This is a genomic window from Aureimonas sp. AU4 (genome assembly GCF_001463765.1).
Lineage (GTDB): Bacteria > Pseudomonadota > Alphaproteobacteria > Rhizobiales > Rhizobiaceae > Aureimonas.
Window position 1 is genome coordinate 112,445 of record NZ_BBWK01000006.1, and the last position, 55,548, is coordinate 167,992.

At 70.3% G+C, this 55,548-nt stretch carries 52 protein-coding genes (2 of these 52 only partly in view); 22 read left to right on the forward strand and 30 right to left on the reverse strand.

The features are described from left to right. The 4 genes from pbpC to AUL35_RS03095 form a co-directional block, all read left to right on the forward strand. Positions 1–763: the 3' portion of a penicillin-binding protein 1C gene (gene pbpC, locus AUL35_RS03080; RefSeq protein ID WP_062011887.1), read on the forward strand. The gene continues 1,298 nt to the left of window position 1, outside the view; the window shows 763 of its 2,061 coding nt (coding positions 1,299–2,061); its start codon lies off the left edge, out of view; it ends in the stop codon at positions 761–763. Positions 764–858: 95 nt separating this feature from the next. Then, positions 859–1,824, forward strand: a complete 966-nt coding sequence (locus tag AUL35_RS03085) for a sugar kinase (protein ID WP_062011889.1) — start codon at positions 859–861, stop codon at positions 1,822–1,824. Beyond that, positions 1,821–3,119 carry a D-tagatose-bisphosphate aldolase, class II, non-catalytic subunit gene (locus tag AUL35_RS03090; RefSeq protein ID WP_062011891.1) on the forward strand — a complete coding sequence of 433 codons (1,299 nt, stop codon included), beginning with the start codon at positions 1,821–1,823 and terminating at the stop codon, positions 3,117–3,119. Before AUL35_RS03085 ends, AUL35_RS03090 begins: the two co-directional genes overlap by 4 nt. 89 nt (positions 3,120–3,208) lie before the next feature. Beyond that, entirely contained in the window at positions 3,209–4,027 is an 819-nt protein-coding gene (locus tag AUL35_RS03095; RefSeq protein WP_062011893.1) for an alpha/beta fold hydrolase, read from the forward strand. Between the two features lie 52 nt (positions 4,028–4,079). Here AUL35_RS03095 and AUL35_RS03100 read toward each other — a convergent pair whose 3' ends face one another. The 4 genes from AUL35_RS03100 to AUL35_RS03115 all read right to left on the reverse strand — a co-directional run bounded on the left by AUL35_RS03100 (position 4,080) and on the right by AUL35_RS03115 (position 7,907). Beyond that, positions 4,080–4,829 carry a dihydrofolate reductase family protein gene (locus AUL35_RS03100; protein WP_062011895.1) on the reverse strand — a complete coding sequence of 250 codons (750 nt, stop codon included), beginning with the start codon at positions 4,827–4,829 and terminating at the stop codon, positions 4,080–4,082. 90 nt (positions 4,830–4,919) lie between these two features. Further along, positions 4,920–6,368: an MFS transporter gene (locus AUL35_RS03105; protein WP_062011897.1), complete on the reverse strand. Its 1,449-nt coding sequence runs from the start codon at positions 6,366–6,368 to the stop codon at positions 4,920–4,922. Positions 6,369–6,471: 103 nt separating this feature from the next. Next, positions 6,472–6,870 (reverse strand): response regulator, encoded by a 399-nt coding sequence (locus AUL35_RS03110; RefSeq protein ID WP_062011899.1) that lies wholly within the window; start codon positions 6,868–6,870, stop codon positions 6,472–6,474. Continuing rightward, on the reverse strand, positions 6,867–7,907 hold the full coding sequence (locus tag AUL35_RS03115; protein WP_062011901.1) for a sensor histidine kinase: 1,041 nt from the start codon (positions 7,905–7,907) through the stop codon (positions 6,867–6,869). Before AUL35_RS03115 ends, AUL35_RS03110 begins: the two co-directional genes overlap by 4 nt. Before the next feature lie 265 nt (positions 7,908–8,172). Here AUL35_RS03115 and AUL35_RS03120 point away from each other — a divergent pair, with 265 nt between their 5' ends. Next, on the forward strand, positions 8,173–9,318 hold the full coding sequence (locus AUL35_RS03120) for an AAA family ATPase (protein WP_062011903.1): 1,146 nt from the start codon (positions 8,173–8,175) through the stop codon (positions 9,316–9,318). A gap of 12 nt (positions 9,319–9,330) precedes the next feature. On the opposite strand, the gene AUL35_RS03125 is transcribed toward AUL35_RS03120, so the two are convergent. Further along, entirely contained in the window at positions 9,331–10,092 is a 762-nt protein-coding gene (locus AUL35_RS03125) for a superoxide dismutase (RefSeq protein ID WP_082666066.1), read from the reverse strand. 373 nt (positions 10,093–10,465) lie between these two features. Here AUL35_RS03125 and AUL35_RS03130 point away from each other — a divergent pair, with 373 nt between their 5' ends. The 3 genes from AUL35_RS03130 to AUL35_RS03140 are packed head-to-tail and all read left to right on the forward strand — an operon-like array spanning position 10,466 to position 14,836. Continuing rightward, complete coding sequence (locus tag AUL35_RS03130) at positions 10,466–11,026, forward strand: PAS domain-containing protein (protein WP_062011905.1); 561 nt, start codon at positions 10,466–10,468, stop codon at positions 11,024–11,026. 20 nt (positions 11,027–11,046) lie between these two features. Then, positions 11,047–14,484 (forward strand): CheR family methyltransferase, encoded by a 3,438-nt coding sequence (locus AUL35_RS03135; RefSeq protein WP_244493653.1) that lies wholly within the window; start codon positions 11,047–11,049, stop codon positions 14,482–14,484. After that, positions 14,477–14,836: a response regulator gene (locus AUL35_RS03140; RefSeq protein WP_062011907.1), complete on the forward strand. Its 360-nt coding sequence runs from the start codon at positions 14,477–14,479 to the stop codon at positions 14,834–14,836. Before AUL35_RS03135 ends, AUL35_RS03140 begins: the two co-directional genes overlap by 8 nt. A 5-nt stretch (positions 14,837–14,841) precedes the next feature. On the opposite strand, the gene phnN is transcribed toward AUL35_RS03140, so the two are convergent. From phnN to phnG, 13 genes are all read right to left on the reverse strand, one after another. Continuing rightward, positions 14,842–15,447: a phosphonate metabolism protein/1,5-bisphosphokinase (PRPP-forming) PhnN gene (phnN, locus tag AUL35_RS03145; protein WP_062011909.1), complete on the reverse strand. Its 606-nt coding sequence runs from the start codon at positions 15,445–15,447 to the stop codon at positions 14,842–14,844. Then, positions 15,437–16,573: an alpha-D-ribose 1-methylphosphonate 5-triphosphate diphosphatase gene (locus AUL35_RS03150; RefSeq protein ID WP_062011911.1), complete on the reverse strand. Its 1,137-nt coding sequence runs from the start codon at positions 16,571–16,573 to the stop codon at positions 15,437–15,439. The genes phnN and AUL35_RS03150 overlap by 11 nt, the downstream gene beginning before the upstream one ends. An 11-nt stretch (positions 16,574–16,584) precedes the next feature. Then, positions 16,585–17,271: a DUF1045 domain-containing protein gene (locus AUL35_RS03155; RefSeq protein ID WP_062011914.1), complete on the reverse strand. Its 687-nt coding sequence runs from the start codon at positions 17,269–17,271 to the stop codon at positions 16,585–16,587. Beyond that, positions 17,271–18,077 carry a phosphonate ABC transporter, permease protein PhnE gene (gene phnE / locus AUL35_RS03160; RefSeq protein ID WP_062011916.1) on the reverse strand — a complete coding sequence of 269 codons (807 nt, stop codon included), beginning with the start codon at positions 18,075–18,077 and terminating at the stop codon, positions 17,271–17,273. Before phnE ends, AUL35_RS03155 begins: the two co-directional genes overlap by 1 nt. 75 nt (positions 18,078–18,152) lie before the next feature. Continuing rightward, positions 18,153–19,145: a phosphonate ABC transporter substrate-binding protein gene (phnD, locus tag AUL35_RS03165; protein ID WP_062011918.1), complete on the reverse strand. Its 993-nt coding sequence runs from the start codon at positions 19,143–19,145 to the stop codon at positions 18,153–18,155. A gap of 24 nt (positions 19,146–19,169) precedes the next feature. Next, entirely contained in the window at positions 19,170–20,018 is an 849-nt protein-coding gene (gene phnC / locus AUL35_RS03170; protein ID WP_062011920.1) for a phosphonate ABC transporter ATP-binding protein, read from the reverse strand. A gap of 31 nt (positions 20,019–20,049) precedes the next feature. After that, positions 20,050–20,715 carry a DapH/DapD/GlmU-related protein gene (locus AUL35_RS03175; protein ID WP_062011922.1) on the reverse strand — a complete coding sequence of 222 codons (666 nt, stop codon included), beginning with the start codon at positions 20,713–20,715 and terminating at the stop codon, positions 20,050–20,052. Next, a complete protein-coding gene (gene phnL / locus AUL35_RS03180; RefSeq protein ID WP_062011925.1) occupies positions 20,712–21,446 on the reverse strand; it encodes a phosphonate C-P lyase system protein PhnL in 735 nt (244 codons plus the stop codon). Before phnL ends, AUL35_RS03175 begins: the two co-directional genes overlap by 4 nt. A gap of 2 nt (positions 21,447–21,448) precedes the next feature. Then, complete coding sequence (gene phnK, locus AUL35_RS03185; RefSeq protein ID WP_062011927.1) at positions 21,449–22,228, reverse strand: phosphonate C-P lyase system protein PhnK; 780 nt, start codon at positions 22,226–22,228, stop codon at positions 21,449–21,451. Further along, a complete protein-coding gene (locus AUL35_RS03190; protein WP_082666069.1) occupies positions 22,225–23,091 on the reverse strand; it encodes an alpha-D-ribose 1-methylphosphonate 5-phosphate C-P-lyase PhnJ in 867 nt (288 codons plus the stop codon). The genes phnK and AUL35_RS03190 overlap by 4 nt, the downstream gene beginning before the upstream one ends. Then, a complete protein-coding gene (locus tag AUL35_RS03195) occupies positions 23,088–24,215 on the reverse strand; it encodes a carbon-phosphorus lyase complex subunit PhnI (protein ID WP_062011929.1) in 1,128 nt (375 codons plus the stop codon). The genes AUL35_RS03190 and AUL35_RS03195 overlap by 4 nt, the downstream gene beginning before the upstream one ends. Before the next feature lie 2 nt (positions 24,216–24,217). Continuing rightward, complete coding sequence (gene phnH / locus AUL35_RS03200; RefSeq protein ID WP_062011931.1) at positions 24,218–24,823, reverse strand: phosphonate C-P lyase system protein PhnH; 606 nt, start codon at positions 24,821–24,823, stop codon at positions 24,218–24,220. Between the two features lie 2 nt (positions 24,824–24,825). Further along, positions 24,826–25,290: a phosphonate C-P lyase system protein PhnG gene (phnG, locus tag AUL35_RS03205; RefSeq protein WP_062011933.1), complete on the reverse strand. Its 465-nt coding sequence runs from the start codon at positions 25,288–25,290 to the stop codon at positions 24,826–24,828. A gap of 115 nt (positions 25,291–25,405) precedes the next feature. Here phnG and phnF point away from each other — a divergent pair, with 115 nt between their 5' ends. Beyond that, the gene (phnF, locus tag AUL35_RS03210) at positions 25,406–26,125 is read left to right on the forward strand and encodes a phosphonate metabolism transcriptional regulator PhnF (RefSeq protein ID WP_062011935.1); all 720 of its coding nucleotides are present in this window, start codon (positions 25,406–25,408) and stop codon (positions 26,123–26,125) included. Positions 26,126–26,131: 6 nt separating this feature from the next. Here phnF and AUL35_RS03215 read toward each other — a convergent pair whose 3' ends face one another. From AUL35_RS03215 to efeU, 6 genes are all read right to left on the reverse strand, one after another. Beyond that, a complete protein-coding gene (locus AUL35_RS03215; protein WP_062011936.1) occupies positions 26,132–26,470 on the reverse strand; it encodes a DUF779 domain-containing protein in 339 nt (112 codons plus the stop codon). Between the two features lie 60 nt (positions 26,471–26,530). Continuing rightward, complete coding sequence (gene adh / locus AUL35_RS03220; RefSeq protein ID WP_062011939.1) at positions 26,531–28,051, reverse strand: aldehyde dehydrogenase; 1,521 nt, start codon at positions 28,049–28,051, stop codon at positions 26,531–26,533. A gap of 167 nt (positions 28,052–28,218) precedes the next feature. After that, a complete protein-coding gene (efeO, locus tag AUL35_RS03225; RefSeq protein ID WP_062011941.1) occupies positions 28,219–29,034 on the reverse strand; it encodes an iron uptake system protein EfeO in 816 nt (271 codons plus the stop codon). 20 nt (positions 29,035–29,054) lie between these two features. Next, positions 29,055–30,350 (reverse strand): iron uptake transporter deferrochelatase/peroxidase subunit, encoded by a 1,296-nt coding sequence (gene efeB, locus AUL35_RS03230; RefSeq protein ID WP_062011943.1) that lies wholly within the window; start codon positions 30,348–30,350, stop codon positions 29,055–29,057. Then, entirely contained in the window at positions 30,347–31,540 is a 1,194-nt protein-coding gene (efeO, locus tag AUL35_RS03235) for an iron uptake system protein EfeO (protein WP_062011945.1), read from the reverse strand. Before efeO (AUL35_RS03235) ends, efeB begins: the two co-directional genes overlap by 4 nt. Beyond that, on the reverse strand, positions 31,537–32,382 hold the full coding sequence (gene efeU / locus AUL35_RS03240) for an iron uptake transporter permease EfeU (RefSeq protein ID WP_062011947.1): 846 nt from the start codon (positions 32,380–32,382) through the stop codon (positions 31,537–31,539). Before efeU ends, efeO (AUL35_RS03235) begins: the two co-directional genes overlap by 4 nt. 250 nt (positions 32,383–32,632) lie before the next feature. Here efeU and AUL35_RS03245 point away from each other — a divergent pair, with 250 nt between their 5' ends. Beyond that, on the forward strand, positions 32,633–33,955 hold the full coding sequence (locus AUL35_RS03245) for an AarF/ABC1/UbiB kinase family protein (RefSeq protein ID WP_062011949.1): 1,323 nt from the start codon (positions 32,633–32,635) through the stop codon (positions 33,953–33,955). Here AUL35_RS03245 and AUL35_RS03250 read toward each other — a convergent pair. Together AUL35_RS03250 and AUL35_RS03255 are read right to left on the reverse strand one after the other, a co-directional pair. Next, positions 33,946–39,189 (reverse strand): DUF4011 domain-containing protein, encoded by a 5,244-nt coding sequence (locus tag AUL35_RS03250; protein ID WP_062011950.1) that lies wholly within the window; start codon positions 39,187–39,189, stop codon positions 33,946–33,948. The two genes, AUL35_RS03245 and AUL35_RS03250, sit on opposite strands and share 10 nt — an antisense overlap. Before the next feature lie 72 nt (positions 39,190–39,261). Continuing rightward, entirely contained in the window at positions 39,262–39,666 is a 405-nt protein-coding gene (locus AUL35_RS03255; RefSeq protein ID WP_062011952.1) for a cupin domain-containing protein, read from the reverse strand. 269 nt (positions 39,667–39,935) lie between these two features. Here AUL35_RS03255 and AUL35_RS03260 point away from each other — a divergent pair, with 269 nt between their 5' ends. From AUL35_RS03260 to AUL35_RS03280, 5 genes are all read left to right on the forward strand, one after another. Then, a complete protein-coding gene (locus AUL35_RS03260) occupies positions 39,936–41,096 on the forward strand; it encodes a Gfo/Idh/MocA family protein (RefSeq protein WP_062011953.1) in 1,161 nt (386 codons plus the stop codon). Between the two features lie 15 nt (positions 41,097–41,111). Continuing rightward, positions 41,112–41,996, forward strand: coding sequence for a carbohydrate ABC transporter permease (locus tag AUL35_RS03265; RefSeq protein WP_062011954.1), 885 nt, complete (start codon positions 41,112–41,114; stop codon positions 41,994–41,996). Further along, complete coding sequence (locus AUL35_RS03270) at positions 41,993–42,853, forward strand: carbohydrate ABC transporter permease (protein WP_062011955.1); 861 nt, start codon at positions 41,993–41,995, stop codon at positions 42,851–42,853. The genes AUL35_RS03265 and AUL35_RS03270 overlap by 4 nt, the downstream gene beginning before the upstream one ends. 29 nt (positions 42,854–42,882) lie before the next feature. Further along, complete coding sequence (locus AUL35_RS03275) at positions 42,883–44,109, forward strand: ABC transporter substrate-binding protein (protein ID WP_062011956.1); 1,227 nt, start codon at positions 42,883–42,885, stop codon at positions 44,107–44,109. A gap of 80 nt (positions 44,110–44,189) precedes the next feature. After that, positions 44,190–45,317, forward strand: coding sequence for an ABC transporter ATP-binding protein (locus tag AUL35_RS03280; protein ID WP_062011958.1), 1,128 nt, complete (start codon positions 44,190–44,192; stop codon positions 45,315–45,317). 10 nt (positions 45,318–45,327) lie between these two features. On the opposite strand, the gene AUL35_RS03285 is transcribed toward AUL35_RS03280, so the two are convergent. Genes AUL35_RS03285 through AUL35_RS03295 form a run of 3 tightly spaced genes read right to left on the reverse strand, consistent with a single transcriptional unit; the run spans position 45,328 to position 48,425 of the window. Next, positions 45,328–46,431 carry a D-TA family PLP-dependent enzyme gene (locus AUL35_RS03285; RefSeq protein ID WP_062011960.1) on the reverse strand — a complete coding sequence of 368 codons (1,104 nt, stop codon included), beginning with the start codon at positions 46,429–46,431 and terminating at the stop codon, positions 45,328–45,330. Then, on the reverse strand, positions 46,428–47,906 hold the full coding sequence (locus AUL35_RS03290) for a M81 family metallopeptidase (protein WP_062011962.1): 1,479 nt from the start codon (positions 47,904–47,906) through the stop codon (positions 46,428–46,430). Before AUL35_RS03290 ends, AUL35_RS03285 begins: the two co-directional genes overlap by 4 nt. A gap of 27 nt (positions 47,907–47,933) precedes the next feature. Beyond that, complete coding sequence (locus AUL35_RS03295; protein ID WP_062011965.1) at positions 47,934–48,425, reverse strand: hypothetical protein; 492 nt, start codon at positions 48,423–48,425, stop codon at positions 47,934–47,936. A gap of 108 nt (positions 48,426–48,533) precedes the next feature. On the opposite strand from AUL35_RS03295, the gene AUL35_RS03300 reads away from it, so the two are divergent. The 5 genes from AUL35_RS03300 to AUL35_RS03320 are packed head-to-tail and all read left to right on the forward strand — an operon-like array spanning position 48,534 to position 54,449. Further along, a complete protein-coding gene (locus AUL35_RS03300) occupies positions 48,534–48,917 on the forward strand; it encodes a RidA family protein (RefSeq protein ID WP_062011968.1) in 384 nt (127 codons plus the stop codon). Between the two features lie 10 nt (positions 48,918–48,927). Further along, positions 48,928–49,791, forward strand: coding sequence for a MurR/RpiR family transcriptional regulator (locus AUL35_RS03305; RefSeq protein WP_062011970.1), 864 nt, complete (start codon positions 48,928–48,930; stop codon positions 49,789–49,791). 35 nt (positions 49,792–49,826) lie between these two features. Further along, a complete protein-coding gene (locus tag AUL35_RS03310; RefSeq protein ID WP_062011972.1) occupies positions 49,827–51,740 on the forward strand; it encodes a beta-N-acetylhexosaminidase in 1,914 nt (637 codons plus the stop codon). Positions 51,741–51,745: 5 nt separating this feature from the next. Continuing rightward, complete coding sequence (locus tag AUL35_RS03315) at positions 51,746–53,188, forward strand: M81 family metallopeptidase (RefSeq protein WP_062012072.1); 1,443 nt, start codon at positions 51,746–51,748, stop codon at positions 53,186–53,188. 10 nt (positions 53,189–53,198) lie between these two features. After that, positions 53,199–54,449, forward strand: coding sequence for an MFS transporter (locus AUL35_RS03320; protein ID WP_082666071.1), 1,251 nt, complete (start codon positions 53,199–53,201; stop codon positions 54,447–54,449). On the opposite strand, the gene AUL35_RS03325 is transcribed toward AUL35_RS03320, so the two are convergent. Then, positions 54,446–54,793, reverse strand: coding sequence for a DUF427 domain-containing protein (locus AUL35_RS03325; RefSeq protein ID WP_062011974.1), 348 nt, complete (start codon positions 54,791–54,793; stop codon positions 54,446–54,448). The genes AUL35_RS03320 and AUL35_RS03325 overlap by 4 nt on opposite strands. A 169-nt stretch (positions 54,794–54,962) precedes the next feature. On the opposite strand from AUL35_RS03325, the gene AUL35_RS03330 reads away from it, so the two are divergent. Further along, entirely contained in the window at positions 54,963–55,523 is a 561-nt protein-coding gene (locus AUL35_RS03330; protein ID WP_062011976.1) for a sigma-70 family RNA polymerase sigma factor, read from the forward strand. Then, a protein-coding gene (locus AUL35_RS03335; protein ID WP_062011978.1) for an anti-sigma factor domain-containing protein crosses the window boundary here: on the forward strand, positions 55,520–55,548 show its 5' end (the start). The gene runs 688 nt beyond the window's last position; the window shows 29 of its 717 coding nt (coding positions 1–29); it begins with the start codon at positions 55,520–55,522; its stop codon lies beyond the right edge, outside the window. The genes AUL35_RS03330 and AUL35_RS03335 overlap by 4 nt, the downstream gene beginning before the upstream one ends.

The window sequence follows — 55,548 nt, forward strand, 5'->3', positions numbered from 1 at the left end:
CCGCACGCTGCCGGGGCTCGCCATCGGCCTCGGCGGCCTCGGGCTTTCGCTCGCGGATCTCGTGCGCATCTACGGCGGCATCGCCAATGGCGGCGTCGCCGAGCCGCTGCACATCGTCGCCGAGCCGAACGGGCGAGGGGCGGTGGGCGCTCGTATCCTCTCCGCGCAGGCGAGCTGGTATCTCGCCTCGATCCTGTCCGGCGCGCAGACGACCGTGAAGAGCTCGCCCGGCACGATCGCCTTCAAGACCGGCACCTCCTTCGGCTATCGCGACGCCTGGACGCTCGCCTTCGACGGGCGGCACGTGGTGGGCGTCTGGCTCGGGCGCCCGGACGGCGCGCCGGTGCCGGGGCTGATCGGGCAGGAGGCCGCCGTCCCCGTGATGCGCGACGTCTTCGCGCGCATCGGCCCGCCCGTGCCGCTGCCAAACCCGCCGCCCGGCATCCTGACGGACGCGCGCCGGCTGCCGCCCGCCATGCGGCGCATCGAGCCGGGCGGCCCGGCGGCCGGGGCGCCCGATGGGCCGGAGATCGTGTTTCCGCCGCGCGGCGCGCATATGGAGCTGGCGGGCGGCGGGGCCGGGCTGGCGCTGAAGCTGCGCAGCGGGCGACCGCCCTTCACCTGGTATGTCGACGGACGCCCGGCGTTCAGCGGCCTCTACGCCCGGGAGGCCAACTGGCGGCCCGACGAGCCGGGCTTCGTCACGATCTCTGTGGTGGACGCGGCGGGCGCGGCCGCGACGACGCGCGTCTTCGTGGAATAGGAGCGGTTCGACGCCGTGGTGAAGGCCATCGGCCCTAGGCGGCCGATGGGCGTCGTGGCATGGGAGGGCTCGCCCCGGCGGATGGATGGATCGCGATGGAGCCCACAAGACCCAAGACGCTCGTGACCGCGGGCGAGATCGTGGTCGAGATCATGGCGACCGAGGTCGGGCAGAGCTTCCTGGAGCCGGGCCCGCTGGTCGGCCCCTTTCCGTCCGGTGCGCCGGCCATCTTCATCGATCAGGCGGCCCGGCTCGGCCAGCCCTGCGGCATGATCGCGGCGGTGGGCGACGACGACTTCGGCACGCTCAACATCGAACGGCTCCAAGCCAGCGGCGTCGACATCTCGGCCATCGAGCGCATTCCGGGCGTGCCGACCGGCACCGCCTTCGTGCGCTATGCCAGCGACGGCAGCCGTGCCTTCGTCTTTAACATCCCGCTCAGCGCCTCCGGCCACATTCGCATCACGGACGGCGGACGGGCGCTCCTGGAACGCGCCGACCATGTCCACGTCATGGGCTCCTCCCTGTTCTCGCCTGCCGTCGTCGCGGTCGTGCGCGAGGCGATCGGGCAGGTGAAGGCACGCGGCGGTACCGTGTCCTTCGATCCCAACATCCGGCACGAGATGCTGGAGCGGCCCGGCATGCGCGAGGCGCTGCGCGAGATCCTGTCGGCCTGCGACCTCTTCTTGCCGAGCGGCCCTGAGCTCTTCCTGTTCACGCAGGCGCGGGACGAGGCGGGGGCGGTGGCCGAGCTCCTGCGGGGCGGCATCCGCGCCGTCGTCGTCAAGCGCGGCGCGGAGGGCGCGAGCTATCATGACCACTCGGGACAGGTGGAGGTCCCGGCCTTTCCCGTCCGCGAGGTCGACCCGACCGGTGCCGGCGACTGCTTCGGCGCGGGCTTCGTCTGCGCCTGGCTGCGGGGCGCCTCGCCGCGCGAGGCCCTGACGCAGGCCAACGCCTGCGGCGCGCTCGCGGTCGGCGCCAAGGGGCCCATGGCGGGAACCGGAACCGCCCGAGACGTCCACGCCCTGATCGCTTCTCAGAAGGAGGTCCGCCCGTGACCACCGCGACCGACCGTTTCGCCCGCATCGCCCAGCGCTTCCGCGCGGGCGAGGATGCCGGCATCTGCTCCGTCTGCTCGGCCCACCCGGTCGTGATCGAGGCCACGCTGCGCCACGGCCTGCGGCGCGGCACGGACGTCCTGATCGAGGCGACCTGCAACCAGGTCAACCAGGACGGCGGCTATACCGGCATGACGCCGGCCGACTTTCGCCGCTTCGTCGAGCGCATCGCGGCCAAGGTCGGCTTCCCGCTCGACCGGCTGGTTCTGGGCGGCGACCATCTCGGACCCAATCCCTGGAAGGCGCTCGAACCCGAAGAGGCGATGGGCCGGGCCGAGGTGATGATCGCGGCCTTTGCGGAGGCCGGCTTCACGAAGCTGCACCTCGACACCTCGATGGGCTGCGCGGGCGAGCCGGCCGCGCTCGCCGACGAGGTGGTGGCGGAGCGCGCGGCGCGCCTGGCGTCGCGCGCCGAGCGGGCCGTGGACGGGCGCGGTGGCAGCCGGCCGGTCTATGTGGTCGGCACCGAGGTTCCGGTGCCGGGCGGCGCGTTCGAGGCGCTGGACCATCTCGCGGTCACGACGCCGGACGCCGCGCGCCGCACGATCGAGGTCCACCGCGAGGCTTTCGCCAGGGCCGGCCTTTCCAGCGCCTTCGGGCGCGCGGTCGCGGCCGTGGTGCAGCCGGGCGTCGAGTTCGGCAACAGCGAGGTCGTTGTGTTCGAGCCCGAACAGGCCGAGGCGCTCTCGGCGGTGCTCGGCGATCTGCCGGGTTTCGTGTTCGAGGCCCATTCGACCGACTACCAGCCGGTCGAGGCGCTGGCTGCGCTGGTGCGCGACGGCTTCGTGATCCTCAAGGTCGGCCCCTGGCTCACCTTCGCGCTGCGCGAGGCGCTCTACGGCCTTGCGGCGGTGGCCGAGATCCTCGCGCCCGAGCCGGGAGCCGAGACGCTGCCCGAGACGATGGAGCGCGTCATGCTCGCCTCGCCCGACAACTGGCGGAAGTATTATCCCGGCTCGCAAGCCGAGCAGCGCATCCAGCGGCACTACTCGTTCAGCGACCGCATCCGCTACTACTGGCCGGAGCCGGACGCGCAGGCGGCGGTGGACAGGCTGATGGCGCGTTTGGGCGATGCCGAGATCCCGCGCCCGCTCGTCAGCCAGCATCTCGGCCAGCTCTACGCGATGGTGGAGCGGGGAGCGGCCGAGCCGCGCGCCCACGCGCTCCTTCTGGCGAGTGTCGAGCGCGTCCTCGACATCTACGCCGACGCGATCGCGGCCGCGCGCCGCCCGTAGGCGCGGACCGCCGGCCGCAAGGCCCGCTGTTGGAACCACGACCCGGTTCGGTGGTTGGTCGCGCGACCACCAAAACCGGAGTTTTCCGCATGGCATATATCGAGGCGAAGGACGGCACGCAGCTGCACGTCAAGGACATGGGGCAGGGCCGTCCGGTCGTGCTGATCCACGGCTGGCCGCTGACCGGCGACATGTTCGAGTACCAGACGCTGGCGCTGCTGGAGGCGGGCTTCCGCGTCATCACCTACGACCGTCGCGGCTTCGGCCAGTCGGGCCATCCGGCCACAGGCTACGACTACGACACGTTCGCCGACGACCTCGCCTCGGTCCTGGAAGGGCTGAACCTCAACGACGTGTCGCTCGTCGGCTTCTCGATGGGCGGCGGCGAGATCGCCCGCTACCTCGGCCGCCACGGCGCCTCGCGCGTTTCGAAGGCGGTTCTGGTCGCCTCGGTCGCGGGCTACCTCCTGAAGGACGACACCAACCCGGACGGCGTCGACGCCAGCGTCTTCGAGGACATGAAGCTGCAGATCCGCAAGGACCGCTTCGCCTTCCTCCAGAGCTTCGCCAAGACCTTCTACGGCGTCGGCCTGATCTCGAGCCCGGTCAGCCAGGGCATTCTCGACTGGAGCTTCATCCTCGCCGTCATGGCGAGCCCGAAGGCCACCGTCGACTGCGTGGACGCCTTCGGCAAGACGGACTTCCGGCCCGACTTCAAGGCCTTCACGATTCCGACCCTGGTGATCCACGGAACGGGCGACAAGACGGTGCCGATCGACCCCACCGGACGCGCCGCCGCCAAGGCGATCCCGAACAGCAAGCTGATCGAGTACGAGGGCGAGCCGCACGGCCTCTTCGCCACCGCGCCCGAGCGCCTGAACGACGACCTTCTGGCCTTCCTGCGCTAGATCCGCCGGCACCGGCCGGGCGCCCGTCGCCCGGCCGGTGCCGATCTCTTCGTCAGCCCGGCAGGACTTCGTAACGCAGGTGAACCGCGCCGTGGTCGAGCCGGTCGCAGCCGATCAGCCGAAGCTGCACGCGACCCTTCAAACCGCCCGGAAAGGCGACGATGCCCTGGACGTCGAGGTCGGCGTCGAGCGCCGGGGCGACGACCACGCTGAGCTCCTCCACGAGGCCGGCGGCGAGAAACGCGCCGTTGATCTCGGCGCCGCCTTCCAGAAGCAGCTGCGACACGCCGAACTCGCGCTTGAGGACCGCAAGCGCGGCGCGCAGGTCGATGTCCGGCGTTTGCGAGACGATGTAGGACACGCCGTCGGCCACGAGTTCGGCCAGATGCGCGTCCGCGACGCCGCTGCCCAGAACCGCGACCGCGTGGTCGCCGCCGATCTCGCCGGCGCGATAATGAACGCGCCCGCCCCGGTCGAAGGTGACGGCGATGGCCTTGGCGTCGCGCCTCGCGATGTGATGGGGGCGCGGCGGCGGCTCGAAGGCGGCGGGCGGATGCGGCTCGCCCTTCGCCATCTCCTGCATCGTGGCGCGCCCGACGATCCAGCCCTCGCCGCCATAGCTGTCGTGCAGGCCCTCGGTGAGCCGGCTCCAGTCCTTCACGACCCCGTCCGGGCTCGCGGTGAAGCGGCTGGGATGCAGGCGTCCATCGATCGAGGTCACCATGTGGCAGACGATCCGGGGAAGCTCGCCCGAAGCACCTCCGCGCGCCGTGCCGGACCCTGCCGCGCTGCCTGTCGTCATCGAGCTACCCTTCGCCTTCGGCAGCTCCATTGCCGCCCCGTGGGACGGCCAACGCCCCGGTGGCGGAACGGTTCACGCCGCCGGCGCCCGCTACTTGCGCTGCCCGGCGCGGGGCGCTTTCAGGAGGGTGCCCGACACCTCGGCTCCGGCATCGTGCGGCAGGACAAGGAAGCGCAGCGAGGTCAGGATGCCGACCACGCCCATGACGCCGAGGGCGGCCTGGAAGTCGGGCAGCGTCGCCTCGGCCTCCATGGTGCCGGCGCCGGTAAGGACGCTGAGGCGGATCAGGAGCGCCGCGCCGGCCACCGCCAAGAGCACCGAGAGCTGCTGCGTCATGGACGAGAAGGTTGTCGCAGCCCCGCGCTCGCGCGGCTCGACGTCGGCGAAGGTGATGGTGTTGAGCGCGGTGAACTGCATCGACCGCGTGAGGCCGGCCACGAACAGGAGCGCCAGCAGGAGAAGGCGCGGCGTCTGCCCGTCGACGAGGGCGAAGGCCGCGACCGCGCCGGAGGCGAGGATGCCGTTGGCGACGAGAAGCGTGCGGAAGCCGAAGCGCCGCAGCGTGCGGGTGGTCGCGACCTTCATGGCGAGGTTGCCGAGGAAGTAGACCAGCATCAGCGAACCGGTCTCCACCGCGCTGAGCCCCATGCCGACCTGGAACAGGAGCGGCAGGAGGAAGGGCGTGGCGTTGATCACCATGCGCGCCACGGTTCCCGTCACGAGCGAGGACATGGCGAAGGTCTGCGTCGCAAGGACGCGCAGGTCCACGAGCGGATGGGGCGCGCGGCGAAGGTGCCGCACGGCCAGCCCGCCGAGGGCGAGGCCGAGAAGGGTCAGGAGGGCGGCCGGGATGCCGGCATCCTGCGACAGGAACTCCAGCCCGACGAGGATCAGCGCGAGCGCGGCCGAGGTCCAAAGGAAGCCGAGGCGGTCGAAGGGGCGCGCGGGCTCGCGGTCGCCGCCCTGCAGAAACAGGAGCGTGAGCGCGACGCCGACCGCGCCGATCGGCAGGTTGAGAAGGAAGTTCCAGCGCCAGCCCGCGTGGGTCGTGATCCAGCCGCCGAGCACCGGCCCGATCACGGGCGCGATGAGGGCGGGCCACGTGATCAGCGCGATGGCGTCGACGAGTTCGGATTTCGGCGTGTTGCGCAGGACGATCTGGCGCCCGACCGGCGTCATCAAGGCGCCGCCGATCCCTTGCGCGATGCGCGCGGCGGCGAACGTCCACAGCCCCTCCGCCATGGCGCAGGCGAGCGAGGATAGGGTGAAGAGCACGATCGCGCCGAGAAAGACGTTGCGCGCGCCCCAACGGTCGGCCAGCCAGCCCGCCGGCGGGATGCAGACCGCCATGGCGAGAAGATAGGCCGTGAAGCCGACGTTGAGGCTGACCACGTCGGTGCGGAAGTCGGCCGCCATGGCGGGCAGCGAGGTCGCGATGATCGTGCCGTCCAGCGCCTGCATGAAGAAGGCCACCGCCACGATGGCCGCCATGAGGCGCGGCCGGGCAACGGTGGTGCTGTGCGAAGCGGTCGCGGTCATGGCGCGGCTCGATCCCCCCTTTCGGCCTCTTGCGCGGGCCGTGCCGTCTTCTGCGCCCCATCGGCCGGGAAGGAAAGGAAAACTTACGAACCGCCGGCGACGGTCAGTGCGGAAGATCCCGCGCCAGGACGTCGATCGCGTCCACCACCGAGGTGGGCCGGTAGGGCTTGCTCAGGAACACGCCGTGTTCGGGCAACTGGCCGGTCTCGACCCGGACGTGGCCCGAGGTGACGATGATCGAGACCGGAGGCCAGCGCTCGCGCACGGCATGGGCGAGCTTCAGGCCGTCCATCGTGCCCGGCATGTCGATGTCGGTGAAGAGGATGCGGATGTCGTCGTGCCGCTCGAGCAGCGCGAGGGCCTGTGCGGCATGGGCCGCGCCGTAGACCGTGAAGCCGGCATCCTCGATCATGTCCACGGCGTCCATCAGCAGCAGCGGCTCGTCCTCGACGACGAGGATGCCGATGCGCGATCGATCGAAGGGTTTGGGCAGGTCCGTCATGCTGGCTCGTCAGGCCGGCCGCTCGCGGTGAGCGAGCCGTTCATGGTGTAGATAAGGCCGGATGGTTCATATTGGCTTGCGGCAGATCCGCCGAAGTAGCTCGGCACGATGCGCTCGGTGAGCTTCGACCCGAAGCCCTGGCGCGCCGGCGGCACGACCGGCGGGCCGCCCCGCTCCTCCCACTTGAAGGTGAAGCGAAGCCCCGGCCCGACGCTCCACCGCACGGCGACGCGGCCCTCGTCGGTGGACAGGGCTCCGTACTTCACCGCGTTGGTCGAGAGTTCGTGGATGGCGAGCGCGAGACCCAGCGCCTGCTGCGCCTCGACGCGCGCCGGCGGCCCCTCGATCGTGACGCGCTCCGCGTCGGCGCAATGGGGCGCGACCGAGGCGGCGACCACGGCCGCGACGTCCGAGGCCGCCCAGTCCGTCGCCGTCAGGACGTCCTGCGCGCTGGCCAGCGCCTGGATGCGGGCGGACGCCTTTTCCGAGGCGTCGCGCGTATCCAGCGCGTTGCGCAGGCTTTGGGAGACGACCGCCTGCACCATGGCCAGCGTGTTCTTCATGCGGTGCGAGAGTTCGCGCTGGAGCACGGCCTGCTGTCGAACGCGCGCCTGCTGGTCCTCCAGAAGCGCCTTCTGGCGCGTCAGCAGCGAGCGTGTCTGCGCGCGCTCCGCCCGAAGGCCGCGTACCGCCCCGTGCGCGACCTGGATCAGGAGGATGTCGACGCTGACGACGCCGACATAGAAGAGAAGCGCCACCAGCACCGAGGCGTTCAGCGTGATGGCACCGGCGGGTGGGATGAACCAGTACCAGGCCGACAGGCCCGACAGGACGGCGCAGGCGATGCCAGGCCAAAGGCCGCAGAAGAAGGCGGTCAGGATCACCGCCGGAAAGAAGGTGAGGTAGGGAAAGCCCGCGGGCAGGACGTGGTCGGACGCGAAGCGCGCGCCGAGCGCGACCAGGAAGGCGATGGCCGAAAGGCTCCAGGCCGCAAGCGGCGACGACGCGATACGCTCCGCCCAGACGAATGCCTTCATTCCCGCCAACCCCGAATCGCCCTTCGCCCCCCGGGCCGAGCGTCTAGCGCCTGCAGCGCCGCCGGGCCACCGCTGCATCGTTGCCCGTCGAACTTGGCGCCGTCGGGCAGGGAGCGGGGGCGCCGGGAGGCGACCGCGTGTTCTTCTCGCCCTAGCTTGCGGGAACATGGAGGAGCGACTTTGGCCTGTTGGCGTCGTCACGCTGTCGCCACGCGGCAACCCTAGGGGCGTTGGGATCGAAGCGCCGAGAAAAAGGGCTCGAACCATGATCCGGACGCTCGCCGTCTCCGGCTACCGCTCGCTGCGCGACCTCGTGCTTCCTCTCGAGCAGCTGACGGTCGTCACCGGGGCCAACGGCAGCGGCAAGACGAGCCTCTACCGCGCGCTGCGCCTCCTTTCCGAGATCGCCCAGGGACGGCTCGTCGCCTCGCTCGCGGCGGAGGGCGGCCTGACGTCGGTGCTGTGGGCTGGGCCGGAGCGCATCGGTCGCGACATGCGCGAGGGTCGCCATCCCGTGCAAGGGACCGTGCGCCGGGGGCCGGTCAGCCTCCGGCTCGGCTTCTGCGACGATCGCTTCGGCTACGCGCTCGACCTCGGCATGCCTAGCGCCGAGAACCCGTTTCCGCTTGACCCGGCCATCAAGCGAGAGGCCATGTGGACCGGCGGTCGGCTCTCCCACGCCTCGCTCTTCGCCGATCGCCGCGGCGGGCTCGTGCGCCTGCGGGGCGCCACCGACGGCGCCTGGAAGGAGGCGGCGCACGACCTTTCTCCGTTCGATTCCATGGTGACCCATTGCGCCGACCCCGCGAACGGCGCCGAGCTTCTCGCGCTGCGCGAGCGCCTGCGCGACTGGCGCTTCTACGATGCGCTGCGCACCGATCCGGCCGCGCCCGCGCGCCGGCCGCAGGTGATGACCTACACGCCGGTTCTGGCAAGCGATGGCGCGGACCTTTCCGCCGCGATCGCGACGATCCGCGCGATCGGCGACGGCGAGGCGCTCGACGAGGCGGTGGACGGCGCCTTTCCCGGCTCGCGCCTCGAGGTCGAGCCCGGGGCAGGTCTGGCGCTGCGCCAGCACGGGCTCCTCAGGCCGTTGCGCCCGGCCGAGCTGTCGGACGGAACCTTGCGCTTCCTGCTCCTGTGCGCGGCGCTCCTCTCGCCGAGGCCTCCCGAGCTGATGGTCTTGAACGAGCCGGAGGCCAGCCTCCATCCCGACCTCATGGCGCCGCTCGCACGTCTTCTCCGGCGCGCGTCCAGGGCCTGCCGCATCGTCGTGGTGAGCCACAACGCCGCGCTGATTGCGGCGATCGGGCAGGAGGGGGAGTCGGGTGAGATCCGCCTCGAGAGGAGCTTCGGCGAGACCACCGCGCCGGGCGTGGAGCCGCCGCGATGGGAGTGGCCGAAGCGCTGAAGCGAGACGTCCTCAGCGCCCGGTGGCGGCAGCGTAGTTCCGCGAGACCTGCGTCCAGTTCACCGCGTCCCACCATGCCTTCAAATAGTCCGCGCGGCGGTTGTTGTACTTGAGGTAGTAGGCGTGCTCCCACACGTCGTTGCCGAGCACCGGAGTTCCGCGCGTCTCGGCGACGTCCATCAGCGGATTGTCCTGGTTCGGCGTCGAGGTCACGGCGAGCTTGCCGTCAGCGCCCACGATCAGCCACGCCCAGCCCGAGCCGAAGCGGTCCGCTCCGACCTTGTCGAAGGCCTCGCGGAAGGCGTCCATCGAGCCGAACGAGGCCTCGATCGCCGATGCGAGCTCGCCGGACGGCTCGCCGCGCTGGCCCTCCGGCGCCATGAGGCGCCAGAAGAAGCTGTGGTTCCAGTGGCCGCCCGCGTTGTTGCGGACCGCCGCCGAACGCTGGCCGGCGGTCGCCACGAGTTCCTCCAGCGTCAGGCCGGACAGGGCGGCATCGCTCTCGACCGCCTTGTTGAGGTTGGTGACATAGGCCTGATGGTGCTTGGAATGATGCAACTCCATGGTCTTCGCGTCGATCACGGGGTCGAGCGCGTCGTAGGCATAGCCGAGCGCGGGCAGCGCGAAGGGCGCCTTCGCCAGCGCCTGGTCCTGCGCCTGGTCCTGCGCGGCCGGCTGCGGGTTCGCGGCTTGCGCGTGGGCCGGTGCGGCCTGCGCGAGGCTGAGGGTCGCGGCGAGCGCGACGAGCGGGAGGGCGGATCGGACCGTCGGCATGGATCAACGCTTTTCGTGGGGTGGATCGTCGGGAAGCCAATGTGTCCGAGCCGGGCCACGTTGCAAAAACAACTCGTGATCCGTTCGCGAGGTGGCGGTACCGGAACGACGCCAAGGTCTTGCGCGAACGTGCATCCGAACCAGATAGCCCCATAGCGTGGAAACGAATGAGCGTTCTCAGGCTGGAGAACGCTTCGGCGGCAGCGGTGCCTCATGGATGGGCATTGCGTGTCCGGCCGTGTTAGGACGCCACCCCATCGAAGCCATGCCCCCGTGTGCCCCGGGGCGTGTTCGGGCGCAGTGCCGCAGGCCCGGGCGACGGCTTGCGCGCGCGGCGCCCCAGACTTATTGCCTGTCCAAGGAAAGGCCGGCCGTGCAAGAACCATCGATTCCGTTCGAGCTGCGGAACTACTTCGAGCACTCGAACATCGCGCTGGCGCTTGCCGCCGCCGAGGAAGACAACCCGCTGGTTCTCGTGAACGAGAAGTTCCGCTCGCTCACGGGCTACGCGGACGAGGACGTGATCGGCCGCAACTGCCGCCTCCTGCAGAAAGACGCGGACAACAGCGAGGCGCGCCGGCGCATCCATGCCTTCCTGGAGGGCGACGCGCAGGCGAGCGTTCGCACGCCCATCATCAACTTCCGCAAGAACGGCGAGCCCTTCGTCAACCTTCTTTACATGTCGAAGCTGCGCGACCGCTCGGGGCGCGTGCGCTTCCTGTTCGCCTCGCAGTACGACGTCAGCCGCTCCCACCCCGAGCGGCTTGCCGAGTACGATGCGGAGCTCGCCAAGACCCTGTCGCGCATGAGCCCCGTCCTGTCCGAAAACGGCATCGTCATCGAGGGCACGCTGATGGCCATCGCCAACGCCGCCTCGATGATCGCCCAGGCCAAGGTCACGCTGTCGGACCTCGACGGTCCGGACCTCGCCTGAGAACCTGGAAAGAACGCCGAGTGGACACCTCGAACACCATGCCCGACACCCCGGACGCGTCGGTTCCGATCCTCGGACCCGTCGTCGGGATCGGCGCGTCGGCCGGTGGGCTCGAGGCGTTGCGCGAGATGCTGTCGGGCGCGCAGCTGCCGACGGGCATGAGCTTCGTCGTGGTCCAGCACCTCGATCCCAACCACGAGAGCATGCTCGCCCAGCTCCTCGACCGGCATACGGAGCTGGAGGTCCTCCAGTGCGAGGGCGGCGAGCGGATCGAGGCGGACAAGGTCTACATCATCCCGCCCGGGCGCGGGCTCGCCATCCACGACGGCGTGCTGGAGCTCCGCGCTTTCGCTCAGCCCCGCGGCCTGCGTCGACCGATCGACGACTTCTTCCAGTCGCTCGCCGTCGACCAGCAGGCCAACGCCGCCTGCGTGATCCTGTCGGGCACGGGCGCCGACGGCACGACGGGCCTGCGCGCGGTCAAGGAACACGGCGGCGTCTGCGTGGTGCAGCAGCCCGAGAGCGCGCGCTACGACGGCATGCCGCTTTCGGCGGTCGGCACCGGCCTCGTCGACTTCGTGAAGGCGCCCGGCGAGATCGTCGGCTGCCTCGATCATTTCTTCCGGCGTCGCGGCACCGACCCGAGCGAGGCTGAGGCCGAGCTCGTCGCCGACCACATGGACGACCTGTGCCGCGTCGTGCGGCAGGCGGTCGGCCACGACTTCTCGGGCTACAAGTGCACGACGCTGGTGCGCCGCGTCGAGCGCCGTATGCATGTGCTCGGGATCGAGACGGGCAGGGGATATCTGGCCCGCGTGCGCGCGGACGCAGCCGAGTGCGGCGCCCTGTTCCGCGACCTCCTCATCAACGTCACGCGCTTCTTCCGCGACCCCGAGCTCTTCGAGGTCCTGCGCGAGTTCGCCATCGAGCCGCTGGTGCGCGAGCGCGAGGTGGGCGAGGATCTGCGCGTCTGGATTCCCGGCTGCTCGAGCGGCGAGGAGGCCTATTCGATCGCGATGCTCTTCGCCGAGGTCTGCCGCGCCCAGAACGTGACGCAGGGCGTCCAGATCTTCGCCACCGACATCGACGAGCAGATGCTCCAGATCGCCCGCGAGGCGAGCTATCCGGCGGCCGCGATGGCCGACATCCCGCCGGCGCTGCGCGAGCGCTACACCATTCCTCACGCCGAGCGGTTCTCGATCTCGCCCGAGATCCGCGACATGATTCGCTTCTCGAACCACAGCCTCGTGAAGGACCCGCCCTTCTCGCGCGTGGACCTCGTATCCTGCCGCAACCTCCTGATCTACTTCGACGACCGGCTGCAGCAGGCCGTCCTGCCGCTCCTGCACTACGCGATCCGGCCCGGCGGCTTCCTGTTCCTCGGCCCGTCCGAAAGCGTCGGGCGCTTCGAGCAACTGTTTCACGTCCTCGACCATCAGGCGCGGCTCTTCGAGCGTCCGCCCGGCTCGCCGCGCTATCCGATCGACCTGCCGAGCGGCCTGCAGCGCGGCCAGACGCGCCGCAGCGACGGCGACGGCCGTCCCGCGCGCCAGGCGGCGACCGACGAGGCGACCTCGCTGCGGCGCGTGGTGGAGCGCTATGCGCCCCCCTCGATGGTGCTCGACCAGGACGGCGCGATCGTCGCCGCCTACGGGCGGCTCAGCCGCTACTTCGACTTCCCCGTCACGCGCACGGGCGGCTCCAGCGCGATCAACCTCGCGCGCCCGGGCCTGCGCGACGTGATCGGACCGCTCCTGCGCCAGAGCCGCGACGGCAAGAAGCGGCTCGTCGCGCGCGACGTCGAGGTCGCCTCCGAGTACGGCGTCCAGCCGATCGACGTCGTGTGCGATCCGCTGCCGGACGGGACGACGCTGCTCGTCCTGCGCGACACGGCGGCCTTCCGGCCCACGAGCGATCCCGACCTCGTGGAGATGGATACCGAGGGCGACCACGTGGAGCTTCTCGAGGAGGAGCTTCGGCACACGCGCCATCGCCTGCGCTCGGCCGTCGAGGAACTGGAGACCGCGAACGAGGAGCTCAAAAGCTCCAACGAAGAAATGATGTCGATGAACGAGGAGCTCCAGTCGACCAACGAGGAGCTGTCCACGGTCAACGACGAGCTGAAGACCAAGGTCGACCAGCTGACGATCGCCAACTCCGACCTGCGCAACTTCTTCGACTCGACGGATCTCGCCGTCGTCGTTCTCGACCGCGACCTGCGGATCCGCAGCTACACGGCGGCGGCGACGTCGATCTTCCCGCTCCAGTCCTCCGACCGGGGGCGGCCGCTCGCCGACGTGTCGAGCCGCCTGCCGGGACACGACCACATAGAGGACGCGGCAGGCGTCGCGGCCGGCGGCCCGGTGGTGCAGCGCCGCGTCTCGACGCGCGACGGCTCGCGCACCTTCTCGCTGCGCGTCCTGCCCTACCGCACGCAGAGCGACAGCACCGACGGCGCGACGCTGGTCTTCACCGACATCACCGACGCCCTGTCGCTGGAGCGCCAGCTCGCCGCCGAGCGCGACCGGCTGGACCTTGCCATCAAGGCGGGCGGCATCGGTATCTGGGAGCATCAGCCGGACGAGGGCGTCGTCACGCTGGACGGCGTCGCCGCCTCGCTCCTGGGCATGGGTCAGGCAGGGAATGCGCCGTTGCGCAGCCTTCTGCCGCACATCTCCGAGGACCACCGGGGCGATGTCGAGCGCGCCCTGCGCATGGCGGCCGAGGGAAGCGAGGACTTCGACACGCGCTTTCGCGTGGAGGCGGGCGAGACGCGCTGGATCCGCTCCTTCGGGCGCATGGTGGCGGGCAGCACGCCGCGCCGGCTGGTCTGCGTGTCGATCGACGTGACGCGCGAATACGCGCTGGCCGAGACGCGCGAGCTGATGCTGCGCGAGATGAACCACCGCGTGAAGAACCTCTTCGCGATCATCGGCGGCATGATCTCGGCAGCGGCGCGCACGCACCGCGACGTCTACGTCCTGGCGGCGGACCTGCGCGAGCGCATCGCCGCGCTCGGCCGCGCCCATTCGCTGGCCTCGCCGCTGGACGGGCAGGACTCGACCGACCTGCGAAACCTCGTCGAGGTGACCCTTCTGCCCTACCGGGACAGCGCGCCGATCGCCCTCGAAGGCGAGACGCATCTCGTGCGATGGCGCTCGGTCTCGCCGCTTGCCCTGATCCTTCACGAATGGGCCACCAACTCGGTGAAGTACGGCGCGCTCGGCTCGGGCGAGGGCAAGCTCACGGTGACGTGGGGGCCACACGAGGACGGATTCCGGCTCGAATGGGTCGAGGAATTCCCGCGCCGCGAAGAAACTCCGGAGGGAGGAGGCTTCGGGACCCTTCTCGTCGCCACCTCCGCGCGCCAGATAGGGGCCACGATCGATCGCATGGCCGAGCCCACGCGCTATCGGCTTGCCCTTCGTCTCCCCGGGACCGTGTTCGCAGATGACTAAGACCGTTCTGATCGTCGAGGACGAGCTCTTCGTCGCGCTCGACATCCAGGACATCGTGGAGGCCATCGGCTGCGATGTCGACGGACCCTACCAGACCGTGGTGGAGGCGCTGGGCGCGGTGGAGCGGCACCAGCCCGATTGCGCGGTGCTTGACGTGCGTCTCCTGGACGGCGAGGTCTTTCCGGCCGCCGACCGGCTGCGGGACGACGGCGTGCCGCTGGTCTTCCATTCCGGCCATGTCGACGAACGCGACCTGAAAGGACGCTACCCGCACGCCTTCCTTTGTCCGAAGCCCTCCGCGCCGCTGGATCTGCGCCGCGTGATAGAGCGGGCTCTGGCCGAGCGGGCCTGAGGTTCCTAGACCTCCACGGCCTCGGGCAGGAGCGCGAGAAGCTCGCGCATATGGGCGGCAAGCCGCTCGGCGCCCTCCCGCACGGGACCCGAATTGTCGATCCGCACGGATCGGATCGTGCCTGCGGGCAGCACGAGCGGCACCTGGCGCGCGAGCCGGCGGGCGATCTCTTCGGCGCTCTCGCGCCCGCGCTGGCGGATGCGCTCGACCAGGACATGGTCCGGCGCCGTGATCTCGGCGACCGCGAGGCGCGCGAAGCGCTCCGCCGCCGGGCCGAGCGAGCGGCGCGACAGGTTGGCGACCACCAGCGCCCCCGATCCCACCTCGCGCTCGATCTCGCACGGCAGGCCGTAGGCGAGACCATGTGCGCGCCAGGTCAGGCAGAAGGCGCCCGATCGTTCCGAGGCCTGGAACTCCGCCTCGCTCGAACTCGCATGGTCCTCGGTCGCGCCGTCGGGCGGGCGCGTGATCACGCGTCGCGCGAGCCGGAGGCGGGGCTGCTCCCCCAGCGCCTCCAGCGCCAGGCGCAGGAGCGTGTCCTTGCCCGCCCCGCTCGGGCCGACCACCGCGAGGAGGATGCCGGACGAGGGCGGGCGGCGGTCAGGCGACACGGCGGCCCTCGCGCCAGACGCCGCGCACCACGGGCGGCTCGCCCGCGCGGGTCGGCGCGCGAACATGGACGAGGTCGGCGCGCAAGCCCGGCTCGATGGCGCCGCGATCCGGGAGGTTCGCCGCCCTTGCCGGGGTCTGCGTGACGGTGCGCGCCGCGCGCGGCAGGCCGATGCTGTCCGACAGGAGGAAGATCGCCTGCATCAGGCTGAAGGGCACGTAGTCCGAGGACAGGATGTCGAGGACGCCGTCCTCGACCAGCGTCGCCGCCGACACGTTGCCGGAATGCGAGCCGCCGCGCACGACGTTGGGCGCGCCCATCAGGACGCTGAGACCCGCCGTATGGGCGGCGCGCGCCGCTTCGAGGCTCGTCGGGAACTCCGAGACCGCGACCCCCTCGCTGACCGCCTCCTCGACATGGGCGAGCGTCGCGTCGTCGTGGCTGGCGAGCGTGATGCCGCGCGCGCGGCAGTGCTCGACGATCGCCGCGCGATGGCGGGCGGAATAGGTCGCGGACTGCTGGAGGCGCCGGTCGATGAAGGCCTGGAAGGCCTCGTCCGAGAGCCCGCGCTTGGTCTTGTAGTAGAGCGTGTACTGGTCGAGCGACTGGAACTGCCGCTGGCCGGGCGCATGGTCCATGAGCGAGGCGAGCGAGACGTTCGGGTCGTTGCGGAAATGCTCGAGCGCGTCGAGGACGTCGGGCGCGGAGACCTCGCAGCGCAGGTGGATGCGGTGCTCGGCGCGCAGGCGCCCGTCGCGGTTGGCATGCTCGATGGCATCCGCCAGCCGCCGCATCTCGGTCGGGTCGAAGCCGCCGTCCTCGTCGGATCCCATGCGCAGGCAGTCGAAGACGGTGGTGATGCCGGACGTCGCGATCTGCCCGTCATGGGCCTGCACCGCGCCGAGCATGTTCCACTGGACGCCGGGGCGGGGCGAGTAGTGGCCCTCAAGGTGGTCGGTATGAAGCTCGACGAGGCCGGGCAGGATATGCTCGCCCTCGCAGTCGAGGCCGGAGCGGGTCGAACCGCCGGATATGTCGGCAATGCGCCCGTCGCGGACGAGAAGGCTGCCCTCGACGATCTCGTCGGGCAGCACGATCAGGGCGTTGGTGAAGACCTGTTCAGTCAAGTTCGTGGCTCTCAGGATACGGGAAGCGCGATCGGTCGAAGAGCATGGCGCGAATGGACCGTGAAGGGGGCGCCGGGCTCGCGCTCGACGAACAGGACGAGGGCATCGATGACCAGCGGCCCGTCGACCACTTCCCTAAAGCGGGCCCGAAGCAACGGCTCCAGTTCGGCGGCCTCGGCGTCGCCGGTGCGCCCGGTCAGCGTCATGTGGAAACGGAATTCCTCGAAGACGTAGGGGTAGCCCCATCTGCCGAGATAGGTCCGCTGGCGCTCCGTCAGCCCGCTCGGACGGCGACGCTCGATCTCGGCCGGCGTCAGCGGCGCGCGGAAGGGCGCGAAACGGCGCACGGCATCGGCTGAGAGGGCGTCGAGCCGGGGCTCCGCTCCAGCCGGCACGAGCGCGAAGAAGCCGTCGATCCGGCGCAGCGCGAGGCGCCCGATCGTCGGGGCTTCGCGCTCGGCGGCAAAGCGCGCGAGCGCCGCGTCGAGCGCATCGAGGCCGGTACCCTCCGCCAGCCGGAACGGCGCCTTCACGGTGGCGTGGAAGCCGTAGCGCGCGGGGTCCGCGACGAGCGGGTCGAGCCGGGCGTCGGGCGCGCGCGTCGGCTCGTCCGTGAAGGCGTCGCGGCCGAGCCATTCGGCGGCGAGGCGCGTGAGCGGCGCGTCGCGGGGCGGCGCGAAGTAGAGGGCTGCCCGCATCAGATGACGCGCCGGCGCAGGGTCTGGGAGATCGTGTCCATCACGCTCACCGATAGCACAACGACGATCAGGATCGCGGAGGCCTGCGGATAATAGAAGCCGCGGATCGTCTCGAACAGGACCTGCCCGATGCCGCCGGCCCCGATCACGCCGAGGACGGTGGCGGCGCGCACGTTGGATTCGAGGCGATAGAGCGAGAACGAGATCCAGAGCGGCAGGACCTGGGGGATGACGCCGAAGACGATCTGCTGCAGACGTGAGGCCCCGGTGGTGCGGATGGCCTCCACGGGGCGCGGGTCGATCGCCTCGACGGCTTCCGAGAAGAGCTTGGCGAGAATGCCGGTCGTGTGGATGAAGAGCGCCATGACGCCCGCGAAGGGCCCGAGGCCGACCGCCACCACGAACAGGACGGCGAACACGACCTCATGGATCGCGCGGAACAGGTCCATCAGGCGGCGCGCCGGCTGGTGGATCCACCACGGCGCCATGTTGCTGGCCGACAGGATGCCGAAGGGGATGGAAAGGAGCACCGAAAGGAACGTGCCCCAGATGGCGATCTGGATCGTCACCATCATCTCGGAGAGGTAGTAGCGCCAGTCCGAGAAGTCGGGCTTCAGGAAGCCCGAGGCGTATTCCGCCATGTTGCCGGCATCGGTGAACAGGAAAGGCCAGCGACCCATGTCGGCGGGGCCCCAGCTCCAGGCGAGGGCCGCGACGAGGAGCGCCAGGCTCGCAAGCGTGCTCCAGCGGGTCGCGGGCGCCCGGTCGGCCTCGCGCGAGGCGGTGGCGGTGTTGGCTGCGGTCATGGTTGCCTCGGATCCTCATGAGCCGTGGAAGCGGATCGGGGCGACGTGCGCCGCCCCGATCGCGTCGTCTGGCGCTCAGCCCTGCGGCGCTTGCGCGAGACGCGCCTCGAAGGTCGCCTTGCGCGCCTCGAGGTCCTTCACCTTCTCGGCCTTCGCCTCGGCGGAGAGCTTGGCGTCGCCCTTGGCCTGCGCGATCGACTTGGTGAGCTCCATGACGCGGATCGGCAGAAGCTGGTCGTCGCTGGAGGCACGGAACGGACCCCACTCGAGGCCGGCCAGCGTCTTCATCTCCTCGGCCTTGTCGCCCTTGCTGCGATCGGTGCCGTAGTCGAGGACGAAGGTGCGGATCTTCTCCTTCGTCTCGGCGGACAGGTCCGTCGACCAGACCAGCGGGTCGGACGGGATCAGCGGCGACTTCCAGATTACCTTGATCTTCTCGAAGGCGGCGGGCTGGTTCTTCTCGATCAGCGCCATGTTCTCGGTGTTGTTGGCCGCGGCGTCGAGCTGGCCGTTGGCCACGCCCATCGCGTTGGTCTCGTGGTTGGCGTTGGTGACGTTCCGGAAGCAGGCCTTCGGGTCGACGTTGCGCGCGGCGAAGATGAAGGTCGTCGGCACGAGGTAGCCCGAGGTCGAGTTCGGGTCGCCGAGACCGAAGTTCAGCGACTTGTCGCACTTCAGAAGGTCGTCGACGCTGGTGAGCGGCGAGTCCTTGGGCGCGAGGATCACGGAATAGTAGCCCGGCTCGCCGTCGGCGGGCACGGTCTGCGCGAAGACCTCGCCCTTGGCGCGGTCCACCGCCTCCATGGCCGACTTGTTGCCGAACCAGCCCATCTGCACCTTGCCGAAGCGCATGCCCTCGATCACGCCGGCATAGTCGGTGGCAAAAAAGGGCTCGATCTCGAGGCCGGTCTCGCGCTTCATGTCGGCGAGGAACGGCTCCCACTTGGTGCGCAGGTTCTGCTGCGACTCGGTCGAGATGATGCCGAAGCTGACGGTCTCGGCCATGGCGGGCAGGGCCACCGCGGAGGCGAGCGCGAGCGCCGCCAGACCCTTGAGGATCGCGTTCATTGCAGTCTCCGATGTTGGGTTGGTTCAGACGGCTTCGAGGGCCGCTTTTCTAGGCTGGCGCGCCGGCTCCCGCCGGTCGGCTTCGTCTGCTGCCGGGGCGTCCGGCAGGACGAGTTCCTCCGAGGCCGAGCCGTAGAGCTCGGACAGGAAGTCGTTGGTCAGGGCGGCCGAGGGGCCGTCGAAGACGATGCGCCCGTCGCGCATGGCGATGGTGCGTGCGAAGTAGCGCCGCGCGTACTCGACCTGATGCAGCGAGACGAGGACCGTGATGCCGTCCGCGCGGTTGACGTCCGACAGGACGTCCATCACGCGCCGCGCCGAGGCCGGGTCGAGCGAGGCGATGGGCTCGTCGGCAAGGAGAATGCGCGCCCGCTGCACGAGCGTGCGGGCGATCGCGGCGCGCTGCTGCTGGCCGCCCGACAGCGTCGAGGCGCGCTGCGCGCCGGTCTGGCCGATGCCGACGCGGGCAAGGGCCGTGTGCGCCTCCTGCCTTTCCAGCCACCGGAACAGGCCGAGCGTGCCGCGCCAGCGCGGGATGCGGCCGAGCGTTCCGATCAGGACGTTGGTCAGCACCGACAGGCGCGAGACGAGGTTGAACTGCTGGAAGATCACCGACACGTCGCCGCGCACCTTCCGCGCGCCAGGCGCCACGCGTCCCGCCGCCTGCGCCAGCGTGCCGAAGATCTCGACCCGCGAGGCGTCGCCCTCGCCGGTCTCGAGCCCGGCGAGGTGCCGGATGAGGGTCGACTTGCCCGAGCCGGACGCGCCGATCAGCGCCACCATCTCGCCGGTTCCGATGCTCAACGAAACGTCGGACAGGGCTTGCGTGGTGCCGAAGCGCTTGGACAGTCGGGATACGGAGATCGCGGTCATGCGGTTCGCTCCATCGGTTTCGGCGACAGTGTCATGTCGCCGTGGGCTGGCCGTGACGGTTGGGTGAAGCTTGCGTGACAGCCTCGTATCGATCGAGGAACGCTGCCGCATCGAGTTGCCGGAAGTCGGCCAGCGCGGCGAAGAGCCGGTCGTGCGGCCAGTCCCACCAGGCCAGCGCGTCCATCCGCGCGCCGAGGCCGTCCGCGAAGCGCTGGCGGATCAGGCGGGCCGGCACGCCGCCGACCACCGCGTAGGCGGCGACGTCGCGGGTCACCACGGCGCCCGCGCCGATCACCGCGCCGTTGCCGACGGCGATGCCGGCCAGGATCGTCGCCCCGTGGCCGATCCAAGTGTCGTGGCCGATCGTGACGGCGTTGGCGCGGCGGGCGGCGAAGAAGTCGGCCTCGTCGCTCGCGCCCTCGAAATAGTCGCCCGCGCGGTAGGTGAAGTGGTGCAGCGTCGCGCGGTCCATCGGGTGGTCGGTCGCGTTGATGCGCACGCTGGCCGCGATGTTGGCGAACTTGCCGATGCGGGTCGCCCAGATGCGGCAGTCCTGCATGACGTAGGAGTAGTCGCCGAGAACCGTTTCGGAGAGCGACGAGCCGGCCTCGACCTCGGTGTAGCGTCCGAGCGTCGAGCGCTCGACCTCCGCAGTCGGGTGGATGCGGGGCGTGTGTTCGGAGAGCTTGGGGCTCATGCAGCCAGCCTTGCGGAGAAGCGGGAGACGTCGAGGATGCGGGTCGCGACGGCCGCGCGCACCGGCTCGTCGTGGAAGATGCCGAGGATCGCGACGCCCCGCGCCAGCTTCTCGCGGATCATCGCCACCACGACGTCGCGGTTGGTGCTGTCGAGCGAGGCGGTCGGCTCGTCGAGAAGCAGGATCGGGTGGTCGGTCAGGAAGCCGCGCGCGATGTTGACGCGCTGCTTCTCGCCGCCCGAGAAGGTGGCGGGCGGCAGGTCGAAGAGGGCGGTCGGAAGGTTCAGCCGCGTCAGCATCGCAGCGGCCCGCGCCCGTGCCTCGTCGCGCCCGACCCCGAGCCGCACCAGCGGGTCGGCCACCACCTCCAGCGCGGAGGCTCGGGGCACCGCGCGCAGGAACTGGCTGACATAGCCGATCGAGCGCTCGCGCAGGCGCAGGACCGTGCGCGGGTCGCCCGCGCCAAGGTCCTCCATCGCGCCCGTCGTGGCGTCCCGGACGAGGATCGAACCCTCGTCCACCGCGTAGTTGCCGTAGACCATGCGCAGGATCGACGACTTGCCGACGCCCGACGGACCGCCGAGGACGACGCACTCGCCGGCTCGTAGCGAAAAGGCGACGTCCCGCACCACCGGCAGCCTCAGCCCGCCGCGAAGGTGCATGGTGAAGGACTTGGCGACGCCGGCGACCGCAAGCAGAGTCGTGTCGATCGGGGAGAGAGCAGGGGGCATCGTCAGGATTCCGGGATCGAGGCGACGAGGAGCTGGGTGTAGGGATGGTGCGGATCGTCGAGGACGCGGTCCGTAAGACCCTCCTCCACGATCTCGCCGCCGCGCATCACGATCATGCGCTGCGACAGGAGGCGGGCGACCGCGAGGTCGTGCGTCACGATGACGACCGACAGGCCGAGATCGGCGACGAGGCCGCGCAGGAGGTCGAGGACGCGCGCCTGGACCGACACGTCGAGGCCGCCGGTCGGCTCGTCCATGAAGACGAGGCGCGGATGGGTGACGAGGTTGCGCGCGATCTGGAGGCGCTGGCGCATGCCGCCCGAGAACTCCGTCGGCCGGTCGTCGATGCGGCCGGCGTCGATCTCGACGCGGCCCAGCCAGTCGCCGGCCGCCTCCCGCAGGCGCCCGTAGTGCCGCTCGCCCACCGCCATCAGGCGCTCGCCGACATTGGCGCCGGCCGAAACGCGCATGCGCAGGCCATCGGCCGGGTTCTGGTGGACGAAGCCCCAGTCCGTGCGCATCAGGAAGCGGCGCTCGGCCTCGGTGAGGGTGGCGAGGTCGCGCGTCTCGCCGTCGCGCATCCGGTAGCGCACCGTGCCGGCGGTGGGCTCCAGCCGGGCCGAAAGGCAATGGAGCAGCGTCGTCTTGCCGGAGCCGGACTCGCCCACGATGGCGAGAACCTCGCCCGGCCAAAGGTCGAAGGAGACGTCGGTGCAGCCGATCCGCGCGCCGTAGCGCTTTTCCAGGGATCGAACCGTGAGGAGAGGGGTCTCGTCGCTCATTCCGCGGCCTCCCCGAGCGCGGCGTCGGCTGCGCGCTGCGTTTCGCAATGATCGGTGTCGGAGCAGACGAACATGCGCCCGCCCCGGTCGTCGGTGACGACCTCGTCGAGATAGACCCCGCGCGAGCCGCAGAGCGCGCAGGGCTGCGAGAAGCGCTGGACGCTGAAGGGATGGTCCTCGAAGTCGAGGCTTCGCACCCGCGTATGGGGCGGCAGAGCGTAGATGCGCTTCTCGCGGCCCGCGCCGAAGAGCTGGAGCGCGGGCGACATGTCCATCTTCGGATTGTCGAACTTCGGGATGGGCGAGGGGTCCATCACGTAGCGGCCCTCCACCTTCACGGGGTAGGCGTAGGTCGTCGCGATATGGCCGTGGCGTGCGATGTCCTCGTAGAGCTTCACGTGCATGAGCCCGTACTCCTCCAGCGCGTGGAGCGTGCGCGTCTCGGTCTCGCGCGGCTCCAGGAAGCGCAGCGGCTCGGGAATCGGCACCTGGTAGACGAGGATCTGGCCGGCTGCGAGCGGCGCCTCCGGAATGCGGTGGCGCGTCTGGATGATCGTCGCCTCGCCCGTTCGGGTCGTCGTCGCGACGCCGGCCACGGTCCGGAAGAAGGAGCGGATCGAGACCGCGTTGGTGGTGTCGTCGGCGCCCTGGTCGATGACCTTCAGCGTGTCGTTTCGCCCGATGATGGCGGCCGTCACCTGCACGCCGCCCGTGCCCCAGCCGTAGGGCATGGGCATCTCGCGGCTGGAGAAGGGCACCTGGTAGCCGGGGATCGCGATGCCCTTCAGGATGGCGCGCCGGATCATGCGCTTGGTCGTCTCGTCGAGATAGGCGAAGTTGACAGTGGGAAGGGCGGCGCTCACTCGGCGGCCTCCTGGCTGGACATGTCGCGCTCCCGCCCGGGAGAGGCTTCGCGCTCACGAGATGCTTCGCGCTCGGAGTTGATGGTCCGCAGGAGGTCGAGCTCGGCCTGGAAGTCGACGTAGTGCGGCAGCTTCAGGTGCTCGACGAAGCCGGTGGCGGCGACGTTGTCGCAATGCTCCAGCACGAACTCCTCGTCCTGCGCGGGCGAGCGGCGTTCCTCGCCGAACTCGTCGGCCCGAAGCGCCCGGTCCACGAGGCTCATCGCCATGGCCTTGCGCTCCGACTGGCCGAAGACGAGCCCGTAGCCGCGCGTGAAGCGCGCCGGCTCGTCGCCCGTGCCGACGAACTGCGCCACCATCTGGCATTCCGTGACGCGGACGCGGCCGATCGTGACGGGAAAGCCGAACTCGGGCAGGTCGACCTCGACGTCGACGAGGCCGATGCGGATCTCGCCGACGAAGGGATGGGTGCGGCCGTAGCCGCGCTGCGTGGAATAGCCGAGCGCGAGAAGAAAGCCCTCGTCGCCGCGCGCCAGCGCCTGGAGCCGAAGGTCCCGGTTCGCCGGGAAGTCGAGCGGATCGCGCGTGATGTCGCCGGGTTCGTCGGTGCGGTCGCCGTCGGGCTCGATCAGACCCTCGTTGCCGAGAATGTCGGTGACACGCGGCGTGCGCGGGAGGCTCTCCGCCGCGCGGCGCTCGGGTTCGGGCACGCTCGCATCGCCCGCCAGCGAGGGGTCGAGCAGGCGGTGCGTATAGTCGAAGGTGGGGCCGAGAAGCTGGCCGCCCGGCAGGTCCTTGTAGGTCGCCGAGACGCGCCGCTCGATATGCATCGCGCCCGTATCCAGCGGCTCGGCCGCCCGGAAGCGCGGCAGCGTCGTGCGGAAGGCGCGGATCAGGAAGATCGCCTCGATCAGGTCGCCGCGCGACTGGCGCACGGCGAGCGCGGCGAGTTCGGGATCGTAGAGCGAACCCTCCGCCATGACGCGGTCGACACCGAGCGCAAGCTGTGATGCGATCTGCTCGATCGTGAGAGCGGGCAGGTCGCGGTCGCCGCGCCGCCGGTCGGCGAGCAGGCGGTGCGCGTTGCGGATGGCGGCCTCGCCGCCCTTCACGGCTACATACATGCTCAGGCCTCCGTGATGCGGGTGGTGCGCGGCAACGCCGCAAGCCGTGTGCCCGCGACCAGCACGTGATCATGTCCACGCGGGAAGAGCGCCGCGTTGGCTTGCCGGGCCGCGAGGAAGCCCTCGGGCAGGCCGAGCGGAGCGAGCGAGCGGCTCGTCTCGATGCCCGGGCCTTCGAGGCGAAGCACGGGACCGCCTTCCAGCGCCGCGACGGGTAGGATCAGCGTCGCGGAGCGGTCGGGATAGCTGTCCGTGCCGATGGGAAACCGCATCCAGCCGGCCGGGTCGCTGCCGCGCGCCAGCAGCGCGAAGACGGCGTCTGCCGGGTCGACGACGACCGGCGCGTCGGTCTGGAAGGCGATCCACGCAGCTGCCGCCTCGTCGCGCTCCTCCAGACAGACCGCCGCGTCGGCATCGGCGAGCGTCGCCAGCAGCGCCGCCGCCGCCGGCTCGACGGCAGGCGGTGCCGAGACGAGGCCGCCAAGTTCGGCGACGGTGCCCGGGCGCGCGAAGGCGTCCATGACCGCGCGGAAGACCCGCTGCGCGTCGTGGACCGGATCGTGGAAGCCGCCGGCGACGGCGCCGGCCGCAAGGCTCGCCTGGTTCATGATCAGTCCTCGCCGCGTGCCAGGGTGAAGAAGTCGACGCGCGTCGCGGCCGTTTCCTCGGCTCGCTCGCGGAGCGCGTCGCTATCGGCGGCCAGGGCGGGCACGACGACCTCGCGCTCGACCCGATCGCGCCAGTCCGGGTTCTGCCAGAGCGCGTCGAGGTGGGCGGCCATGCGGGCCTTCGCGCCGTCGCGGCCGAGGATCATGGCATGGCCGATCTCGCCGCTCGCCAGGCGCACCGAGGCGCGCGCCACGCTGGCTTCCCCGAGGTTGAAGGCCGCGCCGCCGCCCCCGGCCCGGCCGCGCAGCATGACGAGCCCCACCTCGGGACCGCGAACGGGCACGGCTTCGGGTATCGTGCCCAGCGCCTCGTAGCGCTGTGCGAGCAGGCCGGCCGGCGCCAGCGCGAAGGCGGAGGCGGCCCGGCGGCGGCCGGCCTGTTCTGCGGCTTCGATCGGTTCAGCCATCTTGCGGACCCTCGTCGATTTGTCTATTTGTATAGACATACGATCTGATATGTTCGGTATAGCGCATCTCTCGTGACGAGACGATGACGATATCGGGTGAAGAGGCGAGACTGGCGTGAACGCGGATGACGACGGGGTGACGCGCTGGCGTCGTGTGGCCGACCGCATCCGGGCCGGCATCGCGGACGGATCGGTCGGCGAGCGGCTGGCGCCGGAAATGGATCTGGCCGAGGAATACGGGGTCAACCGGCACACGGTGCGCCGTGCGATCCAGGCGCTCGCCGCCGAGGGACTGGTGCGGGCCGAGCGGGGGCGCGGCACGTTCGTCAACGCCCCGGCGCCGCGCATCAGCTATCCCGTGGGCGCGCGCACGCGCTTTTCCGAGAACCTAGCCGCGACCGGCCGTCGCCCGGTCGGGCACCTGATCCGAGCGAGTGCCGCGCGCGCCGACGCGGCGGTCGCCGGACTTCTCGAATGCGAGACGGGCGCGCCCCTCCATCGCCTGGAGACGCTGCACGTGGCGAGCGGTCTGCCGCTGTCGGTCTCGACCTGCTTCTTTCCGGCGGCGCGCTTTCCCGGCATCGTGCGCTCCTATGCCGAGACCGGCTCGATCACCGAGGCGCTGAAGCTGGAAGGGTTGGCCGACTATCGCCGCCGCGAGACGCGCATCACGGCCGAGCGCGTCCATCCGGCGGACGCCGAGCATCTGGCCGCGCCTGCCGACAGCCTCGTCCTCGTGTCGACCGCCGTGGACGTCGATCCCGGGGATCGCCCGGTCCAGGCCATGCGCACGCGTTTTCCCGCGGACCGAATGGAACTGGTGTTTCGACCGTAGACGGCGTCAGGCCGGCACGGCGCAGACCGTCGAGCGCGTCAGGAAGCGGCGCTCGCGCCCGTTGTCGAGCGAGAACATGCCGCCGCGCCCCGGCACCACGTCGATGATGAGGTCGGTATGGCGCCACGCCTCGTATTGCGCGCCGCCGATATAGACCGGCGTGCCGTCGGGAAGCGTGCCGAGAAGCACGTCGCTCTCGCCGATGCGGAACTCGCCGCGCGGGTAGCACATGGGCGAGGAGCCGTCGCAGCAGCCGCCGGACTGATGGAACAGGACCGGACCGTGGTCCGCGACGATCTCGGCGAGGAACGCCATCGCCTCGGGGGTCGCCGTCACCTTGTTCATGGGGCCGCTCCTTCGGATGGGGGAGGGCGGCGCGCCGGCGCGCTGCCCCCGGGGGTCGGATCAGAAGAAGCCGAGGGCCTTGGGCGAGTAGCTCACCAGCATGTTCTTGGTCTGCTGGTAGTGGTCGAGCATCATCTTGTGCGTCTCGCGCCCGATGCCGGACTGCTTGTAGCCGCCGAAGGCCGCGTGGGCGGGGTAGGCGTGGTAGCAGTTGGTCCAGACGCGGCCCGCCTGGATCCCGCGGCCGAAGCGGTAGGCCCGCGTTCCGTCGCGCGTCCACACGCCCGCGCCGAGGCCGTAGAGCGTGTCGTTGGCGATCGCGAGCGCGTCCGCGTCGTCCTTGAACTTCGTCACCGAGACGACCGGCCCGAAGATCTCCTCCTGGAAGACGCGCATCTTGTTGTGACCCGCGAAGATGGTCGGCTCGACGTAGTAGCCGCCCTCGAGCTCACCCTCCATCTTGGCGCGGTGGCCGCCGGTCAGGACCTCGGCCCCTTCCTGACGTCCGATGTCGAAGTAGGAGAGAATCTTCTCCAGCTGCTCGGACGAGGCCTGGGCGCCGATCATCGTGGTGGGATCGAGCGGGTGGCCCTGCTTGATCGCCTTCACGCGGGCCACCGCCTTCTCCATGAAGCGGTCGTAGATCGACTCGTGCACCAGCGCGCGGCTGGGGCAGGTGCAGACCTCGCCCTGGTTGAGGGCGAACATGGCGAAGCCTTCCAGCGCCTTGTCGAGGAACTCGTCGTCGCGGTCCATCACGTCGGCGAAGAAGACGTTGGGCGACTTGCCGCCCAGCTCCAGCGTCACCGGGATGAGGTTCTCGGAGGCGTACTGCATGATGAGACGGCCGGTGGTCGTCTCGCCGGTGAAGGCGATCTTGGCGATGCGCTTGGACTGCGCCAGCGGCTTGCCGGCCTCGAGGCCGAAGCCGTTCACGATGTTGAGGACGCCCGCTGGCAGGATGTCGGCGATGAGCTCGGCGAAGACGAGGATCGAGAGCGGCGTCTGCTCGGCGGGCTTGAGCACCACGCAGTTGCCGGCCGCGAGCGCCGGCGCGAGCTTCCACACGGCCATGAGCAGCGGGAAGTTCCAGGGGATGATCTGGCCGACGACGCCGAGCGGCTCATGGAAGTGGTAGGCGACCGTGTCGTGGTCGATCTCGCTGATCGAGCCCTCTTGCGCGCGAAGGGCGCCCGCGAAATAGCGGAAGTGGTCGACCGCGAGCGGCATGTCGGCATGGGTCGTCTCGCGGATCGGCTTGCCGTTGTCGAGCGTCTCCACCATGGCGAGGAGGTCGAGGTTCTCCTCCAGCTTATCGGCGATGCGGAGCAGCATCTTGGATCGCTCGGCCGGCGAGGTGCGGCCCCAGGCGTCCTTGGCCTTGTGGGCGGCGTCGAGCGCCAGCTCGATGTCGGCGGCGGACGAGCGGGCGACGTGGCAGAGGATCTTGCCGGTCACCGGGCTCGGGTTGTCGAAGGTGCGCCCGTCCACGGGCGCGACCCATTTCCCGCCGATGAAGTTGTCGTAGCGGTCGCGGATCAGGACCCGCTGCGACACCTGGTCGATGGCTTGCTGGTACATGGTCGTTCCTCCCTGGGGACCGCGCGGCGTTTTCGTCGTCGCGGTGATGGCGCCCGATGGGGCGCCGAGATTCCGGCCGGCGTGTGGCGGATGCCGATCACCGGTTGAGGAGCCGATCCTTTGCCGACCCGCCGCCTCCGTCAAGATGCGGCGAGTACGCAGTTCGCTCAGTCGAGCCCCAGCTTGCCGCGCAGCGTCGAAAGGTCCTCGGCCAGCGTGTTGACGTTGGCGGCGAGCACGCGCCGGTCGGCGTCGGTCAGCTCGGAATAATGGGCGTAGCCCTCGCCCTTGCGGTACTTGGCGAGCGTCGTGTCGACGGTCGTGAAGCTGGCGTCGACCTTCCGGACGAAGGCGGAGTCCTCGGTCTCGATCAGCGGGCGCACGAGGTCGAAGATCTTGCGCGAGCCGTCGGTGTTGGCCTTGAAGTCCCACAGGTCGGTGCCGCTGTAGCGGTCCTCCTCGCCGGAGATCTTGGTGGCCGCGACCTCCTCCATGAGGACGGCCGCGCCGCCGATCACCTTCTCGGGCGGCAGCGCCATCTCCTCGATGCGCGCGCGCAGATCCTCGATGTCCGTCATCAGCTTGTCGGCGACGGGGCCGAGCCCGTCGGTCGTGCCTTCCGCGAAGAGCCCGTGCTCGATCTTGTGGAAGCCGGTGAAGGCGGGGTCCTTCTCGGCGAGCTCGTGGTCGTCGGCGCGCGAGTCCACCGAGGCGTCGAGGTCGCTGAAGAGCTCGGCGATCGGCTCGATCGCCTCCCAGCTCATGCGCGTCGGCGCAAAGAGCGCCTTGGCGCGCTCGACGTCGCCCGCCTTCACCGCGTCCGTGAAGCTCTTGGTGTCGGCGACGAGCTTCTCGGTCTTCTCGGACACGTAGATCTTGTACTCGGCGACCGGTCGGACGATGTCGAGCGGCGACACGGCCGCGAGCGCGGGACCCGCCAGGAGCAGCGAAAGAACTGCGGCGCTTGAGGTTCGGATCGTCATGGTCGGCTCCGGTGGAACGGTCAGGAGGGGATGAGGCTGGCGGCCGCAAGCAGAGGGCGGCCGAGGAAGTCGGCCCCGTCGCGCACGCCCGGTAGGGTGAAGAAGTAGCCGCCGCCGACGGGCTTCACGTATTCCTCCAGCGGCTCGCCATCGAGGCGGCGCTGGACGGCGATGAAGCTGCGCTCCAGATCGGCCTGGTAGCTGACGAAGAGAAGGCCCTGGTCGAGCTGCCCGTTCTTCGTCACGCCGTTGGAGTAGTTGAAGGGCCGGCGCAGCATGAGGCTCTTTTCCGATCCCGGCGTGCGCGCGTTGGCGAGGCGGATATGGGCGTCGAGCGGGGTGACCGCGCCGTCCGGGTCGCTCGCGTAGTCCGGAACGTCGCTCTCTTGCCGCCCGTCGAAGGGTGCGCCCGATGCCTTGCGACGGCCGATGATGCGCTCCTGCTCGCCGAGCGGCGTGCGGTCCCAGCGCTCCACGAAGTTGCGGATGATGCGCACGGCCTGATAGCTGCCGCCGTGCGCCCAGGCGGGCTCGTCCGCATCGTCCGCGCCCACCCAGACGATCCGGTCCATTTCAGTGGAAACGCGGGAATCCGGATTGGCCGAGCCGTCGCGAAAGCCCAGGAAGTTGCGCGCGCTCTCCGTGGAGCCGTCGGCTTTCGGCGGCAGGATCGGAACCGTGCCCTCCTGCTTCCAGCGGATCACGAGGAGGTCGGGCAGCGCCTTGAGGAGGTCGCGCAGCGCGTAGATCGTGGCGTCCGCCGTGTTGGCGCAGATCTGGATCGACAGGTCGCCGTGGCAGAGCTCGGGGTTGAGCGCATCGTTGCGGAACTTCGCCATCCGCTGGAGCCGGGCCGGCGCCAGTCCCTCGGCCCACGGGCGGCCGGCGAAGAAGCTGTGGCCGAGCGAGAGCGTCAGCGTCAGGTTGTCGGGGGAGACCACGGGGCCCAGAATGCCGCTGTCGGCGGGCGGCAGCTTCGGGTCGAGCTCGGGCACGGGGCCGCCCGTCGTCAGGAAGCGGAAGCGCTCCGTCAGCGTGCGGAACAGGCGCTCGGTATCCTCGGGCGTCTGCGCCAGCGTATCGAAGGCGACCACCATGCCGGCGGCGGGCCGGGGCGTGACGATGCCGGCCTGGTGCTCCCCGTGGAAGGGGACGATCTCGTGCGCCTGGTCCGAGCGCGGGGCATCCGCGACCTGGCCGGGACGTCCCTCGGCCGCGCGCGAGACGCCCGCCAGCGTCGCGGCCGCCGCGCCGCCGGCCGCACCCAGAAGCAGGCGGCGGCGGTTGGTGACGGGGCCGTTCGTCCGGCTCGTCATGCGCCGCCCTCCGAAAGGCCGAGCCTGGCATTCAGGCCGTCGAGCGCATCCGCCAGCGTGCGGACCTCACGGGCCAGACGCGCCCGCCGTTCGGCGTCCACCGTGTCGAAGGCCGGGTAGCCGGCCGCTGTCTTCAGCGAGGCGAGGTCGGCGTCGAGCGCGGCCTGCGGCGCGTCGATTCTGGCCAAGGCGGCCGGCGCGCTCGCCTCGGCCACCGGTCTCAGGAGCGTCGCGACCTTGCGCACGCCGGTCAGCTCCGCATCGATCTCGGCGAGATCGCCGCCGCTGTAGCTGCGCGAGCCCTCCACGAGGCGCGTGTCGGCCAGCGCGCGAAGGGTCCGCACGGCGCCCTGCGCCATCTCGTCCGGCGCAAGGCGCGCCGTGCGCAGCCGGTTCGACAGGGCGGCGGCATCCGCCGCGAGCCTGGCCGAGACCGGTGCGAGGCCGTCGAGGCTCGCGTCGTGGAAGAGGCCGTACTCGATCCGGTGGTAGCCGGTGAAGGCGGGGTCGGCCTCGCGGCCCGCCAGATAGGCGGCGGACGGGTCGAGCGCGTCGCGAAGGTCGGCGAAGCGCGCGGCGACGGGCTCGGCCCGCAGGTAGGGCTCCCGCGCGGCGGCATAGAGCGCGCGTGCCTTGTCGAGGTCGCCAGCCTGGATGGCGCGGTCGAGCGCCTCGGCGCCCGACTGGATCTTGGCGCCCTGCATGGCCAGAAAGACCTGATACTCGGCGAGCGGCCCGATAAAGGCGGTCAGCGCCGGCTCGCTCGCCGTGCCGGGAGCGGAGGAGGGCGTGACGACGAGTTGCCCGCGCGGGTTCGACAGGAGTCCGCAGGTGATCGAGAAGGTGCCCTCGCGCAGGTTGGCCGAGAGCGTCTGCGACAGGCCGGGCGCGATGTTCTCGCGTTCCTCGACCACCATCACGCCGTCCAGGATTTCCCATTCCACGACGCGGTCGGTCCGGTTCACGACGCGGAACGTCGAGCGCCCCGCCGGAACGGTGATCGCGTTCGGCTCGCAGGCGCCATCGCGCAGCGTCACGGTGATCGCGCCATCCCCGGCGGCGTTCGGAGCGGCATGCATCGAGGCGAAGGCGAAGACCCCGGCTCCCGTCGCCATCAGGAGCGCGGCCCCCGCGACGCCCCAGAGGAGGAGGCCACGCGGCGGCGCCGCGGTGCCGGCGGGCGCGGTCACGACAGCGCCCCCGCCGCCGTGCGGCCCGCCGGACGGGCCGGCGTCGCGGGGCGCAGGAACAGCCAGAGCGTGGCGGCGAGATAACCGGCGTAGAGCGCGACCTCGCCGAGCGTCGGATCGGCCTGATAGCCGAGCAGCCCCGACAGGACCGAGCCCGCGACGCCGTCGGTCGGAAGCAGGGCGGTCAGGTCGACGACGACGCGCTGGAGCCCGTTCCAGACGCCGGCCTCGTGCAGGTGGCGCAGGGACCCGGCGAGAATGCCGGCGGCCACGAACAGGATGAACACCCCGCTCCAGCGAAAGAAGCGCGACAGGTCGAGCCGGATACCGCCGCGATACAGCGCGTAGCCGACGCCTGCCGAGACGAGGATGCCGAGAAGCGCGCCGAGGGGGCCGCCGGCGCCCGGGCTCTGCTGGAAGACGGCAAGCAGGAAGAAGACCGATTCCAGTCCCTCGCGCGCCACGGCGAAGAAGACGAGGCCGATCAGGGCGAGGCTCGGCGTGCCCGAGCGGGCGAGCGCGGCGTCGATCGAGGAGCGCAGCTCGTGCCCGATCGAGCGCGCCGCGCGGCGCATCCAGAGCACCATGGAGGTGAGGATCGCGACCGCCACGAAGCCGACCAGCGCCTCGAAGAGTTCCTGCGTCGCCTGCGGAAACTCAGCGCTCGCCAGTTGCAGCGCCGCGCCCGCGAAGAGCGACACGGCGGCGGCCAGGAAGATGCCGATCCAGACCGCCGGCATCCAGGCCGCGCGGCCCGTGCGCGCGAGGTAGCTGGCCACGATGCCGACGACCAGCGCGGCCTCGAGGCCCTCGCGCAGCATGATCAGGAAGGGAACGAGCATGGGCCGGTCATCCATCAGAAGCTGGCGTCCGGCGATTGGCGCGACGGCTCCCGCCGGACGCGCCCGATATAAACCTTTCCCAAATACTCATCAATAAAAAGTGTTTTTGAATTGTTCTAAGTAACGGGCCGCCCAACGACCGGGCGCGTGCTGCTGAGACGATCCGTCCCCGCCGCAAAGGTTGCCCGCGGCAGCCGGCGTCTTAGCTGCGGGCGGACCTTCCTTCCGCCGTCCCCCGAGGTCCGGATCCATGTCCCGCCAGCCGCCGTTTTCCGCTGGATCGCCCGTTCCGAGCCGCCGCCTGTCGCGCCTAGCGCGCCTCGGGGGCATGGCCGGCGGTCTGGCGGGCGGGGTGCTTCTCGACGGCGCGCGGCGCCTCGCGTCCGGCGAGCGGCCGCGCTGGGAGGACCTCGTCCTGACGCCCGGCAACGTCGCGCGCGTCACCGACCAGCTCGCCCAGCTTCGCGGCGCGGCCATGAAGATGGGCCAGCTCCTGTCGATGGACGCGGGCGATCTCCTGCCGCCCGAGCTGTCCGCGATCATGGCGCGGCTGCGCGCCGAGGCCGAGCCGATGCCGCGCGCGCAGGTGCAGAGCGTCCTGGACCGCGCCTGGGGGAAGGGCTGGGAGGCCGGGTTCGAGGACTTTCCGTTCCGCCCCGTCGCCGCCGCCTCGATCGGACAGGTCCACCGGGCGCTGACGCGCGACGGCCGGCTGTTTGCGATCAAGATCCAGTATCCGGGCGTCAGGCGCTCGATCGACAGCGACGTCGACAACGTCGCGACGCTTCTGCGCGTGTCGCGCATCCTGCCCGGACATCTCGACATCGCGCCCCTGCTCGGCCAGGCCAAGCGGCAGCTGCACGAGGAGGCGGACTACGAGCGCGAGGCGGATTGCCTCGACCGGTTCCGCGCGCTCCTCGGCGAGGATCCGGCCTACCTTCTGCCGAGCGTCGAGCGCGATCTGACGCGCCGCGACGTGCTGGCGATGACGTATCTCCACAGCGTGCCGATCGAGACGCTGGAGGCGGCGCCGCAGCGGGAGCGCGACCGTGCCGCCGAACGCTTGATCGCGCTGGCGCTGCGCGAGCTCTTCGAGTTCCAGCTCATGCAGACCGATCCGAACCTTGCCAACTACCGGTTCGACCCGGCGAGCGGGCGGATCGTGCTGCTCGATTTCGGCGCGACGCGCGCCTTTCCCGCGGAACTGGCCGAGGCCTGCCGCGGGCTGGCGCGCGCCGCCCTGGCCGGGAGCCGGGCGGCGACCGAGGCGTCGCTCGCCGAGCTCGGACTTCTCGACGAGCGTATCCCCGCTGAAAAGCGCCACGAGATCCTGCGCCTCTTCGCGCTCGCGACCGAGCCCTTGCGGCGTGAGGGACCCTTCGACTTCGGCGACCAGACCCTGGCGCGCTCGCTGCGCGACGAGGGGATGGCGATGGCGAACGAGCGCAGCGAGTGGCGCCTTCCGCCGGTCGACGCGCTGTTCCTTCAGCGCAAGTTCGCCGGAACCTACCTTCTGGCCGCGCGGCTTCGCGCGCGGGTCGACGTGCGACGGCTGATCGAGCGTTACGTCTGATCGGCGATCGGGGGCGCTGCCTCCTCACGCGTTCGCGTCTCGCGGTCGGCTGCCAGCAGGGCTTCGAGACCGGCCTGCAGTCGCTTCAGCGCGCCTTCTGGGTCGAACCACCAGTCGGTCGACCAGACGCGCAGGATGTTCCAGCCGAGCCCGCGCAGGACATCCTCGCGGACCTTGTCGCGGTCGCGCGCGGTGGCCGAGCGATGGTAGGTCGCCCCGTCGCACTCGACGCCAGCCAGGTAGGCGCCCGGCCGGTCCGGATGGGGAATGCCGATGTCGACCCGGAAGCCCGACACGCCGACCTGCGGCACGCAGCGCCATCCAAGATCGCGCAAGGCCTCCATGACGGCCTCCTCGAAGGGCGAGTCGGGCGCACCCTGCGATCCCGCGTCGGCCGACGGGAGCGCGGCTGCACCCCGGTCCGCGTAGTCGAGGAAGGTCTTGAGGTCGCGCACGCCCGCCGATTTCGTGCGGGCGAGGTCGATCTGATCGGCCTTGAAGGCGGAGAAGACTTGGAGCTCGGCGCGAGCGCGCGTCACCGCGACGTTGAGGCGCCGCTCGCCGCCGTCGCGGTTCAGCGCGCCGAAATCCATCGCGAGCTTGCCGGCCGCATCGCGCCCGAACGTGATCGAGAAGAGGATGACGTCGCGCTCGTCGCCCTGCACGTTCTCGAGGTTCTTCACGAAGACCGGCTCCAGTCGCTCGTCGGCGAAGAACCATTCGATCTCCGGGTCGGCCCGACGCTCGTCGTCGAGAAGGTCCTGGATCAGCGCCTGCTGCTGCGCGTTGAAGGTGATGACGCCGAAGGTCGGGCGCTTCTCTTCCGGCACCGTCAGCGCGTCCCGCAGCCGCTCGGCCAGATGCGCCGCGATCGCCCGAGCCTCGTCGCGGTTCGTGCGGCTCTTGCCCCGGTCGTAGAAGGCGTCCGGCAGGTGGCGGAGCGAGACCGCGCGATCCTCCGTCACCGGCGAGGGGAAGGTGATCAGCCGGTTCTCGTAGTAATGGTGGTTCGAGAAGGCGATCAGGGACTCGTGGCGCGAGCGGTAGTGCCAGCGCAGGTGATGCACCGGCAGGCCCGAGGCGCGCGCCTCGTCGAGGATGCTTTCGAGGTCGCGCTCGTGGTCGGCGGTCTCGTCGTCCTCGGCCTCGTTGCGGCCGAAGAAGTTGGTGGGCGGCAGCTGCTTCGGGTCGCCGACGATCACGGTCTGGCGCGCGCGGGCGATGGCGCCCACCGCGTCCCAGGTTGTGATCTGCGAGGCCTCGTCGAAGATCACGACGTCGAAGGGCGCCTGGGTGGGCGGCAAGAACTGCGCGATCGAGAGCGGTGACATGAGAAGGCAGGGCGCCAGCTGCGGGAAGCTGTCCGGCATGGCGGCGATCATCTCGCGGATCGATCGGCTCGGCCGCTTCAGCTCCATCTGATGGCGCAGGAGGCCGAGCTCCGACTTGCGCGGCACGGCCGCCGTTCCCGGCAGATCATGCCGGATCGCGGCATGGACGCGGGATGTGGCCGCCTTGCGGGCGAGTTCGTCGAGCGTGCGGAAGTCCTCGATCGCGTGCTCGTGGCTGAAGCGCCGGAAGTCGCGAAGCGTCGCGTCGGCGTCGATCGCGAGCGGCAGCCACCAGCGAGCGTAGCCGAGGCGGAAAGCGCCGAGCGCCTCGTCCGGCGCGACCGCGCCGCCCTCGATCGCCTCGACCAGCGGCAGAAGCCCGTGCGCCAGCGCCCGCCGGCGCACGGCGCACCAGGACGACCAGTCGCGCAGTCGCCCTCGGCTCGCCTCGACCGCCCGCAGCGCCTCGTCCACAGAGCGCGGGGTCGCGCCCGGTTCAGCGGAGGGGCGGGGGCCATCCGAGAGGGCGGTGAAATGCCGCTCTGCGTCCTGGAAACGGTCGCGGGCGGCGGGAAGGGCGGCCGCATGGGTGCGCAGCGGAGAGGCTTCGCCCAGAAGCGTTGGCAGGCGCTGGGCGATCTCGCCCGCCGGGTCGAGATGCGAGAGGGCATCGCGCAATCCGTGGGCGGCGCTGAGCCGGGCGCGCAGCGCCTCCGCGTCCGTGTCGAGCCCGGCGAAGTCCGGCGTCAAGGCCGCGAGCGGGCTCTGCGCGATGGCGGCAAGGCTCGCCTGCATCCGGCCAAGGCGCGGCAGATCGATCTCGGGATCGGCCGTGCCGGTGGCGCTATAGGTACCGAGGAGCTTCGCCGCGCTGCGCTTGCGGAAGAAGGAGAGCGGCCAGACGCTCGCCTTCGCCTCGCGCCAGCGGCGGTCGAGATCGTCCACGGGGACGCGCGCAAGTTCGCCGCGCTCGTAGCGCGTGGAAAGGCGGGCCTCGTCCGCCGCGAAGCTGGCGATCGCGGCCGTCAGCGGATCAACGGCGTCGCGCAGGGCCGAAAGGTTCGGGTCGACGACGAGCGCGGCACCGCGCGGTGCCATGGCCTGGGCGGCGCCGGCCAGCGCCGCGAGGCGATCGATCCGCTGGAAATCCAGCTCACCCGGCGAAAGGCCGAGCGTGCGCAAAAGATCCTGTGCCGCCTTGCCCAACGTGTCCAGCGCCTCACGCAGCGCCTCGCCGGCCGCCAGCAGCTCCTGCTGCCAGGCCAGACTCCAGCTTTCGCGCTGCACGAGCCGCAGTTCCGGCCGCGCGTCCACCGCCGCGAACGTGCGGCCGAGCGCGGTGGCCATCTCTTCCAGCTCGGCGAGCGCCGCCGCATCGTGAGCTTCCGGCGAGGGCCAGCGCAGCGCGGGCGCGGGGCGTGCGCTCTCGCGCAGGGTCAGGCCCATCGCGCGGTAGGGCGTGAGGCCGTTGCCGGCCGGCGCGTGGAGCGCGTCGGCGTAGCGGTTCAGCTCGTCGCGCTTGACGCGCAGTCGCTCGTTGACGGCGATCCAGTCCTCGCCGCCCGCCGCGCCGCCGTTCTCCCAGGCGCTTCGCAACTGCTTGAGGAAGTGGCGACGGTCGGCCTTGGAGGAGTGAAGCTCCAGGCAATGGTCGCCGAGGCCGACCTGGCAGAGGCGGCGATAGACGACGTCGAGGGCGGCGGTCTTCTCGGCCACGAAGAGGACGGTGCGCCGGTTCGCCAGGCAATGGGCGATCATGTTGGCGATGGTCTGGCTCTTGCCGGTGCCGGGCGGTCCGACGATCACGAAGTCCTTGCCTTCGGCGGCGGCGAGGCTCGCGACGACCTGCGAGGAGTCGGCCGGCAGCGGCGTCACGATCGCGGCGGGCTCGAAGGCGCGGTCCACCTCGCGCGGCTCCCGGAAGGCGACCGTATCGGCGAAGGGCTGGTCCGGCGTATCGAGGAGGTGGCGCACGACCCGGTTCTGGCGCAGCGCCTCGGTGCGCTCCGTCAGGTCCTTCCACATGAGGTACTTGGCGAAGGAGAAGGTTCCGAGCGCCGTCTCGTCCACCACCTCGAAGCCCGGCACCTCGCGCACCGCCCGGCGCATCCGGTCGAGGACCGCGCCGACATCGATGCCCTTGTCGTCGGTCGGCAGCTCGCCGGAGAGGCTCGGCACGGCGAGGCGGAAATCCCGCTCCAGAAACTGGAGCAGCGTCGCGTTGAAGCGCACCTCGTCCTCGTGATGCACGAGGCGGAAGGGCGCGCTTGCGCTGCGGCGCTCGAGCCGCGCGGGCAGGAGGAGAAGCGGTGCGCGATAGGTGCGCTCGTCCCCGGGCTGTTTCTTCCACCGCAGGAAGCCGACCGCGACGAACAGCGTGTTCGTGCCGCCCTCGGCGAGATCGTTGCGCGCCTGCCGGTAGAGGGCGGTGAGCCGCGCCTCCAGCGCCGCGCCGTCGAGCGGCGAGGCGAGCTCGTCGCGCGCCAGCGCCTCGCGGGCGAAGAGCTGGCCGAGGTCCTCGCCGCGCGTCTCGCGAAACAAGGTCTCGTCGCGCCGGCCGACCGGGTTCTCGGCGGGGATCGAGACGATGCGCAGCCCGTGCCCGCCCGCCAGCCGGTCCTCCAGGTAGGCCGCGTCCGGGCAGAGGAACGGCACGGTCGAGGCGGAGGGCGTGAAGTTCAGGAGGCGGTTGCGCAGCGACAGGTCGAGCAGTCGGCGCTGCCAGCGGTCGATCCGGCCGGCGGGCGTGGTGGGCTTGGGCTCGGCGGCGGGCATAACGGGAAGCTGCGAGGCGTCGGGCACCGGGGGCAGGGGGAGCGCGCCGGTCGCAAGCGCCCCGTCGCTCGCGTCCGCCTCGGGGCGGGGCTCGTGCGAGGCGAGCGGCATGATGCCCGCAGCGCGGGCGCGCGAGATGTCCACGGCCGCCGTGAAGCGGCGCGATGCGCCCTCCTCGACCTGACGCGCGGCCTCGCGGCGCGCCGCCTCGAAGCCGAGCGGCGGTCGCTGCGTGAGCCCCGTGGTCTCGAACAGCGCCAGCTCGCGCGCGGCCACCGCCTTGCGGATTTCGGCGGCATCGCTTTCCACCGCGCGCGGCAGGGTCTGCGGCGTGAGCCAAACGCCGGTCAGCGCATGGCCTTCCGTCAGCACGAGAACGGCGTTGAGGCCCGTCGCCTCCAGCCCGGCAGCCAGAAGCAGCGCCGTATCGAGGCACGTCGCAAGGCCCTCGCCGAGGACGGCGCTCGGACGGCGCACCTTCTGGCCTGCGGTCTCGAAACTCTTCGGCGGCTCGGCGTAGTGGAGGCCGAGATCCGCCACGGCCGCGTAGAGGGCTGCCGCCAGCATGTAGCTGCGGGCCGGATCTGCGCTTTGATAGCCGTCGAGCGCGGTGGAGTGGCCGTGCTCGCCGAGGCGCTCGGCCGCCGCGCGCAGGAGCCGCGCGACCGCCGGGTCGTTCGGCATCGCGAAGGCGGGCAGGAGCTGCGCCATGTCGCTCGCGCCGCCCCATTCGTCGCGGGCCAGAAGCCGCACGGGATGGCGGAACTCGGCGAGCACCGCGTCGTCCGAGAGGAGCTCGAAGCAGGCCTCGCCGCGCTCGGCCTCGTCGAGCCCGGCAAGATGGGCGGCGTCGAGATCGACGCGGCGGTCCGCCAGATCGAGGCCGTCCGGCCCCAGCCGGTCGATCCGCCAGAGCTTCTCGCGCAGGAAGGGCGGCTCGGAGCGAAGACGAAGCTGCAGCGCGGAGCGGCTCGCCCCGTCCTCCACCAGGAGCCGGAGGCGGCGCAGGACCGGCACCGCGTTCTGGAACGAGGCGTAGGTGAGGCACGGCTCCAGCTCGGCTTCGATCCGAACCGTCGGCCCGGGCCGCGCCGCCTCGTCCGCCACGGCCCTCACGTCATCCGCCATCGCTCGCCTCCTCCAGCCGCCCCGGAGGATTGGCGGGACTTCGGCCGGGTCGTCAACCGCCGTTCCCGGCTCTCAGGCTCGGCCCCCGCCGTATTCCTCGTCGCTCACCTTCTCCATCCAGTCCACGACCTTGCCGTTCAGGTTTTCCTGGATGGCGATATGGGTCATGGCGACCGTGGGCGAGGCGCCGTGCCAGTGGCGCTCGCCCGGCTCGAACCAGACGACGTCGCCGGGGCCGATCGTCTCGACAGGCCCGTTCTCGCGCTGGACGAGGCCGAGGCCCGCCGTCACGATCAGGGTCTGGCCGAGCGGGTGCGTGTGCCAGGCGGTGCGCGCGCCGGGCTCGAAGGTGACGGTAGCCGCCGCCGCGCGTCGGGCGTCGTTCGGCTGGAACAGGGGATCGACGCGGACCGTGCCGGTGAACCAGTCGGCCGGGCCTGGTGCGGAGGGGCGCGTTCCGTTGCGGATGATGTCCATGGCGAGCTGTTTCCCTGTTGCGATCCGAGCTAAGGCTAGGCCGCGGCAACGGCATGGCATCCCCCGAGACGGGAGACATTCCGGACTGGCGGCCAACGTGTCGTTGCATTGCACAATATTGTGGCAACGCTCGACCGTGGCGAAATCTCATGCGATCTGAAAAGGAATTTCATCGCCTGCCTGACGAAGGCGCGCCGTATTGACGTTTTCCTGTTGCTGCACCAACGTGCGAAAATGAATTACGGCAGCAGGCGGAATCGGACATCGGAATGCGCGTCGGCATTGTAGGGTTGGGTTTCCGCCTCGGCTATCTCGGTCATGTCTTCACCGCGATCGACGGCGACATCGAGATCGCGGGCTATGTGGATCCCGAGCCCGCCGGGCTGCCCGGCCTCGAGGCCAAGGGCATCTCCGCCGGTCGCCGCTACGAGACCGTGGCGGAGCTGATCGCGAGCGGCCCGCTCGACCTTCTCATGATCGGCTCGCCCAACCACCTCCATCTCGACCATATCCGGGAAGGGCTCGAGGCCGGGCTCACGGTCTTCTGCGAAAAGCCGGTGGTGATCTCGCTGGACGAAAGCTACGAGCTCGCCCGCCTCATGGCGAAGCATGGCGAGGACCGGCTGATGATCGGCCTCGTCCTGCGCTACTCGCCGCTCTACCGCGACCTGCGCGCCGCGCAAGCCGAGGGCGCGATCGGCGACGTCGTGTCGATCGAGGCGTCCGAGCATATCGAACCCTACCACGGCGCCTTCTTCATGCGGGACTGGCGGCGCTACGAGCGCTACAGCGGCTCCTTCATGCTGGAGAAATGCTGCCACGACCTCGACCTCTACAACGGCGTGGTCGGCGCGCGGCCCGAGCGCGTGGCGAGCTTCGGCGGGCGCAAGAGCTTCGTTCCCGCCAACGATCCGGCGCGGCGCGGCATCAACGATCTCGAGCTCTTCCACCGCAAGCCGAGCGGCTGGCTCGGCTCCGACAAGGTCTTCGACAGCGACGGCGACATCATCGACTACCAGGTCGCCATCATCGAGTACGCCAACGGCGTCGGCATGAACTTCCACACCAACCTCAACGTGCCCGACCAGTTTCGCCGCTTCTGCGTGATGGGTTCGCGCGGCATGGCGGAAGGGGACTTCGTGCGCGGCTTCCTCCACGTCCACGAGGGGATGGGCAACCGGCGCATCGTCGAGAAGAGCTACGCCAACGAGACCGAGCTCTCGCAGCACTACGGCGCCGACGAGCAGATGGCCGCCGACATCATCGCCCACGTGCGGCACGGCCACCCGCTCCCGGTATCGACGCGCGACGCGCTGGAGGCCGGCATCCTGGCGCTCGCGATGGACGAGGCGCGCACCCGGCGCAGCGTCGTCGACCTCAGGCCGGTGTGGGACCGTTTCGACGAGGCGCGCATGGCCCGCGCGGCGTAAAGGGAAGGGAACCGCTTGACCGCACAGCGCACCGCTGTCCTGTTCGCCTGGGCCCTGCTTCTGCCGGCGCTCCTCTACGTCACCGCCATCGTCGCCTATCCCCTGGTCGAGACGGTGATCCTGAGCTTCACCGACGCCTCGCTGAAGCGCACCTCGGACTGGGTCGGCTGGGCGAACTACGAGCGCATCTTCACGCCCACCTTCGCCGAGGTCATCGGGCGCACCTTCATCTGGACCTTCTTCTCGGTCTCGCTGAAGATGGTGATCGGCATCTTCGGCGCGACGCTCCTGAATGCCGCCGTGCCGGGCCGCGCGCTGTTCCGCGTCCTCACCATGCCGCCTTGGATCGTGCCCATGGCCATCGGCATCTTCATGTGGGGGTGGATGTACAACGGCCAGTTCGGGATGATCTCGGGCCTCCTGCAGCGCTTCGGCTTCGTGGACGGCCCGGTGGCCTTCCTCGCCAACGGCGGCACCGCCTTCTGGGCGACCGTGATCACCGACGTCTGGATCGGCGTTCCCCTCGTCACCCTCTACATGCTCGCCGCCATGCAGGCGATCCCGCAGGACCTCTACGAGGCCGCCTGGACCGACGGGGCGGGGCGCTTCTACCGTTTCCGCCGCATCACGCTGCCGCTGATCGTGCCGGCCATCATCACCATGTCGATGCTGTCCCTGATCGCGACCTTCAACTCCTTCGACATCATCTGGATCCTGACGCGCGGCGGCCCGAGCGGTCAGACGACGACCATGATCATCGACACCTACAACACCGCGATCGGCTCGAAGCGCTACGGCGAGGGGGCGGCGCGCGCGGTCCTGATCTGCCTGTTCCTGTCGGTCTTCTCGCTGCTCTACTTCCGCGTCACGAGCCGCCTGTCGAAGGGGATGGTGCGATGACGACGCGCTCGGCCATGATCTCGCGCTACCGCTGGTGGGAGGTGGTGCTGATCTATTGCGGCATCGCGGTCTTCCTCACCTTCGTGCTCGCGCCCTTCGTGGAAGGGTTCCTGGTGTCGCTGAAGCCTCTGTCGCTTCTGTTCTCCACCCCCTATTCCTTCTGGCCCGAGAACGGATCGCTCGACGCCTACCGCACCATGTGGACGAGCGTGCCGGGCTTCGGCTGGTACATCTTCAACTCGTTCCTGATCTCGTTCAGCGTGACGGCGGTGGTGCTGATCCTGGTCGTGCCGGCCGCCTACTCGTTCGCGCGCTTCGAGTTCAAGGGCGCTGGGGTCACGCTGGGCGCGTTCCTGGCGGTCAACATGTTCTCGGGCGCGGTGCTGATCATCCCGCTGTTCCGCCTGATGCGCTCCATGGGCGTCCTCAACACCTATCTCGCGATGATCGTGCCGGGCGTCGCCTTCCTGATCCCCTCGGCGATCTGGCTCCTGCGCACCTACATGCTGCGCATCCCGCGCGAGCTGCACGAGGCGGCCTACATGGACGGGGCGGGCTATCTCTACACGCTGCGGCGCGTCGTTCTCCCCATCGCCATGCCGGGCATCACGGTGGTCGCCATCACCACCTTCATCGGCGCCTACGCCCAACAGTTCATCTACGCGCTGACCTTCAACTCGCGCACCGAGTACATGCCGCTTCCGGTCGGCCTCTTCGCCTATTTCGGCAAGCAGGAGGTCATCTGGAACGAGCTCATGGCCGCCAGCTTCGTGGGCATCGCCCCGGCCATGGTCCTGATCTTCTTCATGCAGCGCTACCTCGTGGCGGGTCTGACCGCCGGCGCGGTGAAGTCGTGACACCGACAACAACCACAACGGGAGCCCCGATGAGAACGCCTCTTTCCCTTCTGGCCGCCGGCGCCCTGGCGCTCCTCGGCACGACCGCGCTGCCCGCCATGGCCAGCGCCGCCGACATCAGCTTCATCTACTGCGGCGACAAGGTCGGCCCGGTCCACGCGCGCGTGATCGACGAGTGGAACAAGGCTCATGCCGACGACCAGGTGAAGACCGAGGTCGTGGGCTGGGAGCAGTGCCAGGACAAGGCGACGACGCTGGCCGCCGCCGGCACGCCGGTCGGCCTTGCCTATGTCGGCTCGCGCACGCTCAAGGAGTTCGCGCAGAACGACCTGATCGTCCCGATCCCGATGACCGACGCCGAGAAGGCGAGCTACTACCCCAACATCGTCGACACGATCACCTTCGAGGACAAGCAGTGGGGCGTTCCCATCGCCTTCTCGACCAAGGCCCTGTTCTGGAACAAGGACCTCTTCAAGCAGGCCGGTCTCGACCCGGAGAAGCCGCCCACGACCTGGGCCGAAGAGGTCCAGATGGCCAAGACCATCAAGGAGAAGACCGGCAAGGCCGGCTTCGGCCTGGTCGCCAAGACCTTCGACAACACGATGCACCAGTTCCTGCACTGGGTTTACACCAATAACGGCCGCATCGTGGATGCCGAGGGCAACGTCACGCTCGACAGCCCCGAGGTCCTCGCCGCCCTCCAGGCGGTCAAGGACATTACGCCCTATTCCGAGGAGGGCCCGACCGCCTACGAGCAGAACGAGGTCCGCGCGATCTTCCTCGACGGGCAGATCGGCATGATCCACAACTCGACCGGCGCCATCCCGCGCCTCAAGGGCACGAAGATCGACTGGGGCGTCGCCAACCTGCCGCTCGGTCCCGAGGCCAAGGGCCCGGGCACGCTCCTGATCACCGACAGTCTTGCGGTCTTCAACGGCTCGGGCGTCGAGGAGAAGGCGATCGAGTTCGCCAAGTACATCACCGCGCCCGCCGTGCAGGAGGAGTACGAGCTCACCGGCGACGACGGCCTCGTGCCGCTGCGCCCCTCGGCCAACGTCGACAAGTTCGTCTCCGAGCATCCGGAGTGGAAGCCCTTCATCGACGGCATCAAGTCGGGCGGTCCCGAGCCCCTGTTCACCGACTACAAGGGCTTCCAGAACGCCATGATCACGATGGTGCAGTCGGTGGTCACCGGCCAGGCGACGCCTGAGGCCGCGATCAAGACCGCATCCGCCGAGATCGAGCGCTTCAAGTAGGCGCTCGCCTCCCGTAACCCGCGGGGTCGGCGTCCGTCCGGTCGCCGACCCCGCCCTCGCGTTCCACCGGAGACATGCCCTTGGGTCAGCTCAACCTCGTCGACGTCCGCAAGTCCTTCGAGACCTTCGAGGTCATCAAGGGCGTGCGCCTCGAAGTGCGCGACGGCGAGTTCGTGGTCTTCGTCGGGCCGTCGGGCTGCGGAAAATCGACGCTGCTGCGCATGATCGCGGGGCTCGAGGAGATCTCCAGCGGCGATCTCCTGATCGACGGCAAACGCGTCAACGACCTGCCGCCCGTGCGCCGCGGCATCGCGATGGTGTTCCAGAGCTACGCCCTCTACCCGCACATGACCGTGTTCGAGAACATCGCCTTTCCCCTGCGCGTCGAGGGCATGGCGGAGGAGAAGATCCGCGATCGCGTGAACAACGCCGCGCGCATCCTCCATCTCGACCAGCGCCTCCAGCAGCGCCCCGGCGCCCTGTCGGGCGGCCAGCGCCAGCGCGTCGCCATCGGCCGCGCCATCGTGCGCGAGCCCAAGATCTTCCTGTTCGACGAGCCCCTGTCGAACCTCGACGCGGCCCTGCGCGGCGACATGCGTATCGAGCTCGCCAAGCTCCACCGCCAGCTGCGCGCGACCATGATCTACGTCACCCACGACCAGATCGAGGCCATGACCATGGCCGACCGGATCGTGGTGCTGAACGCGGGCGAGATCTCGCAGATCGGCGCGCCGCTGGAGCTCTACCACAAGCCCGCCAACCTGTTCGTCGCGGGCTTCATCGGCAATCCGCGCATGAACACGATTCCCGTCACCTGCCGGGGCGTGGGCGAGGGGGGCGTCGAGGTCGAGTACCGGGGGCAGCGCCTCGTGGTACCCGTCCAGCCACGGGCGGCCACGGAAGGTCAGGCGATGACGCTGGGCGTCCGGCCCGAGGACGTGGGAACCGGCGAGGGCGACCTGTCGCTCGACCTCGTGCCGAGCGTGATCGAGCGCCTCGGCGCCCAGACCGTCGCCTACGCCTCGCTCGGCGGGGGCGAGGAGAACTTCTGCGCCATGCTGCCGGGCGCGGCGGCCGTCAAGGTCGGCCAGCCGATGCGCGCCGGCATCCGCGCGGTGGATTGTCACCTCTTCGACGCCTCCGGCCAGGCCTTCGAGCGGCGGGTCGAGCTGACCGAGATCGACCCGAAGCTCTTCGCGACGGCCTGAAGCCGCGCCCCTACCAGACGAGGCCGCGCGCGGCGACCGGCACGATCTCGGTGACGCGCCCGTCGCGGTGGAAGACCACGTGGTCGAAGAGGTTCGAGACCACGCAGGTATGGTTGGGCACGATGCGCAGGACGTCGCCGATCGCCGGGCCGTCGCCCTCGACGTTCGACAGATCCAGGACGCCGTGCTCCTCGGAAAGCGAGGCGATGCGCGCGCCCGGCCAGGTCTCGACATGGCCGTAGTCCGCGAAGCCGAGGAGATCCGACGTCAGGGCCTTCGATCCCGCGTCGATCACGGCGCGCGTGCGCGTCGGGCGCGAGACGACGGTCGCCAGCACATGCATCGCGCAGTCGTCCCACCCGCAGGCGCCGGCTCGCACCATCGAGCGGTCGTTGTAGATGTAGGTGCCCGCCCGGTGTTCGGTCGCGCTCGCAACGAGATGGGCCTCGAAGACGCCGGGCGTGCCGCCGCTGCTGAGAACGGGGCAGGGAAGACCCGCCGCCTCCAGCCTCGCCTTCGCGTCGAGGAAGAAACGGTCGACGCGCTCGTGCGCTCCCGCACCGGGAAAGGTCATGATGCCGCCGAAGCGAAGCCCCGGCTCGGCGGCGATGCGCCGGGCGAGGTCGAGCGCTTCCTCGGGCGTCTGCACGCCGCAGCGCCCGCCGCCGGTGTCGCATTCCACGAGAACCATCAGCGGCTTCAAGGCGTCCCGGAAGGCCGCGCCCAGTGCCTCCACGGTCGCGCCGCTGTCCGCCACGACCGAGAGACGCGCGACCCGCTCGTTGAGCCGGTGCAGCGGCTTGTGCTTGCCGGGGCCGAGAATGTTGAAGGTGATGAGGATGTCCTCGGCGCCCTCGCTCGCGAAGGCCTCCGCCTCGCTCACCTTCTGGCAGGTGATGCCGACGGCGCCCGCCGCCAGCTGCCGCCGTGCGAGCGCGGGGATCTTGTGCGTCTTGATGTGGGGCCGGAAGCGCAGGCCGTGCGCGTCCATGTAGTCCTGCACGCGCCGGATGTTGCGCTCGACCCGCGCTTCGTCGATCACCGCACGCGGCGTCGACACCGCTTCGATCGGCGTGCCGACGGCGGGAAGGAAGTCGGCTTCGATCGTGTTCATGCGGCGGTCTCCGATCCGGCGTGAGGATCGGCCACCATCGGCCAGATGTCACGCGGGGCGCGGGTGTAGGGGGTGCGGGCGGGATCGTTGGGATAGGGCGTTCCGGCCGAGCAGTAGAGGATCTCGGCGGCGATCGGCGCGAAGGCGGCGTGGAAGTGGTTGGTCGACTTGATCGCGAGGATGCGCTTGGCCCTGGGATCGATGCCGAGCGCGCTGAAGAGGCTTGGGTCGAAGCCTTGCGCACGGACCGTGTTGAGGATGACGTCGGTCCCGTCCGGCAGCCGGATGCGGGCGGCGTCGCCGAAGGGGGCGAAGCTTTCGCCAAAGCGCATCTGCGCATCGCGCACGAGCCGCACGACCTCGACCCGCGCGTCGATCGGCTCGCCGGTGCCGGGCGCCGACTTCGCGCCGAAGCGCAGCGGAATGGTCGCGCCTTCGCCGGCCGCCATGCAGATCGACACCGCGACCGGGTCCCAGATCGTGCCGAGCGCCGCGCCCTTCGCGCCCTGGCGCAGGAGCTCGGCGAGGATCACGGTCGCGTCGCCCGCCGTGCCCCCGCCCGGATTGTCCCAGACGTCGGCGATCACGACGGGTCCGCGCCCCGCCTCGATCGCGCGCCGCACCACTTCCTCGGGGCCCATCTGCGGCACCATGAACGTTCCCCGATGGCGGAAGAGCTCGAGCCCGATCCGCCGCGCCAGCGCCTCGCCATGCGCCGGCGCGTCGTCGGTGACGACCAGAACCCTCGTGCCCATCTCCGGCACGTCGCCCGCCGTGAAGCCGTGGATGATGGAGACCGAGAGGACCGACGCGTCGTCCCGCTCCAGACGGCGGATCTCGTCGACGATGCCGCGCATCGGCTGGCGCGAGGTCGGGTAGACGTCGATCATCCGGCAGTCGAAGACGGACATGACGGGCCGCGTGCGCCGGTCCAGCGCGTCCACCGCCAGACGCCAGAGATCGCGCGCGGCGTCCACGAAGTCCGTGTGGGGAAACTCCTTGAAGGCGACGAGAAGGTCGCACGCCCCGACGCGCCGCCGCGTCAGGTGGCTGTGCGGATCGAGCGTCGCGCCGACGAGGACGCCCGGCCCGACGATCTCGCGGACGCGCGACAGGAGGTCTCCTTCCGCGTCCTCGTAGCCGTCCGCCACCATCGCGCCGTGCAGGCCGAGGAGCACGGCGTCCACCGGCAGGGCGGCGCGCAGCTGGTCGAGGATCTCGTCGCGCAGCGACTCGTAGGCTTGGCGGTTCAGGAGGCCGGCCGGGTCCGCCCAGGCCGCCGTTCCCTCGATCAACGTCCAGCCGCGCCGGCCCGCCTCCTCGCGGCCCACCGTGACGACGGCGGTGCAGAGCGTCGGCGTTTCGGGGTGACGGCCGGGTGGGGCGTAGAGCGACGCCTCGAAGGCGCGACGATCGACGCAGATCGGCGAGAACGTGTTGGTTTCCGTGGCGAGCGCGGCGGTGAAGATGCGCATGGGACCGTGCCCTCCGTCGGCGGGGCCTCAGGCCCCGGGCATGGGATGGGGCAGGTAGCCGACGAAGCCGGTGATGCGCCAGCGGGCGTCGATCCGGCGGCACTGGTAGAGCGTCTGCCAGTTCATGGCGTCGAACGAGCCGTCCGCGAGACGGATGCCGCCGTCGAACCGCTTGCGGGCCAGCGCCCGGTCGCCCTCGATCTGGATCTCCTCCAGCCGTGTCGTGCGGAAGATCGCCGTGCGCGGGTCCTCGGCGAAACGCAGGCGCGAGAAGCCTTGCGCCTGACGCAGCCACTCGCGGCGATAGTCGTCGAGGGTCGCGAAGGCGAGCCGCCATTCGCCCGGATCGGGAAGCCGGCGCGCGTCGATGGCAGAAAATTCCGCCGGTGCGAAGTCGTCCGCCACCGCCTCCCAGTCGCCGGCCAAAAAGGCGTCGATGTCGCTTTCGACCAGCATGTGCCAGATCGCGCGTCGGTCCGCATCGGCCGGATCGAAGGGGTTGCTGAAGGGGTCGCGCATCAACGGAACACTTAAAAAATTTTCAGAACGGTCGTTTCCTCTGGCAAAATTCCGTTGATCGTGGTCGGCTGTCAACGAGATGCGAAAATAATTTGCATGGGGTCGGGAATGGCGCTCAAGCGGTACGGGGTGGGCGAGACTGGCGCGGGCGGCAAGCCGCTGCCCTTCGCCCGCGCGGTGGAGGCCGACGGCTGGCTCTACGTCTCGGGCCAGGTCGCGATGGAGAACGGCGAGATCGTGCCGGGCGGCATCGTCGAGCAGACCAGGAAGACCATGGACAACCTCGTCGCCATCCTCGCCGAGGCCGGCTACGGGCTGGAGGACGTGGTGCGCGTCGGCGTCTGGCTCGACGATCCGCGCGACTTCTGGAGCTTCAACGGCGTCTATGCCACGTATTTCGGCGACCATCCGCCGGCGCGGGCCTGCGTGCAGTCGTCCATGATGGTGGACTGCAAGGTCGAGATCGACTGCGTGGCCTACAGGGCGCGGTAGGGGCGGGGCCGTGGACATCTTCTCGGCGCTGCAGGACGAGCGTCCGCGCCTGTCGCCCGCCGAGACCCGCATCGCCGACCTTCTTCTCGACGACTTCGAGTTCGCGGTGAACGCCTCGATCATCGAGCTCGCGGGCCGGGCCGACGTCTCGCCGCCGACCGTCACGCGCTTCTGCCGTCGACTCGGCTGCGAAAGCTTCTCCGACTTCAAGGTCCAGCTGGCGCGCACCGCCTATGTCGGCCTGCGCTACCTGAAGCCCGAGCCCCAGAGCCGGGCGACCGCCGACGTCGCCAAGGAGATCGTGGAAAAGGCGCAGGACGCGCTGTTCCTGTTTCACCGGTCGCTGGACCTCGCCGCCGTGGAGGCGGCGGCGGACCGCCTGGCGCGCGCCGAGATGATCTACGCCTTCGGCTCGGGCGGAAACTCGTCGCTGATCGCGCTGGAGATCCAGAACCGTTTGTTCCGCCTCGGCCTTCGCGTGACATCCAGCGCGGACCACGCGATGCAGGGGATGATGGCGGCGGCGCTTGCGCCGGGCGACGTGGTGATCGCCTCCTCCCTCTCCGGACGCAACGGCGAGATCGTGCGGGCGCTTCGTCTCGCGCGCGACAACCGCGCCACGACGATCGCGCTGACGCAGGGCGCGAGCCCGGTTGCCGAGGCCGCCGAGATCACGGTTCCGGTGAGCCTGCCGGAGGGCGACAACATCTACCGCCCGACGTCGACGCGCCTCGCCTATCTCGCGCTCGTCGACATCCTGGCCAGCCTTGTGGCCTACCGCCGCCAGCCGCAGGCGACCGCGACGCTTAGGCGGATCAAGCGCCATCTCGTCGCGACGCGCGACGGCGACGACCGCCAGCTTCTGGGCGACTGAAACCCTCGATGCAAAAACCACGGAAAGGACACGCGATGACCCCGAGCTTCCGGCTGGAATCGACCTGGGACGCCTCGGTGGCTCCCAACGGACGCTTCGACTTCGCACTCGTGAACCTCGGGCCCGAGACGCTGGAGGGGTTCCAGATCGCCTATACGGCGCTGACGCGCGTCATCGACCGCGCGGCCTGCCGCAACGCGCGCTTCGTCGCGCGCGACGCGAACTACCATGCCTATGCGCCGCCCGAAGGCTTGCGCCTCGCGCCCGGCGAAACCTGGCGCTTCTCGGTCGGCGGCCTCCATCGCCCGGCGCGCCACCGCACCGACGGCCCGAAGTCGGCCTACCTGACGGATGCCGAAGGGCGGCATCACGCGGTCGCCGTCGCCGACTGCATGCTCGCCGGCGCGCCGAGTGAGCTGCCGCCCGCCGGCCTGCCGCAGGGCCGGCTTGACGAGCCCTTCGCGCTCCTGCCCTGGCCACGCCACGCGGCGCTGAAAGCCGGCGACGCGGTTCCCGTCGCGCTTCACCCGGAGAAGGGCAGTGCCGCAGAGGACGTTCTGGCCCTCGACGCCGCGCTCGCGCTCTTCCAGCGTCTCTTCCCCGTCGACCACGTGCCGTTTCGCCTGGAGCCCGCGCCCGGAACCCTCGCGCTGCGCTTCCGGACCGACGGGGCGCTGGGCGCGGAAGCCTGTGAGATCGAGTTCGGCGAGACGATCACGGTGCGCTCCGGCGGTCCGGCCGGCCGGCAGCACGCGCTGGTGAGCCTTGCGCAGATGCTGCGCGCCGCCCGCGCCGACCGCGAACGCTTCCGCTTTCCGGCATCGGGCCGGATCGAGGACGAGCCGCGCTACGGCTGGCGCGGCTGCCATCTCGACGTCTCCCGCCAGTTCTACCCGGTCGCCGATGTCCTGCGCCTCATCGACATCATGGCCTGGGCGAAGCTCGACGTCCTCCACTGGCACCTCACCGACGACGAGGCGTGGCGGCTGGAAATCCGCGCCTATCCCGAACTCACCACGACCGGCGTTCTGCGCGGGCCCGACGAGCCGTTGAAGCCCCAGCTCGGCAACGGCGCGGAGCCGGTCGGCGGCTTCTATAGCCAGGACGACGTGCGCCGGGTCGTCGCCCACGCCGCCGCGCTCCACGTCGAGGTGGTGCCCGAGATCGACATTCCCGGCCACAACGCGGCGACGCTGGTGGCGCTGCCCGACCTCACGGACGGGCAGGAAGCGCCGGACAGCTACCATTCGGTGCAGGGCTACCCGAACAACGCCCTGAACCCCGGCATCGAGGCGACCTATCCGTTCCTGGAGACCGTGCTGGACGAGATGGCCGAACTCTTCCCCAGCCCCTACGTCCATGTGGGCGGCGATGAGGTGGCGGACGGCGCCTGGCTCGCCTCGCCCAAGGCCAAGGAGGTCATGGCGCGCGAGGGCTTCACCGGTACGTTCGAGCTGCAGAGCTGGTTCCTCGCCCGCGTCCAGCGCATGCTAGAGGCGCGCGGCAAGCGGCTCGCCGGCTGGAACGAAGTGGCCCATGGCGGCGGCGTCGATCCGGCGGGAACGCTGCTCATGGCCTGGGAGAAGCCCGAGGTCGGCATCGAGCTGGCGCGCGAGGGCTACGACGTCGTGATGACGCCGGGCCAGGCCTATTATCTCGACATGGTGCAGGACGACGCCTGGCAGGAGCCGGGTGCGAGCTGGGCTGGCACCGTGCCGCCCGCCCACACCTACGGCTACGAGGCCGAGGGCGACCTGCCGGAAGAGCTGCGCGACAGGTTGAAGGGCATTCAGGCCTGCATCTGGAGCGAGCACTTCCTGAACCGCGATTATTTCAACCACCTCGTCTTCCCGCGTCTCTACGCCATCGCCGAGTCCGCCTGGACGCCGCGCGAGCGGAAGAGCTGGGATCGCTTCTGCGCGCTCGCGCCACTGGGACCGAAGCTGTGACCAGGATCTTCCGCATCGCCGTCGGCGGCATCCACACGGAATGCTCGACCTACTCGCCCGCCACCATCGCGGCCGAGGACTTCCGCGTCTTTCGCGGCGAGGCGCTGCCGCAGGCCGAGGCCTTCTCCTTCCTGACGCAAGCGGGCGATGTCGACCTCCGCCCGCTTCTTCATGCGCGCGCCGTGCCGGGCGGTCCGGTGGAGCGCGAGGCCTACGAGGGCTTCAAGCGCGAGTTCCTCGACGGCCTTCGCGCGGCCCTGCCGCTCGACGGCCTCTACCTCGCGCTGCACGGTGCGATGAACGTCGTCGGCATGGACGATGCCGAGGGCGACTGGGTGAGGGCGGCGCGCGCGGTCGTCGGCCAGGATTGCGTGGTCGCCGCGAGCTACGACCTCCACGGCAATGTCAGCGAGCGCGTCGTGGATGGCCTCGACATCTTCGCGGCCTACCGCACCGCGCCCCATATCGACACGCGCGAGACCATGATGCGCGCCTGGGAGATGCTGCTGCGCACGCTGCGCTCGGGCGAGCGGCCGGGCGTCGCATGGGCGAAGGTTCCGGTTCTGCTGCCGGGCGAGTGCACCTCGACCGAGGACGAGCCGGCGCGCTCGCTCTATGCGGCACTGCCCGGCTTCGACCGGCGCGACGGTGTCTGGGACGCGAACCTGATGATCGGCTACGTCTGGGCCGACGAGCCGCGCGCGACGGCCTGCTCGGTCGTCACCGGCACGGACCGCGAGGCGGCAAGGCAAGCCGCCGCCGAGATCGCCCGAGGCTACTGGGATGCGCGCGAGGGCTTCGGCTTCGGACCGGTGACCGGGCCGCTCGACGAGATGCTGCGGCTCGCCGCAGACGCCTCCACCCGCCCGGTGATCCTCGCCGATTCCGGCGACAACCCGACCGGCGGCGGCGTCGGCGACCGGGCGGATGTGCTCAACGCGCTGATCGAGCGCGACTGGCAGGGCGCGCTTCTGGCCGGCATCGCGGACAAGCCGGCGGTGGAGGCGTGCTTTGCGGCGGGCGAGGGGGTCACTCTCGCGCTGTCGATCGGCGCGACGCTCGATCCCGCCAGCCGACCCGCACGGGTCAGGGCCGAGGTGGTGCGGCTCGACGATCCGGGCCCGGCGGCCGAGCGGCAAGCCGTGGTCCGGATCGGGGCCTTGCGCGTCGTTCTCGCCGCGCGGCGCCGCCCCTACCACAACCTCGAGGACTTCCGCCGGCTCGGGCTCGACCCGCAAGCCGAGCGGCTCCTGGTGGTGAAGTCCGGCTACCTGTCGCCGGAACTCGCGCCGATCGCCGATCCCAACCTCATGGCCCTGACCGACGGCGTGGTGAACCAAGACATTCCGCGCTTGGCCAACGATCGGCGCGTCGGTCCCCACTTCCCCTTCCGGCGCGCTTTCGCGTACGAGCCGGAGCCGCGTCTTTCCGCGCGCTGGCAGGACTAAAAGCCCCCGCATGAAACTCGATACCGCCGCAGAAGAGCGCCTGGCAGCCCATGCGGCCGCGCGCGGAAGCCCTCTCGGCCTCGCCCTGCGCGAGCCGACCGTTCGCGCGGCCATGCTCGGCGTCTTCTTCTTCGGCTTCTCGTTCGCCGCGACCGGCCCCTACCAGTCGGTCGTCGCGATCCGAGAGCTCGGCCTCGGCAACAGCCTCTACGCGGCGCTTCTCCTGGTTTCGGGCGCGGTGAACGTCGCCGTCAGCGTGGCGGTCGGCATGTGGGCCGACCGGATCGGCCGCTACCGCCCCCTGATGCTGGCGACCGCCCTGTTCGGGGTCGTCGGCAGCGCGCTGGTCTTCCTCGTGCCGAGCCAGACGAGCTTCGTTCTCGCCGTGCTTCTGCTTCTGCCGGTCTACGGCGCGGTGAACGGCTTGTTCTTCGCGACCGTGCGCCTCACGACCGACCGGCTCGACACCCACGCGGCCGGTGCGGTGAACTCCACCGTCCGCGCGGCGCTCTCCATGTCCTGGGTGCTGGTGCCGGGCCTGACCGCCGTTCTCCTGGCGGGCCGGGCGAGCCTTCTGCCGGCCTATCTGATCGGCAGCCTCGCCGCGCTGGCGCTGTTTCTGGTGGTCCTGTTCCTCCTGCCGCGCGAGCGCCCGCATGGAACGGCCGCGGGGCCGGCCGCGAGCGGGCTCGCCTCGCTTCTCACCCCTCAGGTCTCGCTGCGCATGGTGGCGCTCGCCCTCGTCTGCTCGGCGCTGCATCTCAACGGCACGCTGCTGCCGCTGATCGCCACCGGGCAGGCGAGGGGCCAGGTCGCCGACATCGGCATCGTCGTCGGCATCGTTGCGGCGCTGGAGGTGGTGTTTATCTTCGCCTGGACCCGCATCCAGCGGCGGATCAACGCGGTGCGCGCGCTGGCGCTCGGCACCGCGATCTACGCCGTCTACCTCGTCCTTCTGGGTCTGGCCGCTAGCCCCTGGCATCTCTACGCCCTGACCGGGATCAGCGGCTTCGGCGCCGCCGCCCTGATCAGCATTCCCATCACCTATCTGCAGGATCTCGTGCGCGGACGCCCGGGCCTCGGCTCGTCCTTGATCTCGGTGAACTTCTTCATGAGCGGGGGCGTGGCGGCCGCGATCTTCGCCCTCGGCACGCATGTCGCGAGCTACGGCGGGACGTCGGTCATCGGGGGCGCCGCCACGCTCGCGGGCGGCGCCATGATTCTCGCGCTCGACGGTCGGCGCGGAGCGCCGCCCGCCTAGACCGCCTGGCCGATCGCGATCCGCACCTTGTCGGGATAGAAGGCGATGTGGCCGGCGATGTCCTCGGCGCCGCTCTTGGGCGTCTCGTAGCTCCAGGCCGCGTCCGTCTCGCCGTAGCCCTCGGCCGAGATGTTCCAGTAGCGCGCCTCGCCCTTGTGCGGGCAGGTGGTGCGCCGGTCGCTCTCGTGCAGGAAGGCCATCTCGACGTCCTCGCGCGGCACGTAGACGACCGGCTCGCGACCGTTCTCGTGCAGGAGGATCGCCCGCTTGGTCGAGGCGATCACCGCGTCGTGGAAGAGGACGTTGATCGGGCGCGTGTCGTGTTCGGTCCGGATGGCGGACATGGATCTCTCCTGTAGCGGTGCGCGAAGGGCGCGTCAGAGGCGAAATCACGTGGCGCGCCCGCCGGTTCCCGTGCGCACCCACTTGCGTTGCGGCACGCTCCGAACCACAAGCGGAGACGGGAGCCGGTGCGTAGCCGGCACCCGGTCCGGGAGGTTACGAGCGATCCGCATGACCGCACCGCCATCGCCCCGCGAACATCTCGCCCGGCGCCTTCTCGCGGTCGCGGACGGCGAGCGGGATGCCCTGCGCGACGTCTACGACCTGACGGCCGCGAAACTCTTGGGCGTCTGCCTCCGTATCTTGGGAGACAGGGACGAGGCCGAGGACGTGCTGCAGGACGTATACATCGCGGTTTGGAACAAGGCGGACCGGTTCGACCCGGCGCGTGCGAGCCCGATCACGTGGCTCGCCACGATCGCCCGCAACCGCGCGATCGACCGGCTGCGGCAGCGCGGGAGCCGGGGCGGCACGGTTCCGGTCGAGGCGGCCGAGGCGGTGGCGGACGATGCGCCGGACGCCCTGATCCTTCTGGAAGGTCGGCAGGAGGCGCAGCGGCTTCGCGGCTGCCTCGGCGAACTCGACGAGCGCTCGCGCGGCCTCATCGCGTCGGCCTTCTTCGACGGGCGCACCTACGACGATCTGGCGCGCTCCGGCGCCATGCCGCTCGGCACGGTGAAGAGCATCGTGAGGCGGGGCCTCCAGCGACTGAAGGGATGCCTCGAGGCATGAGCGATCCGCTGGGCCCCTCCGAGAT

Bases quoted from the DNA above. Each gene is read 5' to 3' on its own strand.
- AUL35_RS03245 (WP_062011949.1), top strand. From the start codon at position 32,633: ATGTCCCGCCAGCCGCCGTTTTCCGCTGGATCGCCCGTTCCGAGCCGC.
- efeU (WP_062011947.1), bottom strand. From the start codon at position 32,382: ATGCTCGTTCCCTTCCTGATCATGCTGCGCGAGGGCCTCGAGGCCGCG.
- AUL35_RS03300 (WP_062011968.1), top strand. From the start codon at position 48,534: ATGGCGCTCAAGCGGTACGGGGTGGGCGAGACTGGCGCGGGCGGCAAG.
- AUL35_RS03270 (WP_062011955.1), top strand. From the start codon at position 41,993: ATGACGACGCGCTCGGCCATGATCTCGCGCTACCGCTGGTGGGAGGTG.
- efeB (WP_062011943.1), bottom strand. From the start codon at position 30,350: ATGACGAGCCGGACGAACGGCCCCGTCACCAACCGCCGCCGCCTGCTT.
- AUL35_RS03110 (WP_062011899.1), bottom strand. From the start codon at position 6,870: ATGACGGACCTGCCCAAACCCTTCGATCGATCGCGCATCGGCATCCTC.
- AUL35_RS03140 (WP_062011907.1), top strand. From the start codon at position 14,477: ATGACTAAGACCGTTCTGATCGTCGAGGACGAGCTCTTCGTCGCGCTC.
- AUL35_RS03325 (WP_062011974.1), bottom strand. From the start codon at position 54,793: ATGTCCGCCATCCGGACCGAACACGACACGCGCCCGATCAACGTCCTC.
- AUL35_RS03085 (WP_062011889.1), top strand. From the start codon at position 859: ATGGAGCCCACAAGACCCAAGACGCTCGTGACCGCGGGCGAGATCGTG.
- AUL35_RS03125 (WP_082666066.1), bottom strand. From the start codon at position 10,092: ATGCCGACGGTCCGATCCGCCCTCCCGCTCGTCGCGCTCGCCGCGACC.
- phnK (WP_062011927.1), bottom strand. From the start codon at position 22,228: ATGAGCGACGAGACCCCTCTCCTCACGGTTCGATCCCTGGAAAAGCGC.
- AUL35_RS03260 (WP_062011953.1), top strand. From the start codon at position 39,936: ATGCGCGTCGGCATTGTAGGGTTGGGTTTCCGCCTCGGCTATCTCGGT.
- AUL35_RS03250 (WP_062011950.1), bottom strand. From the start codon at position 39,189: ATGGCGGATGACGTGAGGGCCGTGGCGGACGAGGCGGCGCGGCCCGGG.
- AUL35_RS03285 (WP_062011960.1), bottom strand. From the start codon at position 46,431: ATGAACACGATCGAAGCCGACTTCCTTCCCGCCGTCGGCACGCCGATC.
- AUL35_RS03155 (WP_062011914.1), bottom strand. From the start codon at position 17,271: ATGCGGGCAGCCCTCTACTTCGCGCCGCCCCGCGACGCGCCGCTCACG.
- AUL35_RS03290 (WP_062011962.1), bottom strand. From the start codon at position 47,906: ATGCGCATCTTCACCGCCGCGCTCGCCACGGAAACCAACACGTTCTCG.
- phnH (WP_062011931.1), bottom strand. From the start codon at position 24,823: ATGAACCAGGCGAGCCTTGCGGCCGGCGCCGTCGCCGGCGGCTTCCAC.
- AUL35_RS03320 (WP_082666071.1), top strand. From the start codon at position 53,199: ATGAAACTCGATACCGCCGCAGAAGAGCGCCTGGCAGCCCATGCGGCC.
- AUL35_RS03115 (WP_062011901.1), bottom strand. From the start codon at position 7,907: ATGAAGGCATTCGTCTGGGCGGAGCGTATCGCGTCGTCGCCGCTTGCG.
- AUL35_RS03100 (WP_062011895.1), bottom strand. From the start codon at position 4,829: ATGACGACAGGCAGCGCGGCAGGGTCCGGCACGGCGCGCGGAGGTGCT.
- phnD (WP_062011918.1), bottom strand. From the start codon at position 19,145: ATGAACGCGATCCTCAAGGGTCTGGCGGCGCTCGCGCTCGCCTCCGCG.
- AUL35_RS03120 (WP_062011903.1), top strand. From the start codon at position 8,173: ATGATCCGGACGCTCGCCGTCTCCGGCTACCGCTCGCTGCGCGACCTC.
- AUL35_RS03255 (WP_062011952.1), bottom strand. From the start codon at position 39,666: ATGGACATCATCCGCAACGGAACGCGCCCCTCCGCACCAGGCCCGGCC.
- AUL35_RS03105 (WP_062011897.1), bottom strand. From the start codon at position 6,368: ATGACCGCGACCGCTTCGCACAGCACCACCGTTGCCCGGCCGCGCCTC.
- AUL35_RS03330 (WP_062011976.1), top strand. From the start codon at position 54,963: ATGACCGCACCGCCATCGCCCCGCGAACATCTCGCCCGGCGCCTTCTC.
- AUL35_RS03095 (WP_062011893.1), top strand. From the start codon at position 3,209: ATGGCATATATCGAGGCGAAGGACGGCACGCAGCTGCACGTCAAGGAC.
- phnE (WP_062011916.1), bottom strand. From the start codon at position 18,077: ATGACCGCAGCCAACACCGCCACCGCCTCGCGCGAGGCCGACCGGGCG.
- AUL35_RS03195 (WP_062011929.1), bottom strand. From the start codon at position 24,215: ATGTATGTAGCCGTGAAGGGCGGCGAGGCCGCCATCCGCAACGCGCAC.
- phnL (WP_062011925.1), bottom strand. From the start codon at position 21,446: ATGCCCCCTGCTCTCTCCCCGATCGACACGACTCTGCTTGCGGTCGCC.
- phnG (WP_062011933.1), bottom strand. From the start codon at position 25,290: ATGGCTGAACCGATCGAAGCCGCAGAACAGGCCGGCCGCCGCCGGGCC.
- AUL35_RS03275 (WP_062011956.1), top strand. From the start codon at position 42,883: ATGAGAACGCCTCTTTCCCTTCTGGCCGCCGGCGCCCTGGCGCTCCTC.
- AUL35_RS03215 (WP_062011936.1), bottom strand. From the start codon at position 26,470: ATGAACAAGGTGACGGCGACCCCCGAGGCGATGGCGTTCCTCGCCGAG.
- adh (WP_062011939.1), bottom strand. From the start codon at position 28,051: ATGTACCAGCAAGCCATCGACCAGGTGTCGCAGCGGGTCCTGATCCGC.
- AUL35_RS03295 (WP_062011965.1), bottom strand. From the start codon at position 48,425: ATGCGCGACCCCTTCAGCAACCCCTTCGATCCGGCCGATGCGGACCGA.
- AUL35_RS03175 (WP_062011922.1), bottom strand. From the start codon at position 20,715: ATGAGCCCCAAGCTCTCCGAACACACGCCCCGCATCCACCCGACTGCG.
- efeO (WP_062011941.1), bottom strand. From the start codon at position 29,034: ATGACGATCCGAACCTCAAGCGCCGCAGTTCTTTCGCTGCTCCTGGCG.
- phnC (WP_062011920.1), bottom strand. From the start codon at position 20,018: ATGACCGCGATCTCCGTATCCCGACTGTCCAAGCGCTTCGGCACCACG.
- AUL35_RS03310 (WP_062011972.1), top strand. From the start codon at position 49,827: ATGACCCCGAGCTTCCGGCTGGAATCGACCTGGGACGCCTCGGTGGCT.